General features: G+C 73.5%; 51 protein-coding genes and 2 pseudogenes (1 of these 53 running past the window's edge). 29 read left to right on the forward strand and 24 right to left on the reverse strand.

Annotation, left to right across the window (positions count from 1 at the left end):
* Together VGP36_14570 and VGP36_14575 are read left to right on the forward strand one after the other, a co-directional pair.
* The coding region (locus tag VGP36_14570) for an ABC transporter (GenBank protein HEV7655938.1) at positions 1-1752 on the forward strand (1752 nt) is incomplete at its 5' end.
* Positions 1739-3337 carry a YfjP family GTPase gene (locus VGP36_14575; GenBank protein ID HEV7655939.1) on the forward strand — a complete coding sequence of 533 codons (1599 nt, stop codon included), beginning with the start codon at positions 1739-1741 and terminating at the stop codon, positions 3335-3337. The genes VGP36_14570 and VGP36_14575, both read left to right, overlap by 14 nt.
* 39 nt (positions 3338-3376) lie before the next feature.
* Here VGP36_14575 and VGP36_14580 read toward each other — a convergent pair whose 3' ends face one another.
* Positions 3377-4291, reverse strand: a complete 915-nt coding sequence (locus VGP36_14580; protein ID HEV7655940.1) for an SDR family oxidoreductase — start codon at positions 4289-4291, stop codon at positions 3377-3379.
* 102 nt (positions 4292-4393) lie between these two features.
* Between VGP36_14580 and VGP36_14585 the strand changes: the two genes are divergently transcribed.
* The 5 genes and pseudogenes from VGP36_14585 to VGP36_14605 all read left to right on the forward strand — a co-directional run bounded on the left by VGP36_14585 (position 4394) and on the right by VGP36_14605 (position 8714).
* Positions 4394-5056, forward strand: coding sequence for a TetR family transcriptional regulator (locus VGP36_14585; protein ID HEV7655941.1), 663 nt, complete (start codon positions 4394-4396; stop codon positions 5054-5056).
* 145 nt (positions 5057-5201) lie between these two features.
* Positions 5202-5831 (forward strand): annotated as a pseudogene (locus VGP36_14590) (ATP-binding cassette domain-containing protein).
* 98 nt (positions 5832-5929) lie between these two features.
* Positions 5930-6706 (forward strand): ABC transporter permease, encoded by a 777-nt coding sequence (locus VGP36_14595; protein HEV7655942.1) that lies wholly within the window; start codon positions 5930-5932, stop codon positions 6704-6706.
* 11 nt (positions 6707-6717) lie between these two features.
* The gene (locus VGP36_14600) at positions 6718-8037 is read left to right on the forward strand and encodes a histidine kinase (protein HEV7655943.1); all 1320 of its coding nucleotides are present in this window, start codon (positions 6718-6720) and stop codon (positions 8035-8037) included.
* Positions 8034-8714: a response regulator transcription factor gene (locus VGP36_14605; protein ID HEV7655944.1), complete on the forward strand. Its 681-nt coding sequence runs from the start codon at positions 8034-8036 to the stop codon at positions 8712-8714. Before VGP36_14600 ends, VGP36_14605 begins: the two co-directional genes overlap by 4 nt.
* 116 nt (positions 8715-8830) lie before the next feature.
* On the opposite strand, the gene VGP36_14610 is transcribed toward VGP36_14605, so the two are convergent.
* Both VGP36_14610 and VGP36_14615 read right to left on the reverse strand, forming a co-directional pair.
* Positions 8831-9844, reverse strand: a complete 1014-nt coding sequence (locus VGP36_14610) for a radical SAM protein (protein ID HEV7655945.1) — start codon at positions 9842-9844, stop codon at positions 8831-8833.
* A complete protein-coding gene (locus VGP36_14615; protein HEV7655946.1) occupies positions 9841-13197 on the reverse strand; it encodes an error-prone DNA polymerase in 3357 nt (1118 codons plus the stop codon). The genes VGP36_14610 and VGP36_14615 overlap by 4 nt, the downstream gene beginning before the upstream one ends.
* A gap of 134 nt (positions 13198-13331) precedes the next feature.
* Here VGP36_14615 and VGP36_14620 point away from each other — a divergent pair, with 134 nt between their 5' ends.
* Positions 13332-13919, forward strand: a complete 588-nt coding sequence (locus VGP36_14620) for a MarR family transcriptional regulator (protein ID HEV7655947.1) — start codon at positions 13332-13334, stop codon at positions 13917-13919.
* Positions 13912-15186, forward strand: a complete 1275-nt coding sequence (locus tag VGP36_14625; GenBank protein ID HEV7655948.1) for an MFS transporter — start codon at positions 13912-13914, stop codon at positions 15184-15186. The genes VGP36_14620 and VGP36_14625 overlap by 8 nt, the downstream gene beginning before the upstream one ends.
* Here VGP36_14625 and VGP36_14630 read toward each other — a convergent pair.
* Complete coding sequence (locus tag VGP36_14630) at positions 15174-15542, reverse strand: nuclear transport factor 2 family protein (protein ID HEV7655949.1); 369 nt, start codon at positions 15540-15542, stop codon at positions 15174-15176. The two genes, VGP36_14625 and VGP36_14630, sit on opposite strands and share 13 nt — an antisense overlap.
* Positions 15543-15567: 25 nt before the next feature.
* Here VGP36_14630 and VGP36_14635 point away from each other — a divergent pair, with 25 nt between their 5' ends.
* Positions 15568-16371 carry an SDR family NAD(P)-dependent oxidoreductase gene (locus tag VGP36_14635; GenBank protein HEV7655950.1) on the forward strand — a complete coding sequence of 268 codons (804 nt, stop codon included), beginning with the start codon at positions 15568-15570 and terminating at the stop codon, positions 16369-16371.
* On the opposite strand, the gene VGP36_14640 is transcribed toward VGP36_14635, so the two are convergent.
* Positions 16362-18002, reverse strand: coding sequence for a DNA polymerase Y family protein (locus VGP36_14640; GenBank protein HEV7655951.1), 1641 nt, complete (start codon positions 18000-18002; stop codon positions 16362-16364). The genes VGP36_14635 and VGP36_14640 overlap by 10 nt on opposite strands.
* Positions 17999-19444: a hypothetical protein gene (locus VGP36_14645; protein ID HEV7655952.1), complete on the reverse strand. Its 1446-nt coding sequence runs from the start codon at positions 19442-19444 to the stop codon at positions 17999-18001. The genes VGP36_14640 and VGP36_14645 overlap by 4 nt, the downstream gene beginning before the upstream one ends.
* 505 nt (positions 19445-19949) lie before the next feature.
* Between VGP36_14645 and VGP36_14650 the strand changes: the two genes are divergently transcribed.
* The 4 genes from VGP36_14650 (at position 19950) to VGP36_14665 (ending at position 22802) form a co-directional block, all read left to right on the forward strand.
* The gene (locus tag VGP36_14650) at positions 19950-20723 is read left to right on the forward strand and encodes a PIG-L family deacetylase (protein ID HEV7655953.1); all 774 of its coding nucleotides are present in this window, start codon (positions 19950-19952) and stop codon (positions 20721-20723) included.
* A 63-nt stretch (positions 20724-20786) separates the two neighbouring features.
* Positions 20787-21422, forward strand: a complete 636-nt coding sequence (locus VGP36_14655; protein ID HEV7655954.1) for a hypothetical protein — start codon at positions 20787-20789, stop codon at positions 21420-21422.
* Positions 21422-21775: a hypothetical protein gene (locus VGP36_14660; GenBank protein HEV7655955.1), complete on the forward strand. Its 354-nt coding sequence runs from the start codon at positions 21422-21424 to the stop codon at positions 21773-21775. Before VGP36_14655 ends, VGP36_14660 begins: the two co-directional genes overlap by 1 nt.
* Positions 21776-21875: 100 nt before the next feature.
* Positions 21876-22802, forward strand: a complete 927-nt coding sequence (locus VGP36_14665) for an anti-sigma factor RsbA family regulatory protein (GenBank protein HEV7655956.1) — start codon at positions 21876-21878, stop codon at positions 22800-22802.
* Between the two features lie 4 nt (positions 22803-22806).
* Here VGP36_14665 and VGP36_14670 read toward each other — a convergent pair whose 3' ends face one another.
* From VGP36_14670 to VGP36_14685, 4 genes are all read right to left on the reverse strand, one after another.
* A complete protein-coding gene (locus tag VGP36_14670; GenBank protein ID HEV7655957.1) occupies positions 22807-23946 on the reverse strand; it encodes a type III PLP-dependent enzyme in 1140 nt (379 codons plus the stop codon).
* Entirely contained in the window at positions 23943-24587 is a 645-nt protein-coding gene (locus VGP36_14675) for a hypothetical protein (protein HEV7655958.1), read from the reverse strand. The genes VGP36_14670 and VGP36_14675 overlap by 4 nt, the downstream gene beginning before the upstream one ends.
* Before the next feature lie 83 nt (positions 24588-24670).
* Positions 24671-26983 (reverse strand): EAL domain-containing protein, encoded by a 2313-nt coding sequence (locus VGP36_14680; GenBank protein ID HEV7655959.1) that lies wholly within the window; start codon positions 26981-26983, stop codon positions 24671-24673.
* A gap of 269 nt (positions 26984-27252) precedes the next feature.
* Positions 27253-28680: a glycoside hydrolase family 16 protein gene (locus VGP36_14685; GenBank protein ID HEV7655960.1), complete on the reverse strand. Its 1428-nt coding sequence runs from the start codon at positions 28678-28680 to the stop codon at positions 27253-27255.
* Positions 28681-28940: 260 nt separating this feature from the next.
* Here VGP36_14685 and VGP36_14690 point away from each other — a divergent pair, with 260 nt between their 5' ends.
* Positions 28941-29963 carry a LacI family DNA-binding transcriptional regulator gene (locus tag VGP36_14690; GenBank protein ID HEV7655961.1) on the forward strand — a complete coding sequence of 341 codons (1023 nt, stop codon included), beginning with the start codon at positions 28941-28943 and terminating at the stop codon, positions 29961-29963.
* Here VGP36_14690 and pabB read toward each other — a convergent pair.
* Both pabB and VGP36_14700 read right to left on the reverse strand, forming a co-directional pair.
* Positions 29914-31275: pseudogene (pabB, locus tag VGP36_14695) on the reverse strand (aminodeoxychorismate synthase component I). The gene VGP36_14690 and the pseudogene pabB sit on opposite strands and share 50 nt — an antisense overlap.
* A gap of 56 nt (positions 31276-31331) precedes the next feature.
* Complete coding sequence (locus tag VGP36_14700) at positions 31332-32360, reverse strand: serine hydrolase domain-containing protein (protein HEV7655962.1); 1029 nt, start codon at positions 32358-32360, stop codon at positions 31332-31334.
* Between the two features lie 33 nt (positions 32361-32393).
* Between VGP36_14700 and VGP36_14705 the strand changes: the two genes are divergently transcribed.
* Positions 32394-33155, forward strand: coding sequence for a carbon-nitrogen family hydrolase (locus VGP36_14705; GenBank protein ID HEV7655963.1), 762 nt, complete (start codon positions 32394-32396; stop codon positions 33153-33155).
* A 54-nt stretch (positions 33156-33209) separates the two neighbouring features.
* On the opposite strand, the gene VGP36_14710 is transcribed toward VGP36_14705, so the two are convergent.
* Both VGP36_14710 and VGP36_14715 read right to left on the reverse strand, forming a co-directional pair.
* The gene (locus VGP36_14710; protein HEV7655964.1) at positions 33210-35768 is read right to left on the reverse strand and encodes a hypothetical protein; all 2559 of its coding nucleotides are present in this window, start codon (positions 35766-35768) and stop codon (positions 33210-33212) included.
* 156 nt (positions 35769-35924) lie between these two features.
* A complete protein-coding gene (locus VGP36_14715; protein ID HEV7655965.1) occupies positions 35925-38006 on the reverse strand; it encodes a glycogen debranching N-terminal domain-containing protein in 2082 nt (693 codons plus the stop codon).
* Positions 38007-38134: 128 nt separating this feature from the next.
* Between VGP36_14715 and VGP36_14720 the strand changes: the two genes are divergently transcribed.
* The 4 genes from VGP36_14720 to VGP36_14735 all read left to right on the forward strand — a co-directional run bounded on the left by VGP36_14720 (position 38135) and on the right by VGP36_14735 (position 42565).
* Positions 38135-39226 carry a LacI family DNA-binding transcriptional regulator gene (locus tag VGP36_14720; GenBank protein ID HEV7655966.1) on the forward strand — a complete coding sequence of 364 codons (1092 nt, stop codon included), beginning with the start codon at positions 38135-38137 and terminating at the stop codon, positions 39224-39226.
* On the forward strand, positions 39223-40491 hold the full coding sequence (locus VGP36_14725; GenBank protein HEV7655967.1) for an extracellular solute-binding protein: 1269 nt from the start codon (positions 39223-39225) through the stop codon (positions 40489-40491). The genes VGP36_14720 and VGP36_14725 overlap by 4 nt, the downstream gene beginning before the upstream one ends.
* A 111-nt stretch (positions 40492-40602) precedes the next feature.
* Complete coding sequence (locus VGP36_14730; protein HEV7655968.1) at positions 40603-41703, forward strand: sugar ABC transporter permease; 1101 nt, start codon at positions 40603-40605, stop codon at positions 41701-41703.
* Between the two features lies 1 nt (position 41704).
* Entirely contained in the window at positions 41705-42565 is an 861-nt protein-coding gene (locus VGP36_14735) for a carbohydrate ABC transporter permease (GenBank protein ID HEV7655969.1), read from the forward strand.
* Here VGP36_14735 and VGP36_14740 read toward each other — a convergent pair.
* Complete coding sequence (locus tag VGP36_14740) at positions 42555-44135, reverse strand: alpha-amylase family glycosyl hydrolase (GenBank protein ID HEV7655970.1); 1581 nt, start codon at positions 44133-44135, stop codon at positions 42555-42557. The genes VGP36_14735 and VGP36_14740 overlap by 11 nt on opposite strands.
* Before the next feature lie 227 nt (positions 44136-44362).
* Here VGP36_14740 and VGP36_14745 point away from each other — a divergent pair, with 227 nt between their 5' ends.
* Positions 44363-45376: a hypothetical protein gene (locus VGP36_14745; protein HEV7655971.1), complete on the forward strand. Its 1014-nt coding sequence runs from the start codon at positions 44363-44365 to the stop codon at positions 45374-45376.
* Between the two features lie 22 nt (positions 45377-45398).
* Here VGP36_14745 and VGP36_14750 read toward each other — a convergent pair whose 3' ends face one another.
* On the reverse strand, positions 45399-46325 hold the full coding sequence (locus VGP36_14750; protein HEV7655972.1) for an MBL fold metallo-hydrolase: 927 nt from the start codon (positions 46323-46325) through the stop codon (positions 45399-45401).
* Between the two features lie 18 nt (positions 46326-46343).
* Here VGP36_14750 and VGP36_14755 point away from each other — a divergent pair, with 18 nt between their 5' ends.
* From VGP36_14755 to VGP36_14790, 8 genes are all read left to right on the forward strand, one after another.
* Positions 46344-47246: an aldose 1-epimerase family protein gene (locus VGP36_14755; GenBank protein ID HEV7655973.1), complete on the forward strand. Its 903-nt coding sequence runs from the start codon at positions 46344-46346 to the stop codon at positions 47244-47246.
* Positions 47247-47251: 5 nt separating this feature from the next.
* Positions 47252-48082 (forward strand): alpha/beta fold hydrolase, encoded by an 831-nt coding sequence (locus VGP36_14760; GenBank protein ID HEV7655974.1) that lies wholly within the window; start codon positions 47252-47254, stop codon positions 48080-48082.
* A complete protein-coding gene (gene pip / locus VGP36_14765) occupies positions 48075-49022 on the forward strand; it encodes a prolyl aminopeptidase (GenBank protein ID HEV7655975.1) in 948 nt (315 codons plus the stop codon). Before VGP36_14760 ends, pip begins: the two co-directional genes overlap by 8 nt.
* Positions 49023-49044: 22 nt before the next feature.
* Complete coding sequence (locus VGP36_14770; GenBank protein ID HEV7655976.1) at positions 49045-49746, forward strand: alpha/beta hydrolase; 702 nt, start codon at positions 49045-49047, stop codon at positions 49744-49746.
* Positions 49747-49911: 165 nt separating this feature from the next.
* On the forward strand, positions 49912-50946 hold the full coding sequence (locus tag VGP36_14775; GenBank protein HEV7655977.1) for a lysylphosphatidylglycerol synthase transmembrane domain-containing protein: 1035 nt from the start codon (positions 49912-49914) through the stop codon (positions 50944-50946).
* 121 nt (positions 50947-51067) lie between these two features.
* Positions 51068-51529: an SRPBCC family protein gene (locus VGP36_14780; GenBank protein ID HEV7655978.1), complete on the forward strand. Its 462-nt coding sequence runs from the start codon at positions 51068-51070 to the stop codon at positions 51527-51529.
* Between the two features lie 52 nt (positions 51530-51581).
* On the forward strand, positions 51582-52292 hold the full coding sequence (locus VGP36_14785; GenBank protein HEV7655979.1) for a methyltransferase domain-containing protein: 711 nt from the start codon (positions 51582-51584) through the stop codon (positions 52290-52292).
* A gap of 326 nt (positions 52293-52618) precedes the next feature.
* The gene (locus VGP36_14790) at positions 52619-53032 is read left to right on the forward strand and encodes a GNAT family N-acetyltransferase (protein HEV7655980.1); all 414 of its coding nucleotides are present in this window, start codon (positions 52619-52621) and stop codon (positions 53030-53032) included.
* 4 nt (positions 53033-53036) lie between these two features.
* Here VGP36_14790 and VGP36_14795 read toward each other — a convergent pair whose 3' ends face one another.
* From VGP36_14795 to VGP36_14830, 8 genes are all read right to left on the reverse strand, one after another.
* On the reverse strand, positions 53037-53462 hold the full coding sequence (locus VGP36_14795; GenBank protein ID HEV7655981.1) for a type II toxin-antitoxin system VapC family toxin: 426 nt from the start codon (positions 53460-53462) through the stop codon (positions 53037-53039).
* Complete coding sequence (locus tag VGP36_14800) at positions 53459-53704, reverse strand: type II toxin-antitoxin system prevent-host-death family antitoxin (GenBank protein ID HEV7655982.1); 246 nt, start codon at positions 53702-53704, stop codon at positions 53459-53461. Before VGP36_14800 ends, VGP36_14795 begins: the two co-directional genes overlap by 4 nt.
* A 29-nt stretch (positions 53705-53733) precedes the next feature.
* Entirely contained in the window at positions 53734-54180 is a 447-nt protein-coding gene (locus VGP36_14805) for a hypothetical protein (protein ID HEV7655983.1), read from the reverse strand.
* A 468-nt stretch (positions 54181-54648) separates the two neighbouring features.
* The gene (locus tag VGP36_14810) at positions 54649-54936 is read right to left on the reverse strand and encodes a hypothetical protein (GenBank protein ID HEV7655984.1); all 288 of its coding nucleotides are present in this window, start codon (positions 54934-54936) and stop codon (positions 54649-54651) included.
* A 77-nt stretch (positions 54937-55013) separates the two neighbouring features.
* Positions 55014-55409 (reverse strand): type II toxin-antitoxin system VapC family toxin, encoded by a 396-nt coding sequence (locus VGP36_14815; GenBank protein ID HEV7655985.1) that lies wholly within the window; start codon positions 55407-55409, stop codon positions 55014-55016.
* Positions 55406-55678 (reverse strand): type II toxin-antitoxin system VapB family antitoxin, encoded by a 273-nt coding sequence (locus tag VGP36_14820; protein HEV7655986.1) that lies wholly within the window; start codon positions 55676-55678, stop codon positions 55406-55408. Before VGP36_14820 ends, VGP36_14815 begins: the two co-directional genes overlap by 4 nt.
* Before the next feature lie 275 nt (positions 55679-55953).
* Positions 55954-56244, reverse strand: coding sequence for a ribbon-helix-helix protein, CopG family (locus VGP36_14825; protein HEV7655987.1), 291 nt, complete (start codon positions 56242-56244; stop codon positions 55954-55956).
* Positions 56245-56583: 339 nt separating this feature from the next.
* A protein-coding gene (locus VGP36_14830; GenBank protein ID HEV7655988.1) for a hypothetical protein crosses the window boundary here: on the reverse strand, positions 56584-57671 show its 3' portion. It continues 85 nt past the right edge of the window; 1088 of the gene's 1173 nt are visible here — the last part of the coding sequence; the start codon falls outside the window, past its right edge; the stop codon is at positions 56584-56586.

Here is a 57671-nt window from a genome sequence, read left to right on the forward strand (position 1 = left end):
GTCGCGGCCGTCCGGGACCGGGCGGCGGCGCTGCGGCTCGGGCTGGAGGTCCCGGGCGCGGACGCGGCCCGCCGGTCCCGGCACGAGCTGGTCCGCCAGGTCGAGGACTACCTGCTGCCGCGGCTGGGCCGGCTCGACGCGCCGCTGCTGGCCGTGGTCGGCGGCTCCACCGGCGCGGGCAAGTCGACGCTGGTGAACACGCTGGTCGGGGCGCCGATCAGCCCGGCCGGTGTGCTGCGGCCGACGACCCGCTCGCCGGTGCTGCTGTGCGCGCCCGGGGACGAGCGCTGGTTCGCCGACGGGCGGGTGCTGCCGGGGCTGGCCCGCTCGTCCGGGCCGGCTGCGTCGGGGAACCGTTCGCTGCAACTGGTGCCGCACCCGGCCGTACCGTCCGGGCTGGCGCTGCTGGACGCGCCCGACGTCGACTCGGTGGTGGCCGGGAACCGCGAGCTGGCCGCACAGCTGCTGGCCGCCGCCGACCTGTGGATCTTCGTCACCACCGCCGCGCGGTACGCCGACGCCGTGCCCTGGGAGCTGCTGCACACCGCTCAACGGCGCGGGACCGCGCTGGCCGTCGTCTGCAACCGGGTTCCCGGCGGCGCGATGCGGGAGGTCATGGGCCACCTCGGGCAGATGCTGGCCGAGGGCGGGCTGAGCCGGGCGGCGCTGTTCGGGGTGCCGGAGGTGCCGCTGTCGGACGGGTTCATCCCGCCGCCGGCCGTGGCTCCGCTGAAGGACTGGCTGCTCGTGCTGGCCGCCGACGCCACCGCCCGGGCCGAGGTCGTCCGGGCCACCCTGGACGGCGCGCTGCGCAGCATGTCCGAGCGGGTGCCGGCACTGGCCCGGGCCGCGGACGAGGCCGGCGCGGCCGCCGCGGCGCTGCTGGAGGACGCCGACGTGCTCTACGCGGCCGCCATCCGGGACGTCGACGACGGCGTGCGGGGCGGGTCGGTGCTGCGCGGGGAGGTGCTGGCCCGCTGGCAGGAGTTCGTCGGGACCGGCGAGCTGCTGCGCGGGCTCCAGTCCCGGGTCGGGCGGCTCCGCGACCGCGTGACCTCCGCGGTCACCGGGCGTCCGATGGCCGACCAGGAAGTTGCCGAGGCGGTCGAGTCGAGCGTCGAGTCGCTGGTCCGGGCCGCGGCCGACCGGGCGGCCGAGCGGACCGCGGAGGCCTGGCGCGGCCGGCCCGGCGGGATCGCGCTGCTGGGCGCGTCCCGGGCGGTGCTGGGCCGGTCCTCGGAGGAGTTCAGCGAGGCGCTGCGCACCGAGGTGCGGGCCTGGCAGGGCGATGTCCTGGCCTTGGTGTCCTCGCAGGGAGCACAACGTCGTACAGCGGCTCGGCTCGCGTCCTTCGGCGTCAACGGCGCCGGGCTCACGGTCATGCTGCTGGTGTTCGCCCAGACCGGCGGGCTGACCGGCACCGAGGTCCTCGTCGCGGGCGGCACGTCGGCGCTGTCGCAGAAGCTGCTGGAGGCGGTCTTCGGCGACGGGGCCGTCCGGGCGCTGGCGACCCAGGCGCGGCTCGATCTGATGGACCGGGTGGAGAAGCTGCTCGACGGCGAGGCGTCGCGGTTCCGGGCGCTGGTGCTGGCGGGTGCGCCGGATGCGGGCGCGGCGGCCGGATTGCGGGCGGCGGCGTCGGATCTGGAGCAGGCTCGGCGGGCGACGGAGGCGGTCAGCCGGCCGGCGCCGCCTGCGGTAGAGCCGCCGGCGCCTCCGAAGACCTCCTGGTGGCGGCGTGCCTTCGGCTGACTCCGCGTTGGCGACCCGGCTGGAGGCGCTGGACGACGTGGTCGCGCTCGGCCGCGGCCGGCTCGACCGGGAGCTGGTCGACGAGGCGGCCCGGGTCGCGGGCAAGGCCGGCGCCCGGCTCCGGCTGGGCGCCGCGCACACCGTGGTCGCGCTGGCCGGGGCCACCGGCAGCGGCAAGTCCTCGCTCGTCAACGCGCTGGCCGGGGCCGAGGTCAGCCAGGTCGGGGTACGCCGGCCGACCACGTCCGCGGCGACCGCGGTGGTCTGGGGCGCGGAGCGGGCCGGGGAGCTGCTCGACTGGCTGCAGGTGCCGCGCCGGCACACCGCCGGCGAGCACTCGCCGTACGCGGGGGACGGGCTGGTGCTGCTCGACCTGCCCGACTTCGACTCGGTCCGGGTCGAGCACCGGCTGGAGGTGGACCGGCTGGTCGAGCTGGTCGACCTGCTCGTCTGGGTGCTGGACCCGCAGAAGTACGCCGACGCCGCGGTGCATGACCGCTACCTGCGTCCGCTGGCCGGGCACGGTGACGTGACCCTGGTCGTGCTGAACCAGGCCGACCGGCTCGACCCGGCCGCCCGGGACGCCTGCCTCGCGGACCTGCGCCGGTTGCTGGCCGCGGACGGGCTGCCGGACGTGCCGGTGCTCGCGGTCTCCGCGGTCACCGGGCTGGGACTGCCCGAGCTGCAGAAGGAGCTGGCGGCGCGGTCGTCGGCCCGGCGGGCGTCCGTGCAGCGGCTGTCGGCGGACCTCGGTCGTACGGCGGCGGCTCTGGCGCCGGTCTGCCCGGGCGGGCCGACCGCCGGGATCGCGAAGCAGGACCGGACCGCGCTGGTCGATGCGCTGACGGACGCCGCGGGCGCGGACACGATCGCGACCGCGGTCGACCGCGCGCACCGGGCCCGGGCCGCGGCCGTGACGGGCTGGCCGTTCACCCGCTGGCTGCGGCGGCTGCGGCCGGACCCGCTGCGCCGGCTGCGGCTGCCCGAGGCGCCCTCGGAGGCGGTCCGGACCGGGCTGCCCGGGCCGTCGGCGGTGCAGCGGGCCCGGGTCGACACGGCGCTGCGGCGGCTCACCGACCAGGCCACGGCCGGGCTGCCGGACCCGTGGCCGGGGGTGATCCGGCGGGCGGCGACCGGCGCGACCGCGGAGCTGCCCGACCTGCTCGACCGTACGGTGGCCGGGACGGATCTCGGTGCCTCCCGGCGGCCGCGGTGGGAGCTGCCGGTCGGGTTCCTGCAGGCGGTGCTGGCGGTGGCCGCGGTGGCCGGGCTGGTCTGGTTGCTGGTGCTGCTCGCGCTGGACTGGCTGCGGTTCCCGGAGCCGCCGCTGCCGCACGTCGGGCGGGTGCCGGTGCCGACGCTGCTGCTCGTCGGCGGGGCGCTGGCCGGGCTGCTGCTGGCGCTGCTGGCGCGGCGACTGGCTGCGATCGGCGGCCGGCGCCGGGCCCGGGCGGCGCGGCGGCGGCTGCGGGGGCGGGTCGAGGAGGTCGCGCAGGCCCGGGTGCTGGCGCCCGTGGAAGAAGAACTGTCCGTCCACACGCGACTCTGCGCCGCCGTCGGACGTCTCGCCGCCACCCGCCGCTGAGCTTCACCCCGCCCGATCGCTCCGCGGCCGGGTGGGGGATCAGGGGCGGGGCGGGAGGGTGACGCCGGTGAGCTTCTCGGCTTCGGTCCAGAGGCGGGTGGCGACGGCGGCGTCCCGTCCGGGGGCCGGGATCTTCGCCGGGCCGGTCGGGCCGACGAGGTTGAACCAGCCGGTCGGCCCGTAGTAGCCGCCGTTGACCGCACCCGGGTCGACGGCCGCGTAGAGCAGCGGCTCGGTGCCGGTCTCCACGCCCTGGGACGGGACCAGCGGGATCCGGGTGAACAGCGGCTGCCGCTGCGACTCGCGGCCGAGCGAGGCGCCGGCGGTCTGCAGGTTGGTCCGGGTGTAGCCGGGGTGCGCGATCGTGCTGCGCAGGTCCCAGCCCCGGTCGCCGGCGATCGTGGCCAGCCGGAGGCCGAGCATGAGGTCGGCCAGCTTGGACTGCGCGTACGACCCGACGGGGCGGTAGCGGCGGGTCTCCCACTGCAGGTCGGCGAAGTCGATCCGGCCGCGGGCGGCCAGGCCGCTGCTCATCGTCGCCACCCGGGCGCCCGGCGCCGCCAGCAGCAGCGGCAGCACGCGCACGGTCAGCGCGAACGCGCCGAGGTAGTTCGTGCCGAACTGCAGCTCGAAACCGTCCTTGGTGGTCATGCGGCTCGGCGGGGTCATCACGCCGGCGTTGTTGACCAGCAGGTCGATCGGCCGTTCCAGCCGCTCGGCGAACTCCTGGACCGAGGCGAGGTCGGCGAGGTCGAGCCGGCTTACCTCGACCTTGGCGGCCGGGTGGGCGGCCAGGATCTCGGCCTTCGCGTCCTCGCCCTTGGCCGGAGTGCGGACCGCGAGCAGCACCTCCGCGCCGGCGCCGGCGAGCCGTTTCGCCGCCTCCTTGCCGGTGCCGCTGTTCGCGCCGGTGACGACGGCGAACCGCCCGGTCTGGTCGGGAACCTCGTACATGACCTGCTCCTCGTGTCGATCAGACCGACGGTCTGTTGCCTGGTCAACGCTAGCAGACCATCGGTCTGTACGTAAAGGACCATCGGTCTGTAAGATCGGCTCGTGGTGACCTTCCAGCGCGCCCGCAGCGAGGAGCAGCGGGAGATCCGCCGACGCGCGATCCTCGACGCCGCCGTGGCGATGCTGGGCGAGATGCCGGTCGCCGAGATCACGCTCAACGAGCTGAGCCGCCGGGCCGGGCTGGCGAAGTCCAACGTGCTGCGGTATTTCGACTCGCGCGAGGCCGTGCTGCTCGATGTGCTGGAGCGGGCCTGCCGGGACTGGCTGGAGGCGTTGAGGCCCTCCCTGGCCATCATCCGCGGGACGGTGGTCGCGCGGCGGGAGGCGCTGGCGGTCGTGCTGGCCTCGTCGCTGGCCGCCCGGCCGGTGCTCTGCGACCTGCTCGGCGCGCAGGCCGCGGTGCTGGAGCGCAACGTGTCGCCGGAGGTGGCGGCGCACTTCAAGCGGTGCCTGCTGGAGCTCGGCGGGTTGTTCGCGAGCGAGATCGTGGGCGTGCTCCCGGAGCTGGGGGCGGAGAAGACCGAGCGGTTCGTGGCGGCGTCGATGATCTTCACCGGTGCGGCCTGGTCGTTCTGCCAGCCGTCGGCGGCGATGCTGGCTGCGTACGAGGCGCACCCCGAGCTCGCCGCCCTGCGGATGGATGTCGAGACCACCCTTCGTGACGTCTTCGCCACCCTCCTCGCCGGCCTCCACGCCCGCCCGTAGACCTGCCCGCGCGTCGGGGACGCGGCCGGGAGTGGAGGGCCGGGTCGGGCCGCGTGGGGCCGGGCCGGTCGTAGGCCGGGAGGCATACGAGGTCTGGTCGGCGGGCTGATGTCCCGGGAGGGGCGCCGCTCCTAGCGTCGGTCGCGTGATCGAGATCGAGAACCTCACCAAGCGGTACGGCGGGACGCTCGCCGTCGACGGCATCGACTTCACCGTGCCGGCCGGCGTCGTCACCGGCTTCCTCGGCCCGAACGGAGCCGGCAAGTCCACGACCATGCGGGTGATCGCCGGCCTGGACGCCCCTACCCGCGGCCGGGTGCGGGTCTCCGGCGTCGACTACCGGCGCAGCCCGGCCCCGATGGCCGAGCTCGGCCTGCTGCTGGAGGCGCGCAGCGTGCACCCCGGCCGGTCCGCCCGCAACCACCTGCTCGCGCTGGCCCGGACCAACGGCATCGGCCCGCGCCGGGTCGACGAGGTGCTCGGCCTGGTCGGGCTGGCCGACGTGGCCGGCCGGCGGGTCGGCGGCTTCTCCCTGGGCATGGGCCAGCGGCTCGGGGTCGCGGCCGCGCTGCTCGGCGACCCGCGGGTCGTCGTACTCGACGAGCCCGTCAACGGGCTCGACCCCGAGGGCGTCCGCTGGATCCGATCGTTGCTGCGGGGACTCGCGGACGAGGGCCGCACGGTGTTCGTGTCGTCCCACCTGATGACCGAGATGGCGCTGACCGCGACCCGGGTGATCGTGATCGGCCGGGGCCGGCTGCTGGCCGACACGACCGTGGTCGGCCTGACGACCCGTGCGGACGGGAGCACCGTGAGCCTGGAGGACGCCTTCCTGGAGCTGACCGCGGACTTCGTCGACCACCGGGCCGCGCGATGAGCGGGGTCACGCAGCTCGGCGTGCTGCGCTCGGAGTGGACCAAGGTGCGGTCGCTGCGCTCGACGGTCTGGACGTTGCTGTCCGCGCTGGCGTTGATGGTCGGCATCGGCGGCCTGCTGGCCCAGGTGAGCACCGACCAGTACGCGACGATCGCCGACGCCCGCCGGCACGGCTTCGAGCCGATCTCGGTCAGCCTGAACGGGACCAGCTTCGCGCAGCTCGCGATCGGCGTGCTGGGTGTGCTGATGATCAGCGGCGAGTACGGCACCGGGATGATCCGGGCCACGCTCACCGTGGTGCCCCGGCGGCTGCCGGTGCTGTGGGCGAAGCTGGCCGTCTTCGCCGCGGTCGTGTTCGTGGTGGCGCTGGCCGGCAGCGTGGTCTCGTTCTTCGCCGGGCAGCGGTTGCTGGGCGGGCTCGGGGTCGGCATCGGCGCGCCGGGAGCGGTCCGGTCGATCGTCGGAGCCGCGCTCTACCTGACCGTCGCCGGCCTGATCGGGGTCGCGCTGGGCGCACTGCTGCGCAACACCGCGGCCGGGATCTCGACGTTCGTGTCGGTGTTCTACATCATCCCGCCGCTGTTCTCCGTGCTGCCGGCCTCGGTCGACCAGCACGTCTCGCCGTACCTGCCCTCGAACGCGGGGGAGGCGCTCTATCGGGACTTCCAGGGGCTGGACTGGTTGTCGCCCTGGGCCGGGTTCGCGGTGCTCTGCGCGTACGCGGTCGCGCTGGTCGGAGTCGCGTCATGGCGTCTTCTCAGGTTCGACGCTTGAGAATGCGGCGCATGCGACGTGTCCTCGACTGGGTGCTGGCCGTGGGGTCGGCGGCGTCGGTCCTGCCGAACCTGAGCGGGAACCTGCGGCCGTTCCCGGTCGTCGTGCTCGCGGTCGCGCCGCTGGTGGTCCGGCGGCGGTGGCCGGTGGCGACCGGGGCGTGGTTGCTGGTCGTCTCGGCCGGGATCGCGCTCTGGGTGCCGGTGGCGGTGCCCGGGGCCGGGCTGCTGGTCGCGCTCTACACGATCGCGGCGCAGCGGCCGCGGTGGGTCGCGCTCGCCGCGGCCGGGGCCGTCGAGGCTGGTGCGGTCGCGATGGCGGTACGGCTGCCAGGCCCCTGGATCGGCGGCGCCGCCTTCCTGACCGCGCTCATGCTCGCGGCCCTCGGGCTCGGCCTCGCCGCCGCCGGCCACCGCGCCGCGATGCTCTCCCTCCGAGCCCACGCCGCCGCCCTCGGACGCGAACGGGACGCGGCGGCGGCGCTCGCGGCCGCGGCCGAACGGGAGCGGGATTCGGTGGGGGCGCTGGCGACGGCGGCCGAGCGGGGGCGGATCGCGCGGGAGATGCACGACATCGTCGCGCACCACCTCACCGTGATGGTCGCCCTCAGCGATGGTGCGGCCGCGACGGCCGGCGCTTCCGCTGCGGCCGAGGCCATGCGTTCGGTCTCGGCGACGGGGCGGCGGGCGTTGGGGGAGACCCGGCGGGTGGTCGGCGCCGACCCGACGCTGTATCCGGCACCGGTCCTGGCCGATCTGGACACGCTCGTCACCGAGGTCGGAGCGGCCGGACTGGCCACGACGCTCGTCATGACCGGTCCGGTGGCGGCGCTCCCGGACGGCGTGCAGCTGGCCGCCTATCGGATCGTCCAGGAGGCCCTCACCAATGCCCTCAAGCACACCGGCCCCGGCACTCGCGCCGAGATCCTCCTCGACACGCACTCCACCCACCTGACCGTCACCGTCACGAACTCGGCCCCGATCGGCCGGACCGGCCTGACCGGCCTGACCGGCCGGCTCGGCTCGGCCGGCCTGACCGGCCCGGCCCACTCGACCCGCCCACCTGGGCCGACCGGCCCGACCGGCCCGGTCGAGAAGCCCGTTCTGGTCCGGGTCGGTGGGCCCGGGGGCGCGTCGGCCGAGGTTGTCGGCGGAGCTGGTCCGGCCCTGCCGATTCGTTCCGGGTCCTCAGGCGGGGCCGGGATGGTGGGTGTCGGGAACGGGTTGGCGGGGATGCGGGAGCGGGGGCGGGCGTACGGTGGTGAGTTTCGGGCGGGGCCGCGGGCCGAGGGTGGCTGGCAGGTCGTGGCACGGCTGCGGGTGGAGCCGTGACCCGGGTGCTGCTGGCTGACGACCAGGCCCTGCTGCGGACCGGGTTCCGGCTGATCCTCTCGGCCGAGGACGGGATCGAGGTGGTAGGCGAGGTGGCCGACGGAGCGGCCGCGGTCTCGGCGGCGGCGGCGCTGCGCCCGGACGTGGTGCTGATGGACGTCCGGATGCCCCAGGTCGACGGGATCGCCGCCACGGCCGCGATCGTCACCGCCCGGCCGGAGACGCGGGTCCTCATCCTCACCACCTTCGACCTGGACGAGTACGTCGTGGCCGGGCTGCGCGCCGGGGCCAGCGGGTTCTTGCTCAAGGACGCTCCGACCGGGGCGCTTCCGGCCGCGATCCGTACGGTCGCCGCGGGCGACGCCGTTCTCGCCCCGTCGGCGACCCGCCGTCTGCTGGACCGGTTCGCGGCGCTGGAGACGCCGTCGCCGGGGCCGGTGCTGGCCGGGTTGACCGGCCGCGAGCGCGAGGTCTTCGACCTGCTCGCGGCGGGCCGGTCCAACCGCGAGATCGCCCGATCCCTCTACCTCTCCGAGGGCACGGTCAAGATCCATGTCGGGCGCATCCTGGCCAAGCTCGGCCTCCGCGACCGCATCCAGGCCGTCATCCTCGCCTACGAGACCGGCCTGATCCGACCGGGCGCCGCTCCCGGCCCAGCCACCCGATCATCGACCTGAGTCCGGACGCCGCGCGGACGCCCGTCGGCCCCGCACCGCGCGGACGCCCGTCGGCCCCGCGCCGCGCCCGTCGGCCCGCGCCGTAGGCCCGCGCTCGTCGCCCAGGCCGTACCGGCCTAGGGGACGACAGCTTCGCCGGCGGGGACGCGGGCTTCACGCGGCGTCGCGTACCGCGCGCCGGCTCGTTCGGCGATCGTGCGGACCCGCGCCGCCAGCGCCTTCTGCTCGGCGTCGGGCAGGTACGGCCGCTGGTAGCGGCGCTCGTAGTCCTCGGCCAGCCCGGGTTCCCGCGGCCGCAACCAGCCCAGGAAGTGTTCCCGCACGCCGGGGCGCAGGTGCAGCATGATCGCGGTCACCGAGCGCGCGCCGGCCTCCACGCAGGCGGTGACGACCTCCTCCAGCTGGGCCGGCGAGTCCGACATCCCCGGCAGGATCGGCGCCACCAGCACGCCGGTCCGGATCCCGGCCTCGGACAGCTGGCGGACCGCGTCCACCCGTCGCCGCGGGTTCGGCGCGCCGGGCTCGGTCGCCCGCCAGACGGCCTCGTCCAGCGTCCCGATCGACAGCGAGACCGACACCTCGGTCCGCTGCGCCGCCGCCGTCAGCACGTCCAGGTCGCGCAGCACCAGCGCCGACTTGGTCAGCACCGAGAACGGGTTGCGGGCCTCGCCCAGCACCTCGACGATGCCCCGGGTCAGCCGGTACTTACCCTCGCACCGCTGGTACGGGTCGGTGTTCGTGCCCATCGCGATCGACTCGCCGGTCCACTTCGGACTGCGCAGCTCGGCCTTGAGCCGCTCGACCGCGTTGACCTTCACCACGATCTTGCGCTCGAAGTCCTCGCCGATGTTCAGCCCGAGGTAGTCGTGCGTGGGCCGGGCGAAGCAGTACGTACAGGCGTGGGAGCAGCCGCGGTAGGCGTTGATCGTGAAGCGGAACGGCATCCGGGACGCCGCCGGCACCTCGTTGATGATCTTGCGGGCGTGCACGTGCAGGAACTCCATGCCGGACATCCGCCCGGTCCCGCGCTCGGTCGTCATGAGGTCGTCGGAGGAGAACAGTGAGCCCTGCCCGGGCGCGTCCGGCTCGGGGGCGTCGGCCAGCCGCCACCGCAGCGGCACGGCGGTCATCGGAAGTCCCGGGAGGTCGACTTCACCGAGAGCTCGAGCTTGTCGATGCGCTCGGCGACCACGTTGGTGACGCCGTCGACGCGCTCGAGCATGCCCCGGATCACCAGCGCCGCGGACTCCCGCGCCACCCGCCGGTGCCGGGCCCACACCGCCTTGGAACAGATCACGTTCACCAGTCCCGTCTCGTCCTCGAGGTTGAGGAAGGTGATCCCGCTCGCCGTCGCCGGCCGCTGCCGATGGGTCACCACCCCGCCCACCAGCACCCGCGACCCGTCGTCCACTGTGGACAGACCTTTCGCGGTGAGCACGCCGGCCGCGGCCAGCTGGTCGCGGACGAACTGGGTCGGGTAGCTGTCCGGGGACACCCCGGTGGCCCAGACGTCCGCCATCGCCGTCTCCACGTCGTTGGGCAGCGGCAGCGGGGGAGCGTCGACGCCGACGGTGAGCCCGGCCAGCCGATCCGGCCGGTCCTGCGCGACCACCCCGGCCGACCACAGCGCCTGCCGGCGGCTGAGCCCGAAGCAGCCGAACGCCCCCGCGGTCGCCAGCGCCTCCAGCTGCGTCGAGGTCAGCTCGGTCCGGCGGACCAGGTCGGCCATGTCCCGGTACGGCCGGCCGGCCGCGATCCGCTCCGCCACCTCCGACCCGATCGCCCGGATCGAGGCCAGCCCGATCCGGACGGCGAACCCGGTCGCGGCCACCAGGTCGCTCCAGTCGGCCGCGACCGAGGCGACCGGCGCCGGCCCGTCCGGGTCCTCCCGCTCCAGCGCCGGTCCGGCGGCGGAGGCGTTGAGGTCCGGCCCGCGGACGACCACGCCGTGCCGGCGGGCGTCGGCCACCAGCGTCTGCGGCGAGTAGAACCCCATCGGCTGCGCGTCCAGCAGGGCCGCGCAGAACGCCGCCGGGTAGTAGCGCTTGAAGAACGCCGACGCGTACACCAGGTAGGCGAAGCTGATCGAGTGGCTCTCGGCGAAGCCGAAGTTGGCGAACGCGGCGAGCTTCTCGTAGATCTCGTCGGCCGCCTCGCCGACGATCCCGTTGGTGGCCATGCCCGCGTAGAGACCCTCCCGCAGCTCGGCCATCTTCTCGTGCGACCGCTTGGAGCCCATCGCGCGGCGCAGCAGGTCGGCGAACGCGGGCGTGCAGCCGGCCGCGTCCATCGCCATCTGCATGAGCTGCTCCTGGAACAGCGGCACGCCCAGCGTGCGCTGCAGGGCCGGCTCGAGCAGCGGGTGCGTGTACGTCACCGGCTCCAGGCCCTGGCGGCGACGGATGTACGGGTGTACCGAGCCGCCCTGGATCGGCCCGGGCCGGATCAGCGCCACCTCGACCACGAGATCGTAGAACTCCCGCGGTCGCAGCCGGGGCAGGGTCGCCATCTGGGCCCGGCTCTCGACCTGGAAGACGCCGATCGAGTCGGCCTCGCAGAGCATGTCGTACACGCCCTCGTCGTCGACGGGGAGCATGGCCAGCTCGATGGTCCGGCCGTGGTGCTGGCGGATCAGGTCCATCGTGGTGTGCAGCACGGCCAGCATGCCCAGCCCGAGCAGGTCGAACTTCACCAGCCCGGCGACCGCGCAGTCGTCCTTGTCCCACTGCAGCACCGAGCGGTCGGTGAACGAGGCCCACTCCACCGGGCAGACCTCGGCCACCGGCCGGTCGCAGATGACCATGCCGCCGGAGTGGATGCCGAGGTGCCGCGGGAAGTGCATCAGCTCGGTGGCCAGCTCCACGACCTCCCCGGGGATGTCGTGGTCGACGGTGTCGGTGAGCGGCCCCCAGTGCTCGATCTGCTTGGACCAGGCGTCCTGCTGGCCCGGCGCGTAACCGAGGGCGCGGGCCATGTCCCGTACGGCCATCCGCGGCCGGTACGTGATCACGTTGGCGACCTGGGCCGCGCGATCCCGCCCGTACCGCTCGTAGACGTGCTGGATGACCTCCTCGCGGCGGCCGGACTCGATGTCCAGGTCGATGTCCGGCGGGCCGTCCCGGTCCGGGGCGAGGAACCGCTCGAACAGCAGCCCGTACGCCACCGGGTCGACGGCGGTGATGCCGAGCGCGTAGCAGACCGCGGAGTTGGCGGCCGACCCGCGGCCCTGGCAGAGGATCCCGCTCTCCGCGCAGAAGTCGACGATCTCGCTGACGATGAGGAAGTAACCCGGGAAGTCGAGCCGCGCGATCATGTCCAGCTCGTACCTCAGCTGCTTGTACGCCCCGGGCACCCGCTCCGCGTCGGGTGAGCCGTACCGCCGGACGGCGCGGGCCAGGGTCAGCTCGCGCAGCCAGCTCATCTCGTCGTGCCCGTCGGGGGTGTCCCAGTCCGGCAGCTGCGGCGCCACCAGCTTCAGGTCGAACGAGCAGGCCACGCCGAGCTCGGCGGCCCGCTGCACGGCGCCGGGGAAGCGGGCGAACCGGGCCGCCATCTCCGCCCCGGAGCGCAGGTGCGCGGTGCCGGCGGCGGGCAGCCAGCCGTCCATCTCGTCCAGGCTGCGCCGGGCCCGGACCGCGGCCAGCGCGGTCGCCAGCCTCCGCCGCCGGGGGGAGGCGTAGTGCGTGTTGCCGGTGGCCACGGTGACCAGCCCGCGGCGGCCGGCCAGCTCGGCCAGCGCGTCGTTGCGGGCGTCGTCGAGCGGGTTGCCGTGGTGCCAGAGCTCGACCGCGACGTTGGCCCGGCCGAACCGGCCGACCAGCTCGTCCAGCGCGCGGTCGGCCGCGTCCGTCCCGGCCGGGCCGCCGGCCGCCAGCGCCGCCGGGACGGCGCCCTTGCGGCAGCCGGTGAGGACCAGCCAGTGGTCGTCGTGCGCGCCGGCCAGCTCGTCCGCGTCGTAGATCGGGCGGCCCTTGGTGCCGCCGCCGAGCTGGGCCGCGCTGATCTGGTGGCAGAGCCGGCCGTAGCCCTCGGCGTCGCGGGCCAGCACGAGCAGGTGGTCGCCCTCCGGGTCGGCGTGGCCACCCTGCGGCTCGGTCAGCCGGAGGGACAACTCGGCGCCGTAGACGGTCTTCACCCCGTGGACGCGGGCGGCCTCGGCGAACCGGACCACCCCGTACATCCCGTCGTGGTCGGTGAGGGCGATCGCGTCCAGGCCGAGGCGGGCGGCCTCCTCGGCCAGCTCCTCCGGGTGGCTGGCGCCGTCGAGGAAGCTGAAGTTGGAGTGGCAGTGCAGCTCGGCGAACGGCACCCGGTCCTCGTCCGGGACCGGCGCCGGGGTGGCCGGCGGGGCGACGTAGTCTTCGCGGCGACGGGACCAGGCCGGGCTGTCCCCGCCGTCGCCGGGGTGCGTTCCGCCCGGGCGGCGACCGGACAGCGTGCGCTCCAGCTCGGCCCATGGGATCGGTGGGTTGTTCCAGCCCATCACCGACTCCTCCCCGCTTCTGCACGCCTTCCGACGCCAGTCGATGCCTCTCGACGCAGCCCAGGCTACTCGAACGCATGTTCGAACCGTCAAGGCCGATTTCAGTTACGACAGTGCTGTTAGGGTTCGCGGACGTGACTGATTTCGTGCCCGCCCGCGCGGTCGGGACCGAGCTGCGCACGCTGTTCGAGCAGATGGACTCGGATGTGGGCACGGCGCTGTCCGAGCTCGGCCTGACCGGCTACCGCGGCCGCTTCTCCCCGTACGTCCGCGTCCTCGCGGAGGGACCGGCCAGCGTCCGGCAGCTGGCCGCGGCGACCGGGGTGACGCACTCGGCCGCCAGTCAGAGCGTGGCCGCGATGGTGCGTACGGGCTGGGCCGCACAGCGGGTCGGCGCCGACGCGCGGGAGCGGATCGTCGCGCTCACCGACCGGGCCCGGCAGGCGCTGCCGGCGATCCGGGCCGAGTGGGAGGTCACCGCGGCCGCGCTGGCCGGCCTCGACGCCGAGCTGCCGTACCCGCTCTCGACGTTCGTGACCGACCTGCGGGCCGCGCTGGAGCGGCGGCCGTTCCGGGACCGGATGGCCGCCGCGGCCCGGGATCCCGGCGCCTCGGCCGACGTCGCCGCCCACCGGGAGGTGCTGGGCGCCGACGTCGCCGCCCACCGGGAGGTGCTGGCCGCCGATGTCGCCGCCCATCGCGAGGTGCTGGGCGGTGCCTAGGATCCTGCTCGACGTCCGGCCGCTGCGCGCGTCGGCCGACTTCCGCCGGCTCGCGGTGTCGACGACGATCTCGCAGCTCGGCGGACAGATGACGACGTTCGCGGTCGCGCTGCAGGTGTACACGCTCACCGGGTCCTCCGCCGCGGTCGGCGGGGTCGGCCTGGCCGCGGCGATCCCGTCGATCTCGGCCGGGCTGCTCACCGGCACGCTCGCCGACGCCGTCGACCGCCGGAAGCTCGTGCTGCTGACCAGCACCGGGCTGACCGCGGTGTCGGGGCTGTTCGCGGTCCAGGCGTTCGCCGGCCAGCGCAGCGTCTGGCTGCTCTACGGCCTGGTCGCCCTGCAGTACCTGCTGTCGGCGATCAACAGCCCGGCCCGCCGGACGTTCACGCCCCGGCTGCTGCCGCGCGAGCTGATCCCGGCCGGCGCCGCGATCACCATGCTCTCGATGCACCTGAGCCTCATCGCCGGACCGCCGCTGGCCGGGGTCATCACCGCCGCCGGCGGCCTGCGGTTCTGCTATCTGATCGACGCCGTCAGCTTCACCGCGGCGCTGTACGCGGTGTTCCGCCTCCCGCCGATGCCGCCGGACGGGGCCCGGGCCGCGGTCAGCCTGCGCGCGGTCGGCGACGGGTTCCGGTTCATCGTCCGGCGCAAGGTCGTGCTGGGCGCCTTGCTGTCGGACCTGTCCGCGACCGCGCTGGGGATGCCGATCGCGCTGTTCCCGGCGATCAACGCCGACCGGTTCGGCGGCGCGCCGCAGACGCTCGGCCTGCTCACCGCGGGCCTGGCCGCCGGCGGCATCCTCGGCACGGCCCTGTCGGGACCGGTCTCGCACGTGGCCCGGCCGGGGCGGGCGATGGTCTTCTGCGGTGTCGGCTGGGGTCTCGGGCTGGTCGGATTCGGGTTGGCCCACTCGCTGACGCTCACGCTGACGTTCCTCGTGCTCGCCGGCGTCGCGGACGTGCTCACCGTGGTGTTCCGCTCCACCGTGCTGCAAACGGCGACACCGGATCACCTGCGGGGCCGGACGAGCTCGGCCGAGTTCGTCACCGGCGCGGCCGCGCCGCAGCTCGGCAACTTCCGGGCCGGCGTGCTCGGCTCGGTCCTGACGCCGGGGGCGAGCGCGGTGATCGGCGGGGTCAGCTGCGTGGCCGGGGCGGCGCTGCTCGCGCTGACCATCCCGGCGCTGCGGACGTACCGGACCGGTGACCCCGAGCTCGAGGTGGTGCCGGAGCCGCAGCCCGAGCCGGATCAGATCCTGTAGGGCGCGCGCCAGGCCGCGGGCTCCGCGCCGCCGGCCACGGTCCAGTACTCGACGGCCTCGGTGACCAGCCCGTCCCGTACGGTCCAGAAGGTCACGGCGCGGTGGTCGTCCGCGCCCATCGGGACCGACACCTCCGACACCACGGTGTCGCCGTCGGCGACGATCCGCAGGATGTGTATCGACCAGCCCTCCGGGAACTCGGCGTTGATCGCGACGAGCGCGTCCCGGCCCTGGAACCGCTCGGCGCTGACCGGGTACGTCAGCCGGACGTCGGCGGCCAGCAGCGCGGCGAAGCCGGCCCAGTCCCGGGCCTCGATCCGTTCCCACAGGGTTCGTACGACCTCGGCCGGGTTCATGCGGCAGTCTGGCAGGCTGGGATCGGTGACGACCATCCTCATCACCGGGGCCACCGACGGGCTCGGCCGCGCGCTCGCCGGGCGGCTCGCCGGACCCGGGACGACGCTGCTGCTGCACGGCCGGGACCAGGCCAAGCTCGATGCCGTCGCCGGCGGGGCCAGGACCTTCCGGGCCGACTTCTCGGCGCTGGAGGAGGTCCGGGCGCTGGCCGCCGCCGTGCTGGACTCGACCGACCGGATCGACGTGCTGGTCAACAACGCCGGGATCGGCTCCGGGCTGCCGGTCGGGCGGAGCCGGGCCGAGAGCCGGGACGGCTTCGAGCTGCGGTTCGCGGTGAACTACCTGGCGCCGTTCCTGCTCACCCAGTCGCTGCTGCCGGTGCTGCGGGCCGCGGCGCCGGCCCGGATCGTGCACGTGGCCTCGCTCGGGCAACACCCGCTGGACTTCGGCGATCTCATGCTGGAACGCGACTACAGCGGGTCCCGGGCGTACCGGCAGAGCAAGCTGGCGCAGATCATCTCCGGGTTCGAGCTCGCGTCCCGGCTGCCGGCCGCCGAGGTCACGGTCAACTGCGTGCACCCGGGTACGCACATGCCGACCAAGATGGTGCTGGAGGAGCACGGCGGCTCGGAGGACGCGCTGGAGATCGGGGTCGCCTCGATCTTGCGGGCGATCGGCGATCCCGAGCGGGCCGGTGTGACCGGGCGCTTCTACGACCGGCAGCGGGAGGCCCGGGCCGACGCCCAGGCGTACGACCCGGCGGTCCGGGCTTCGCTGTGGAGCCGGTCCCTGGAGATCACCGGCGCGCCGGACGTCGCTCAGTCGTAGGTCGCCTCCAGCCGCCAGGTGGTGGCGTCGCGGGTGACGAGCCAGGCCGTGCCGTCGGTGCCGACGAGCTGGAAGCGGGCCCGGCGGGTGGCCGTGGGCGGGTCCCACCAGCGCTCGTCCGCCGGCCACGGGCCGGTCCAGGAGACGATCTCCAGTGCCGGCCGGCCGGCGATCGCGAGCCGGGCCGGGGGCGCGGTCACCACGTAGCGGTCGGTCACCCCGACGGGCGCACCTTCCCGGTCGGTCACCTCGACCGGGATCGGGTCGGGCAGCACGGTGGCCGGGGACGGCGCCGGCAGCCGGCCCGGCCAGGGCTCGTCCGGTGGCCGGTCCGGGCGGCGCTCGTCGCCCCACGGGACCAGCCGGATCTGGTCGTCCGGGTCGCGGCCGCCGCCGAGCACCGCGGTGAGCACCCGGTCCGGGCCGAGCATGCCCTGGACCCGGGCCAGCACCCGGCCGGCCCGCTCGTCGGCCTCGCCCATGCCGCCCCAGAGACCGAGCTGCATCCCGCCGTACGGCATCACCTCGTCGGGCACCAGCCGCAGCAGCACGATCCCGGCGGTCGGCCGCTCGCCGGGCGGGGCCGGGGCGGAGCCGCCGGCGCCGATCACCGCCAGCGGCACCGGCGGGGTGCCGGGGGCGGGGGCGCCGGGCCGGGCCCGGGCCGAGCCGGACAGCCAGCCGTCCAGCTGCCAGCGCACCCGGTCCGCGATCGCCGCCGGGGTCAGGACGCCCTCGTGCCGCCAGAGCCGGGTCAGCTGCTCGCCGTGCTCGGTCTGGGCCTCGATCGCCACCCGCGTGCAGGCCAGACCGCGGCGGGCCAGCCCCTCGTGCAGCTCCTCCGCCAGCGCCTTGGCCGCGAACGCGGCCGTGTCGACCCGCTCCACCGGCGGGTCCAGCTCGGTCTGCACGGCCAGCTCCGGGTCGGCCGGCCGGGCCGCGAGCGGGCGGTCGTCGAGGCCGCGGGCCAGCCGGTGCGCGCGGGCGCCGTCCGGACCGAACCGGGCCAGCACGTCCCGCGGCGGCAGTTCCGCGAACGCGCCGAGCGTGCGCAGTCCCAGCCGGCGCAGCACGTCGGGCAGGTCGACGACGCCGAGGGCCTCCACCGGGTACGGCGCGAGGTACTGGCGGGACCCGCCGCGCGGCACCACGATGCCCTGCTGGGCCGCCAGCGCGGCCGCGAACCGGCCGTCGGCGACCCCGACCAGGGCGGTCGCCCGGGTGCGCTCGGCCAGGTAGCGGGCCAGCCGGTCGGCCACCGCCCGGTCGCCCCCGAAGTACCGCGCGGGGCCGCGGGCGGCGACCGCGCACAGGCCCGGGCGGATCACCTCCACCCCCGGCGCCAGCTCGGCGACCGCGGCGACCACCGGCTCGAACGCCCGCGCATCCCGGGCCGGGTCCGGCGGCAGCACCACCAGCCGCGGGCAGCGGGCCTGCGCCTCCCGGCGGCGCAGGCCGCGGCGGACGCCCTCGGCCCGGGCGGCCGGCGTGGTCGACACGACGCGGTTGGCGTAGATCACCGCGGCCGGGATCTGCCGGGCGCCCTCGGCGTCCACGCCCGACGCGGCCATCGCGCTGATCACCGGCCAGTCCGGACACCGGACCACGACCGTACGCACCGGCACGGTCACCCCTCCGCAACCGGCGCGGGTCCGGCCCGCGCCGGGCTCGCGGTTCCGGTTCGTGTGGCGCCGGCGGTTCCGGTTCGCGCCGGCCCTGCGGTTCCCGGCCGGAGGGGAGTGCCGGCCGGGCGGGGCGGCCCAGGCCGGGCGGGGAGACCCGGGTCGGCCGGGGTCGGGTGGGGGGAGCCGGGGCGGGGTGGGCGGGGGAGGGTGGAGGCGGGGCGGAGGCGGGCGAGTACGTCGGGAGGGACGGCCGGGCGGCGGCCCGTGCCCACGGCCGGGGGTGGGGGTACCGGGGGACCACCCCCGGCCGGGGCGGTCCGCCCAGCCGGCACGGGGTGACCGGCTGGACGGGGTCTCGGGTGCGCGCGGGCCGGGACGGTGCGGGTCGGGACGGTGCGGGCCGGGACGGCGCGGGCCGGAGCCGTGCGGGTCGGGACGTGGCCCGTCCGGTGCGTCACGTCCTGCCACAACGCGTCGATCGACGGCGTCCGGACGACGGGCTCCGGCTCCGAGCTCTCGGCGGCAGCGGGCGGCACCGGGGATGGGGCGCCGGCCGGGAATGCGGCGCCGGTCGGGGATGAGGTTGCGGTGGGAGAAGCGGCGGCAGTGGGGGAAGCGGCGGTGGTCGGGGAAGCGGCGGTGGTCGGGGAAGCGGCGGGGGCCGGGCGCGCGGTGGGCGGGGACGGCGGTGGGGGCGTGAGGTCGGGGACCGCGTGCAGGTGCGGGGCCGGCGCTGCGGGTCCCGGCTCGTCCGCGACCGCCGGGGCGGACGGGAGTGCCGACACGGGTGGGACGGCTCGGAGGGTGGGTTCGTCGGCGGGGCGGATCGCGCCGTCCGGGGCCGGTAACCAGAGCGCCAGCTCGCGGGCCCGGGCCGCCGACCCGCGGCCCTCGCCCCGGACCGTCACGCGCCGGGACCGCAGGTGCCCGGACCCGTCGCCGAGCCCCTCCCAGGTCCCGGACGTCAGGCTCAGCCGCAGCTCGGCCCCGGGCCAGGCCGCCGGACCGTACGGCACGAGGACCGCGCCGCGTTGCCGGGCCCGCGCCGCCAGCCGGCGGACGTCCCCGTCCGCGACCCGGCCCGGCGGGGCGACGACGACTACCTCCATCGCATCGAGCAGGGCGGCGGCGACCGCGGCCCAGTCCCGGCCGGGGTCGGGTACGAGCGCCAGCCGGTCCAGCGCGACGCCCGCCTCGGCCGCGGCGACCAGGCCCAGGCCGGGCAGCCCGACCACGCCGCACCAGGCGCCGCGGCCGGACGGCCCGGCCAGCAGCGCGAGCAGCAGGGAGGCCGAGCCGCGCACGCTGACCGCGGAGCCGCGGCGCAGCCCGCCGGTGCTGAACAGCGGCTCCAGCGCGGGCAGCACCGGCAGCGGGCGGTCGCCCTCGGACCGTCCGACCGTCTCCGGCCGGGCCCGCTGCGCGGGCGCCGACACCACCGCCGCCATGGGTCGATGTTCGAACACACGTTCGAACTCGTCAACCCCTCCCGGAGCGTCGCCCACCGACACGCGGACCCCACGCGCGGGCCCTTCCGGGTCCGCGCGGCGCGGGAGGTGAGGTGGAACGCCGGCCACCCGCAGACGCCACCCGCGGACCCGAAGGGTCCGCGGCGCGGGTGAGGAGGTGGGCGTCGGCCACCGACGCGCAGACGCGACCCGAAGGTCGGCGCGGGAGGACGGAAGGAGAGGTGGGGCGTCGGCCACCGACGCGCGATCCCGAAGGTCGGCGCGGGAGGCGCGGGAGGAGAGGCGGGTCCGGAGCCCATCGGCACGGTGAAGGGCGCGGGCGGTGGGCGGGGGTGTGGTTGGATACCGGGCGTGACCGTGGACGGGTCGTACTGGGTGGGCCGCCGAGCCCACCACTTCGACCAGCGCTGTCGCTGACACCGCCGGACCGTGCACCGCGGCCGGCCGAGGTGTCCGCCGCCCGTCACGCCCCCTGTGAGCAGCCGTGTCCGCCGTTCTGGCTCCTGTCCGTACCCGTTCCGACGTCCTGTCCGGGCGCACGGCCGTCGTCCTGCACGCCCATCCCGACGACGAGGCGATCTTCACCGCCGTGACCATGCGCCGGCTGGCCGACCGGGGTGCCCGCGTCGTGCTGGTCACCGCGACCGCCGGTGAGCTCGGCCCGGTGCTGCGCCCGCTGAGGAAGGGCGAGACGCTGGCCACCCGGCGCCGCGACGAGCTGGAGGCGGCCGCCGCCACCCTCGGCGTGGCCCGGCTGGTCCTGCTCGGCCACCGCGACTCCGGCATGGCCGGCTGGGACGACAACGCCCACCCGGACGCGCTGGCCGCCGCCCCGGTCGAGCGACTGGCGACCCGGCTGGCCGAGCTCTGCCACCGGGAGAACGCCGAGGCGCTGGTCCACTACGACCCGGACGGCATCTACGGCCACCCCGACCACCTCGCCGTGCACCGGGCCGGGGCCGCGGCCGCCCGGCTGGCCCGGATCACCGCGTACGAGGCGACGGTGGCGGCCGACCGGCCGCGGACCCGCCGCCCCCACCTGGTCGACGCGGCCGCGGGGGCCCGGATCGGCCGGGACGACGTGAGCACCGTCGTGGTCGCCGACCCGGCCGAGCTGCGGGCCAAGCGCCGGGCGATGGCCGCGCACGGTTCCCAGATCCCGGCCGCGGCGACCCGCCGGGTCGGGTTCACCGCCGCGTACGGCACGGAGTGGTTCCGGCGGGTCGGTGATCCTGGGTTGCTGGACGGGCTGCTCTAAAGGAACTCCCAAGGCTGCCTCCTACGTTGGTCAGATGACCCCGACATGAGGAGATGACACGACGTGGGACTCCTGGACCGCCTGCTCGGCCGCGAGGAACGACCGCGGCAGGCTTGGAACGCGCCCGGGCCCCAGGCCGAGCCGGCGCAGACCGACGACGAGCGCGCGATCGAGCGCTACCGCTACATGCTGCGCACCGCCCCGCCGGAGCAGGTCGAGCAGGCGCACGCCGAGGCGTTCGAGAAGCTGACCCCGCAGCAGCGGCAGCAGGTCCTGGCCGAGCTGTCGGCCGAGGTCCCGCCGGGGGAGCGGGCCCAGTCCGACGACCCGCGGTCGCTGGCCCGGATGGCGACCCGGGCCGAGATGCGCCAGCCCGGCACGATGGAGCGGGTGCTCGGCGGCGGCGGCCGGGCCGGCGGCATCGGCATGGGCGGTCTGATCGCCGGTGGCCTGCTGGCCAGCGTAGCCGGAGCATTCATCGGTACGGCGATCGCGGACGCGATGTTCGACTTCAACGACAGCGGGGAAGGCACGGATGCATCCGCCGACGGCGGAGGTGACGGCGGAAGTGACAGCGGAGGCGGCGGCGGTGATGCCGCCGGCGACAGCGGCGGCTACGGTGACGCCGGAGGCTTCGACGGAGGCGGTAGCGACTTCGGCGGAGGTGACTTCGGCGGCGGTGACTTCGGAGGTTTCTGATGGCTCGGGAGGACGACCTGCGCAGCGGTGAGGACGTGCGGGAGGACGTGATGTCGGCCCCCGGCCCGCCGGAGGTCCGGCGGGACCGGCGCGAGCACGGCGGCGCCCCGGAACGGCTCGACGACGACGCGCTCGCCGAGCGGACCGAGCAGGAGCGGGTGGACGCGGGCATCGACGCCTACGACCCCGGCGACGTGCCGGCCGCGACCGACGACCCGGTGCCGGTCGACATCACCGAAACCGAGCAGTATCAGGACGAGCGGGCCGAGATCGACGTGGAGACCGAGAAGGGTCTGCTGTCCAGCGGCGGCGAGCGTCCCGACTTTCCGCCGTCCCGCTACCCGGACAACTGACACCCAAGGGATAGTGGTGGGCGGAAACCCGTCCACCACGAAAGCCCCCGGGGTGTCGTAGCATGGCTGCCGCACGCCCACCGACCCCTCCGGACGGGTGATGACCAGCATCAGGCAGCACAGCTCGTACCGGCATGAGGCCTTCTTCTACGGAGGCGAGGACGACTTCCTCGCGGGCCTCGTGCCCTTCGTGCGCGACGGTCTCGCCGCGGACCAGCCCGTCATGGTTGCCGTCCGCGGGGACAAGCTGCCGCCGCTGCGGGACGCGCTCGGCTCCGACGGCGCGAGCGTGATCTTCGTGGACATGGTCGAGCTCGGGCACAACCCGGCCCGGATCATCCCGGGCTGGCGCAAGTTCCTGGACGACTTCTGCCGGGACAGCCGGCCGGTGCGCGGCATCGGCGAGCCGATCTGGAGTGGCCGCCGGCCGACCGAGATCGTCGAGGCCCAGCTGCACGAGGCGCTGCTCAACGTGGCCGTCGACCCGGACACCCCGATGTGGCTGCGCTGTCCGTACGACGTCTGCGCGCTGACCGACGACGAGCTGGCCGAGGCCGCCCGCAGCCATCCGATCCTGGTCGACTCGGACTCGCTCAAGGGCTCCCGGACGTACGGCGGGATGCAGCACGTCGAGGACCTGTTCGCGGCCGGCCTGCTCGAGCCCGAGCCGGGCACCGACGGGATCGCGCTGCCGGCCGGCCCGACCGAGATCGCCGCGCTGATCGGCAAGCACGCCGGCGCGGCCGGGCTCAACGCCGAGCGGACCTGGGCCTTGTCGCTGGCCGTGCGGGAGACCACGGCGGCCGCGGTCCCGGGCTGCACGCTGCGGGTCTGGGCCGAGCCGAGCGCGTTGATCTGCGAGATCCGCGACCCGGACCCGGTCGACGACCCGATGGCCGGGCGGGTCCGCCCGCGCGGGGCCGAGCCCGACGCGCGCGGCCTCTGGCTGGCCAACCAGATCTGCGACCTGGTCCAGGTCCGCTCCACCCCGGAGGGCTCGACCGTCCGGATCGTCAGCTGGCGCTAGCCGCTCAGGCGTCGACCAGCACCGACGTGTACGTCCGGGGCACCGGGAAGCCGTTGAAGTCGCTCGCGTAGCTGGTCGTGTACGCGCCCGCGGTCCCGAGGAAGACCCGGTCCTCGACCTCGAGGTCCACCGACAGCGGCACGTCGAACATGATCGTGTCCTGGCTGTCGCAGGTCGGCCCGGTCAGGTGGGCCGGCTCCCGGTCGGCCGAGCCGCGCGAGTCGGTGACCGGGAAGCGCAGCTGGTTGCCGCTCTCCAGAGCCTCCATGAACCCGTTGAACGCGCCGACGTCCAGGTGCACCCAGCGCCGGCCGGCCCGCTCGGCCAGCCCGATCACGGTCGCGACCATGACCCCGGCCTCGGCCGCGAGCGCCCGGCCGGGCTCGATCGCCAGCACCGGCGGCCGGTACGGCAGGTACCGCGCGATCCCGGTACTGATGACGGCGGCGAAGTCGGCCAGCGGCGGCGGCTCGGCGTCCGCGTACCGCGCCGGGAAGCCGCCGCCGAGGTCGAGCAGCTCCAGCCGGATCCCCTCCGCGGCCAGCTCGGTCAGCACCGTCCCGGCCTGCCGGAGGGCGGCGTCCCAGGCCGCGGGGGCGAGCATCTGGGAGCCGACGTGGAAGGCCAGCCCGTACGGCCGGAGGCCCGCGTCCCGGGCCGCCCGCAGCAGCGCGACCGCCTGGGCCGAGTCGACCCCGAACTTGCCCTCGCTCGGCACCGTGTTGCCGCCCAGCAACGTCCGCAGCCGGGCGTAGACGCAGGCGCCGGGGGCGTGCGCGGCCAGCTTGGCCAGCTCGGCCCGGCCGTCGAAGGCGAACCGGCGGACCCCGGCCGCCCAGGCCTCGGCGATGTGGGAGGCCGGCTTGACCGGGTTGCTGTAAAGCACGTCGGCCGGGTCGACGCCGATCTCGACCAGCGTCCGCAGCTCGGCCACCGAGGCGATCTCGAACCGGCCGCCCAGACCGTGCAGCCGTTCCAGGATCCGCTCGTCCGGGTTGCACTTCATCGCGTAGTGCACGTCCACGCCCGGCAGGGCGGCGGTGAAGCCCAGGTAGGCGGCTGCCACCCGGTCCAGGTCCACGACCAGGAACGGGGTCGGCCCGGGCAGCCGGGCCAGTCGGTCGGCGGCCAACGGGTCGGTCATCGCTTGATCAGCCTCTTCCGCAGTTCGTACGAGGGAATGACGACGGCGTAGAAGCCCACGTCGGCCAGCAGCTTGCCGATCAGCAGGCCCCAGACCACGCCGGACCCGGCCCAGCCGGCGGCGAGGTAGATCAACCCGGGCCGGACCAGCAGCGTGTCGGCCAGCTCGGCCGCCAGGAAGTCGGAGACCTCGGTGACGAGGTCGCGCCCGGTCCGCAACAGCCGCCGTACGGGCCGGTGGCCGGCGTGCCGGGCGAACAGCTCCGGCAGCGTCCGCCGCAGCACCACGCTGTAGTACGCGATGCTCTCGGCCACCGACCCGGCCAGCGCGGCCGAGGCCAGCGACCCGGTGGCCGCGTGCACGGTGAGCGCGGCGCTGAGCGCGGCGATCGTCCCGACGATCTCGGCCAGCAGGTAGCGCCGGCCCCACTCGCGCAGCTTGTCCCGGACCACCACCGCCAGCCGGGCCGGCCGGCGGATCGACGGCGCACCCGCCGTCGTCCAGCCGCGCCCGGCCCGGTCGACCGCCCAGCCCCAGCCGGGGAACCGGGACGGCGCCGGCGGGACGGGACTCCAGCCGCGTTGGGCGCCGGCATCCAGGGCGATGCCGGCCGGCAGCGTCAGCGGGGTGGTCTTCGGCACCGGTCCTGACCGCGCGGCGGCAGCACGGGTCTCCTCCCCGACGCCCCGTGTCACCGCGCGAACCGGTTGGTTCGCGACGGCCGTCATCCGGTCGGCGCTGGCGCGGGCGTCCGCACCGGATCGATCTCCGGTGTCCCGGTGCCGAGCCACTCGGCCAGCACGGTCGGCGACATGGGGTCGCCGATTGCGGCCCCCTGCACGGCCCGCACCCCGTAGGACCGGACGCGGCCGAGCAGGTCGTTGGTGTCCACGCCGTCGGCGACGGCCCGGATGCCGAGCGACTGGGCCAGGCTGATGGTGGACCGGACGACGGCCTCGTCCGGCCCGCTCTGCAGCACCGAGGCCACGAACGAGCGGTCCAGCTTGAGCTCCTGCACCGGCATCGTGCGCAGCCGGGTCAGCGACGGCGCGGACCGGCCGTAGTGGTCCAGCGCCAGCCGGACGCCCAGGGTCCGGAACTGGTTCAGCGCCCGGCGGGTCCGGCCCGGGTCGACCAGCAGCAGGTCCTCGGCCAGCTCCAGCTGGATCGAGGCCGGCGGCACGCCCGCCTCGCTGACCAGCCGGGCCAGCTCGTACGGCAGCCGGCTGTCGAGCACGTCGGCGGTGGTGAGATCGACGGAGACGCCGAGCTGCACGCCGGCGGCCTGCCACCAGGCGCAGCGCCGGACGGCCTCGGTGAGCATGACCCTGGTCAGCCGCCGGGTGAGGCCGGCCCGGGCGGCCAGCGGCCGCAGGGTGGCCGCGTCCAGCACGCCGTGTTCCGGGTGCACCCAGCGCAGCTGGGCTTCCAGCTCGACCGCGGCCCCGCTGGCCAGGTCGACCTTGGGCTGGTACCAGGCCACGATCCGGTTGGTCTCCAGCGCGTTGATCAGCTCGGGCAGCAGTCGCGGGCCGAAGTCGCGGCCGATGTCCTGGGCCGGGTCGTAGACCTCGACCTCGGACTCGGTCGCCTTGGCCCGCCGCAGCGCGTCGCCGGCGCAGCGCAGCAGGTCGCGGCTGTCGGTGGCGTGCATGGGGCTCGCGGCCAGGCCCGCGGACAGCTCGATCTCGACCTCGACGCCGGAGAGCCGGACCGGGGTGGCGACGGCCGCGAGCAGGTCGCGGACCGACTGCTCGGCCCGGGCCAGGTGCCCGTCGAACGGCTGCAGCAGCGCGATCTCGGCCCCGCCGAGGCGGGCCGGCACGGCCCGGTCGCCGACCTGCTCGCGGAGCCGGCCGCCCAGCGCGCCCAGCAGCCCGTCGCCGTACTCGTAGCCGAGGGTCTCGTTGATCTCCGAGAGGTGCCGGATGCTCACGATGCTCACCAGCAGCGGCCGGCCGGCGACGGCGCCCGCGGCCAGCGCGGGCAGCTCGTCGTCCAGCACCCGCCGGTTACCGACGGTGGTCAGCTCGTCGGTCCGGGCCTCGGTCCGGCTGCGGGCCAGCGCCCGGGTCTGCTCGAACGTCAGCGCGGTCCGGCCGCCGGCGGCGAGCAGGCAGGCCGCGGCCAGGATGACCGTGATCGGGTGCAGGTCGACGAACGCGCTGACCACCAGCACGACGAGCGCGGCCAGCGAGAACAGGATCGGCACCAGCAGCGCGGCGAACCCGCCGATGGCGGCCGGGGCGGCCCGGCGGCGCAGCGAGCCGGCCAGCGGCACCAGCGCGATGCCGACCATCCAGGTGCCGTCGACCCAGGAGCCGTCGGTGTACCAGGTGTTGGAGCCGAGCAGGTAGGCCGTGTCCGCGATCGCGAACAGCCCGAACCCGGCGACCAGCAGCCACCAGACCGGCTCGGCCCGCCAGCGGACCATCGACAGCGTCGCGACCGCGACCACGATGAGGATCAGGTCACCCACCGGGTACGACAGGTTGGTGATCACCGCGGCGGTCGAGCCGTCGACCCCGGAGATGATCTGCTTGACCGTGAACGCGGAGAACAGCGCGCCGACGGCGAGCGAGGTGACCAGGCCGTCCAGCAGCACGGACGCGGGGACACGCTGCAGGACCGCGCGGGCCAGCAGGATCAACCCGACGTACGCGAGCGGGTAGAGGCCGAGGTAGCCGACGTCCGCGGGGGAGGGCACCGGGATGCTGTCGGCATCGGAGAACATGATCGACCAGTACTGGTCGCCGACCGCCCAGGCGATCGTGGCCAGTGAGAGCAGCAGCCAGGGCAGCCGGTCCCGCTTGACGACCAGGGGCCGGATCAACCCGGCCAGGGTGACCGCCATGATCACGACCCCGTAGAACCAGGTGTCGACCCAGGCAGGCTCGGAGCTCTTCGGCAGGAGCGTGCTCAGCGCGTAGACCGCGGCCAGACCGCCGAGTACCCAACGGCCGACGCGAAAGGCAGGCGAGTCGAGGATCTCGTCCTCGGTCTGTCTGTCCGGGCCGCTTTCCTGCAGTGATTCCACGAAGGCGCACAGTAGGCCGCTGTGACCTCGTCGTCACCACATTGCGGCTTAGAGGCAGGAGAACGGCCCGATCGGGTGAACCTGAGGGCATTCCATTCGGAATGGCGTCAGTGTCAGCCGCATCCGTGTGCCGCAAGATCTTGCCGCACCAAGACCGAATCGGCAACGTTGGGCCCGGAGATGGCGGGAAACAGGCCGATCCGGGCCGGGGGCGGCCCGCTGCCGCGCTGGCTCGCGCCCCCGGCCCGGTGGTACCGGGCCTTCCGTGCTCAGTGCCCGAAGGTGAACCAGTTGACGTTCACGAAGTCGGCCGGCTGCCCGCTGGTGAAGGTCAGGAAGACCGTGTGCACCCCGGTGACGGCCGTGATGTTCGCCGGGACGCTGCGCCAGCTCTGCCAGCCGCCGGTGTTGCCGACGGCGAAGCTGCCGACCGGCGCGTTGGCCCGGCTGTCCAGCCGCACTTCGATCAGCCCGCTGACGCCGGCGGCCGCGCCGGATGCGACTCGGGCGACGAACTGGTGCGCGGCGGTGCTGCTGAAGTTCACATTGGAGTACTGCGCCCAGTCACCGTTGCCGATGAAGCCCATGTTTTGGCCGCCGCCGACGTCCGTGGTGGCCTCGAGCTGGGTGCCGCTCTGGGCGCTGGACGACTCCGCCTGGATCGTGCCGTACGCGCCGGTCCCGCCCGGCGGCGGCGGCGTGGTCGGCGGCGGGGTGGTCGGCGGCGGGTTCGTGGGCGGCGGGACCGTGCCGCCGCCGGCCGAGTAGATCGCGACGTAGTCGACCAGCATGGGCACGTTGGGCTGGGTGGCCGCGGTGGGACCGCCGCCGAACGCGGCCGGGAAGCCGCCGCCCATGGCCACGTTGAGAATGACGAAGTAGCCGTGGTTGGTGGCCGCGGTCCAGGACGCCGCGTCGACCTGGTTCTTGTTCAGCGAGAAGTAGACGGCGCCGTCGCGGTACCAGCGCAGCGTCTCCGGGGTGACGCTCTTGTCCCACTCCACGCCGTACGTGTGGAAGCTGGTCTGGCAGCCGGGGCAGGCGACCTGCCCGCTGCCGAAGCCGGTGGTCTCGTTGCAGGTGCCCGGAATGGACGGTCCACAGTGGAGGGTTCCGAACACCGAGCTGAGCCCGTTGATGTCCTCCATGATGTCGATCTCGCCGATGCTCGGCCAGTTGGTCGCTCCGACCGGGCGGGCCGGGGCGCCCATGCTCCAGAACGCCGGCCAGTAGCCCGCGGCCGCGGCGCCGGAGACGTTCGGCTGCTGGATGGAGGCCTCGATGCGCAGCTTCCCGCCGGCCGGCGGCTGGAAGTCGGTGCGCTGGGTCTCGATCCGGGCCGAGGTCCAGTTGCCGGCGGCGTCGCGGCGCGGGGTGATCGCGAGGTGGCCGGCGCCGTCCATGCTCACGTTGGCCGGGTCGCTGGTCATCCGCTCGACCTCGCCGGTGCCCCAGTTGGTCGCGCCGCCGGGGTAGCCGAAGCCGGTGTCGTAGAGCCAGTTGGCCGTGCTGGGCTGGGTGCCGGCGGCGCTGTTGAAGTCGTCGCCGAACACGAGCGAGTAGCCCGCCGGCGGGGCCGGAACCGCGCCGGCGGGGCTGGGGACCGCGACCACCATGGCGGTGACGGCAGCGGCGGCGAACCCGCCGGCCGCGATGATCCGCCATCGGCGGCGGGGTGGAGACGTGGCTGACGGCATGCGGGGCTCCCTACTCCTCAGTTCCCCCCGTGTATGGGAATAACTGGGACCGTTCCCAGGCGTACGGTAAACAGGATGTTTCGGCGGGTCAATACGGCTCACTCGTACGGCGCAATCGGAGCAGTGATCACGCCATCCTGTCGGATATCGTCGCGCTCATGGCCGCGGCGGCGTCTGGGAACGGTTCCAACGCAGGGCGGCGGATCGGGAGAAGTCCGGCATCCGGTCGGGCGGCGGGGTGGGCGCGGTATAACGGGCCCATGACGCGGCCCCCGGACGCACCGGCCACGATCAAGGAGATCGCCGCCGTCGCCGGGGTCTCCAAGTCGACCGTGTCCCGGGTCATCAACGACACCCCGGGGGTCAGCGCGAAGGCGCGGGAGCTCGTGCGCTCGGCCATCGAACGGACCGGCTACCAGCCCAACCGGGCCGCGCGCAGCCTCGTCACCCGGGCCACCGGCTCGATCGGGCTGGTCGTGTCCGAGGATCAGGCCCGGATCTTCTCCGATCCGTTCTTCGCCAGCATGGTCCGCGGCGCGACCGAGGTGGTGCGGCCGCTGGGCATCCACCTGGTGCTCATGCTGGCCGAGGACCAGCGGGCCCGCGAGCAGCTGCTGGACTACCTGCGGCACGGGCACGTCGACGGCGTGCTGTTCGTGTCCACCCACGCGGCCGACCCGCTGCCGCGGATCCTGGTCGCCGAGCGGCTGCCGGCGGTGCTCTCGGCCCGGCCGCTGAGCCCGCTGCCGATCAGCTACGTCGACGTGGACAGCGTGGCCGGCGCCGGGCTGGCCGTCGACCACCTGGTCGAGCGCGGCCGGCGGCGGATCGCCACGATCGCCGGGCCGCAGGACATGCCGGCCGGGCAGGACCGGCTGCGCGGCTGGACCCAGGCGCTGGCCGCGCACGGCCTGCCGCACGGGCCGGAGCTGGTTGCGTACGGGGACTTCGACCGGGGCAGCGGCGCGCGGGCGATGGAGGAGCTGCTCGGGCGCGGGGTCGGGTTCGACGGGCTGTTCGTCGCCTCCGACCTGATGGCCCTGGACGCGGTGCCGGTGCTGCGCGAGCACGCGCTGCGGGTACCCGAGGACGTCGGCGTGGTCGGGTTCGACGACTCGGTCGCCGCCACCCAGATCCGCCCGGCGCTGAGCACGATCCGGCAGCCGGTCGAGGAGATGGCCAAGGCGCTGACACTGTCCTTGCTGGACCGCATCGGCGATCCGGACGCGCCGATCACGTCGCGGATCTTTCCACCCAAGCTGGTGCCGCGGGAATCGAGCTGAGCAGGGCCGTCGTCATTGCCCGCGACTTGACCACGGTCTCGGCGTACTCGTCGTCCACATCGGACAGTGCGGTGACCGCGCCGCCGACGCCGAAGGAGACCGTGTCCCCGGCCGCGACCAGGGTGCGGATGACGATGCTGAGATCGGCCGCGCCGGTGAGGGAGAACCAGCCCAGCGCGCCGGAGTAGACCCCGCGCGGGCCGTCCTCGAGCTCGTCGATGATCTCCATCGTGCGGATCTTGGGCGCGCCGGTCATCGAGCCGCCGGGGAAGCAGGCCCGGACACAGTCCACAGCGGACAACTCCGGCCGCAGCCTGCCGCGGACGGTCGAGACCAGCTGGTGCACCGGCGCGTACGTCTCGACCTGGAACAGCCGGGGCACGTGCACGGAGCCGACCCGGCAGACCCGGTTGAGGTCGTTGCGCAGCAGGTCGACGATCATGACGTTCTCGGCCCGGTCCTTCTCCCGGCCGAGCAGGTCCGCCTTCAGGGCCGCGTCCTCGGCCGGGGTGGCGCCGCGCGGGCGGGTGCCCTTGATCGGCCGCGACTCGGCCACGCCGTCCGCGCTGATCGAGAGGAACCGCTCCGGCGACGCCGACAGCACGGCCAGGCCGGGGAACTCCAGCAGGGCCCCGTACGGGACCGGGCTGATCCGGCGCAGGCCCTGGTACGTGCGCAGCGGGTCGACGGTCACCGGCGCGGAGACCTCGGTGGTCAGGCAGATCTCGTACGACTCGCCGGCCCGGATCCGCTCCAGGCACTCCTCGATCCGGGCCCGGTACGCCTGCCGGTCGTGCCGTGGGCGCAGGAACGGCACGTCGGTCATCCCGACCAGCGGAGGACCGTCCGGTGTGGACAGTGTCTCGGCCGGCCGGAGCCGGGCCGCGGTGCCGGCGATCCAGCCGTCGTCCTCCAGCGCCAGCAGCCAGCTCACGCCGTCCCGGTGGTCGATGGCCAGCATCCGGTCGGCGAACACCAGCGCCGCGTCGGGTGTCGTCGCCGCGTGCGCCGCCGTCCCGCCGGTCTCGGCCTTCAGCTCGTAACCGAGGTAGCCGACGTAGCCGAGCGCGAACTCGAACGGCAGCCCCGGCGGCGGGGCGATCCGGCGCCGGCGCAGTTGCTCGTCCAGCCAGCCGAAGAACGGCCGGGTCTCCTGCCGGACCCCGTCCGGGCCGGCCACGGTGACGGTCCCGTCCGCGACCCGGTAGGTGATCCGCTCGGCCCGCGGCCCGCGCGCGTCGCCGAGGAAGGAGAACCGGGACAGCCCGTCCACGGCCAGGCTGCTGTCCAGCCAGAAGCCCGGCGCGAACAGCTCCCGGTACGCCACCGCGGTGTCGGCCGCGAACGGCAGCCGCCGCACGTGCACCCTCATCCGCCCGCGAGCGCCGCGGCGACGAACGGGTTGTCCGAGGTGAGGACGTCGTGCAGGTCGATCCCGTTCTGCGCCAGCACGACCGTGCGGCCGCCGGTGGTCCGCAGCGCGATCGTGGTGTAGCCCGGCACCCCACCGTGGTGTCCGAACGCGACGGTCCCGTCCGGACGCTCGTAGCGGACCAGCCCGAGGCCGCGCCAGATCCCGTCCTCCAGCGGCTCGGTGCGGGCGGTCATCGTCTCCAGGTCCGCCGGGTCCACCACCCGCCCGTCCAGCAGGGCGTCGAAGAACCGGCCCAGGTCCCGCGGCGTCGCCGTCATCGCGCCGCTGGTCCAGCCCTCGGACGGCGAGACCGCCGGGATCGCCTGGTAGGCCGCGGCCGCCTCCATCCGCTGGTATCCGGTGGCATGCGGGCCGTGCAGCCGCGTCTGGGCGATCGGGAACGTGGTGTCGTGCAGCCGGAGCGGGGCCAGCACCCGCTCGTGCAGCAGCGCGTCCACCCGCGTCCCGGTCGCCTTCTCGACGATCAGCCCGAGCAGCACGTAGTCGGTGTTGCAGTAGCGGAACGACTCGCCCGGGGGGTTGCGGTCCGGCTGGGCCAGCGCGACCGCGACCAGTTCCTCGGGCCGGAAGTAGCGGGTGACCCGGCCGAGGTCCGGCGGCAGGCCGAGCAGCGGCCAGGCGTAGTCCGGCAGCCCCGAGCGCATCCGCAGCAGCAGGTCGACGGTGATCGTGTCGCCGTCCGGCACGAGCCCCGGAAGCCAGCGCTCCACCGTGTCGGTGCGCGCGAACGCGCCCTCCCGCAGCAGCTGGACCAGCAGCGCGGACACGTACGTCTTGGTGATGCTGCCGATCCGGAACCGGTCGTCCGCGGTCGGCGGCCGGCCGGTGTCCAGGTCGGCCACGCCGGTGCCCGCCTCGAAGACCGGCACCCCGTGCTCGGTGACCAGGCCGACCAGGCCGGGCCCGTGGGCGGCGGCCGTCCCGGCCAGGGCATCCCACAGTCCGGCGGTGTCGATCGGCATGGCCCCACCTTAGGATCGGAGCCGGGAGGCTTCATGCGAGTAACGCTGATCCAGACCGAGATCGACGGCTCGCTGCCGCTGGCGGACCGGGTCGCCGGGGTGGCCGAGCAGGTCGCGGCCCGCGCCGGGGACGACCTGGTGCTGCTGCCGGAGCTGTGGGCGACCGGCTACTTCGCCTTCGACGACTATGCGGCGACGGCCGAGCCGCTGGACGGGCCGCTGGTCACCGCGATGGGCGCGGCGGCCCGGGCGGCCGGCGTCACGCTGCACGCGGGCAGCATGGTCGAGCGGGACGAGGCCGGGCACCTGCACAACACCAGCCTGCTGTTCGACCCGTCCGGGACGCTGGTGCACACGTACCGGAAGGTGCACCTGTTCGGGTACGGCTCCCGCGAGCAGGAGCTGCTCACCCCGGGAGACGCGGTCGGCGCGTACGGGTCGGTGGCGCTGTCGACCTGCTACGACCTGCGCTTCCCGGAGCTGTTCCGGACCCAGGTCGACGCCGGGTCGCAGCTGTTCCTGGTCGCCGCGGCCTGGCCGCTGTCCCGGCTCGCGCACTGGCAGCTGCTGCTGCGGTCCCGCGCCCTGGAGAACCAGAGCTACCTGCTGGCCTGCAACGCGGCCGGCCGGCAGGGCGGCGTCGAGCTGGCCGGGCGCAGCGCGGTCGTCGACCCCTGGGGCGAGGTCGTGGCCGAGGCCGGCGCCGGTCCGGGGACGCTCACCGCCGAGATCGACACCGACCTGCCCGTCCGCGCCCGCAAGGAGTTCCCGGCCCTGGCCGACCGTCGCCTGTAGACAGACCTGTCTGTGGACGGACCTGTCTGTTGACAGGCCTCCCTGCGGACAGACCTAGCTGTCCGCGCCGCGCAGCAGGGCGGCGGGCTCGGCCGCGTCGGCGACGCGCTGCGTCTCCAGCGCCCCGGCGAGCGCGACCACCAGCAGGACGCCGGCACCGATCGCCAGCAGCGCCAGCGGCACCACCAGCACGCCGCCCGGCGGGTAGAGCGGGTTCACGTCGAGCAGGCCGCGGACGGCGGCGGCGAAGGCGATCGCGCAGCCGGCGCCGAGCAGCCAGCCGACGGCGAGCACGCCGGCCAGCTCGGCGGCCAGCGAGCCGAGGTGGGCCCGCCGGGTCAGCCCGATCCGGCGCAGCAGCACGTAGGAGATCAGGGTCGAGCGTTGCCGGGCGGACAGGTAGAGGAACAGCCCGGCCACCCCGATCAGCCCGATGAGCACGGCCAGCGCCTGCAGGTAGCCGAACGTCCAGGTCACCGGCAGCAGCTGGGTCGCGCCGAGGAACTGGGACGGCGAGACCTCGCGCAGCGGCGGCCGGCCGGCCTTCGTCAGCGTGCTGACCGCGGCGGAGAGGTGGGCGGTGTCGGTCCAGACCTCCTCGACCCGGTTCGAGTACGGATCGAGGTCCTGCAGCGCCGTCCGCGGCACCACCAGCAGCGCGGAGCCGCGGATCCGGATGCCGGGGAACAGGTCCGCGGTGCCGACCACCGTCGCCGTCAGCGTGCTCTGGCCGGAGGTCAGCCGGACCCGCGAGCCGCAGCCGGTGCACCGGATCGCCAGCGCCGGCACGCCCGGCCCGCTGAGCCGCCCGACCAGCCCGGGCAGGCCGGAGCCGAAGATCGACGGATCGGTGTACGCGAAGCGCAGGAACGTGGCCGGGTCGATGCCGAGCACCTCGGTGTCCGCGCCGGCCACCGTCCCGACGTCCCGGACGAAGCTGACCTGGGTGCCGGTATCGCCGACCGGCAGCGTCTGGGCCGGCGTCGCGTTGAGCACCAGCGCGTGCTCGGTCCCCGCGTACGTCCGGGCCTTGGCGATCACGTCGGCGTCCGTGGAGCGGGTCATCGCGCCGGCGTAGCCGAGGATCGCGACCGGCACCGCGGTCGCCACCAGCACGGCCGCGGTCGCCGTCCGCAGCCCGGCCAGCCGCCGGACGGCCAGGTGCAGCGGGGTGGACGCGGTCGCGGTCCGGCGCCGCAGCCGGGGCAGCAGCGCGGTCAGCACCCGGGCCAGCAGCAGGACCGCCCCGGCGGTGCCGATCAACCCGAACGCGACCAGCCGGGGATCGACCCGGACCACCGCGAGGCCGTCGGTGACCACGGCCCCGCGGCGGCGCATCGACACGTACGCCCAGGCGGCCAGCGCGAGCAGCGCCAGCTCCCAGGGGATCGGCGGGAACGAGCGGGGCCGGGACCGCTCGGCCGAGCGCAGCGCGGCCACCGCGGCGAGCGCGGCCAGACCGCCGGCCAGCGCCGGCAGCACGGCCTCCAGCGCATGCCAGCCGGCGCCCGGCTCCAGCCGCGGGGCCGGGCCGGCCGCGCGGACCAGCAGGATCGCCGCGCCCCAGCCCGCCGCGGCCCCGGCCAGCGCCGGCCCGCCCATCTCCAGGCCGGCCTTGGCCGCGATCGCGGGCGGCCCGATGCCGCGGGCGTCCAGCAGCCGCAGCTCGGCCCGCCGCTGGTCCACCCAGAACGAGGCCGCCGCGCCGACCAGCAGGATCGCGACCAGCACGCCGGCCAGCGCGACCGGGGTGATCGCGCCGCGGACGCCGTCGCGGGTGTCGCGGGCGGCCGGCAGGTCGTCGGTCAACCCGGTGCGGACGGCGAACGTGTCGCCGAGCGTGGTCGCCAGCGCGGCCTGGCCGGCCAGCACCCGGTCGGCCTCGGTCAGCGTGAGGTCGGCGGTGTCGACGTCGGCGTACCGGATGGTCTCGATGCCGCCGGCGAACAGCCTCCGGTCCCCGGCCAGGTAGGCCGCGGTCAGCCGGGCCATCGTCGGGGTGTCGGCGAGCAGGAACGGCGGCGGCCGGTTCTCCAGCGTCGGCACGATCGCCTGCTCCCACGTGCACCAGTACGGCGGGAGCGTGCCGCCGAAGCCGGGGCCGGCGAGGTCCTCGTACAGGCCGGCGACCGGGGTGCTGACCCGGCCGATGGTGATCCTGTCGCCGATCTTCACGCCGTACCGCCGGGCGTCGAGGTCGGAGACCCAGAGGCCCTCGCCGCCGCCGCGGATCTTGCGGACGTGCGCGAAGACGTCGGCCCGCGCGTACAGGGTCAGGTCCATGCGGTCGGGGTTGGTGCCGAAGGGGGCGCGGATCTGGTCGGTCGTCACCTCGTACGGGGCGGGCAGGCCGGCGGCGACGGTCGCGGCCCGGACGGACGCACTCGTCGCCGGGCCGGGCTCGCCGACCACGGCCGGGCGGTCGGCCTCCGGGCACTGCGCGGCGACCCGGCGTTGCAGCGCGGCCGCGCCGGCCGAGGACAGGAACAGCGGCCCGGACGCGGCCGCGATGGCGAGCAGCGCGCAGGTCCCGGCGATCGCGGCCAGCACCGCCGGCCGGCGCAGCAGCAGTCCCGGAGCCCGGCGCCACGGTGCGGTCCCCAGAATCCCCACCGGCAGATCCTCGCAGCCGCCCCGCACCGCTTCCCGCCGGGCGGCGCGCCTGTCCCCGGGCCCGGGACCGGGCACGCGCTGGGCCGGGCTCGGGCCCGGGTGGTGTCGAGGCCGGGCGGCGTCCGACCGTCGTGCCTGCCCTGACGCCGGGCGGCGTCAGGGCAGGGTGATCTCGACGCCGGCCGGGGCCGCGAGGATCTCGACGGTCCCGTCGGCGGACAGGTGCAGGTCGAGCGGTTCGCCGGCGATGCGCAGGCCGCGGACGGTCAGCTCGCCGACGGGGGAGGGGCGCAGCGGCCGCAGCGTGACCCGCCCGGCCGGCACGTCCGGCTCCAGCCCCAGCGTCGCGGTCAGCACGACCAGCGCCGCCGCGGCCGACCAGGCCTGCGGCCGGCACGCCGCCGGGTACGCCAGCGGGAGCCGGCCGCCGCCCGCGGTCTCCCCGCCGTACAGCTCCGGGAGGCGGAAGTCGAACGCCGCCCCGGCCGCCAGCAGCCCGTGCACGTAGCTCGCGGCGGTGGCCCGGGCCGCCTCGGTCCCGGTCGCGGCCAGCCCGCGCAGCGCGATCGCGGTGTCGTGGGCCCAGACCGACCCGCCGTGGTAGCTGAGCGGGTTGAACCCGGCCGAGCGCGAGGACATCGTCCGCAGGCCCACGCCGCAGTCCAGGTCGGGCGCGGCCAGCCGGGCGACCACGGCCGCGGTCTCGTCCTCGGCCAGCAGCCCGGAGCCGAGCAGGTGGCCGATGTTGGAGGTGATCGAGTCGACCGGACGGCCGTCGCCGTCCAGCGCGATCGCCGGGTACCGCCCGGCCGGGTCCTCGACCCAGAACCGGTCCCGGAACCGGTCCCGCAGCGCACCGGCCCAGTCCCGCCAGCCCGCGCCCCCGTCCCGGCCGAACGCGTCGAGCAGGTCCGCCCCCTGCCGCGCCGCCTCGTACGAGTAGGACTGGACCTCGCAGAGCGCGATCGGCGGCGGGGCGAGCCGGCCGTCCGCGTACTGCACCGAGTTGCCGGAGTCCTTCCAACCCTGGTTGGCCAGCCGGCCGCCGCTGTCGGCGTACTTCACGAAGCCGGTGCCGGCCGAGGCCCGCAGCCAGCCCAGGGCCGCCTCCAGGTTGGGCAGCAGCGCCTCGACGTCGGCCGCGGGCAGGCCCCAGCGCCAGGCGTCGTGCAGCAGCGAGATCCACAGCGGGGTCGCGTCGACGGTCCCGAAGTAGAGGTCGATCCCGCCCGGCCCGGTCCGGACCTCGTGCAGGATCTTGCCCGGCTCCTCCTCGGTGTCCGGGTCACGCCGGGTGCCCTGCCGGCGGGCCAGCGTCCGCAGCGTCCCGGCGGCGAGCTCGGTGCCCAGCGGCAGCGCCATCCGGGCGGCCCAGATCGAGTCCCGGCCGAACAGCGTCAGGTACCAGGGCGCGCCCGCGGTGAGGTAGTGGTCCTCCGGCGCGTCCGGGTCGGCCGCGAGCAGGCCGGCCAGGTCGGCGACGGCCCGGTCGAGCAGGGCCGGGAACCGGTGGTCGCCCGCGGTGACGGTCGGCGGCCGCCAGAGCTCCCGGGTCGGCGGGGCCGCGATCGGCGGCCGGCCCGGCGCGGTCGCGGTGACCTCCAGCGTGACCGACCAGCGGCCGCGGGCCGCCAGCGTCACGTCCCAGCCGGCCAGCACCCGCGACGGCGCCCCGACCCGGACCTCGTCCGGCGCGGGCGCGAGCGTGGCGATCACGGTGATGTCGCCGCCGACCGGCCAGCGGACCGTGCCGGGCTCGCCGACCTCGGGCCGGATCGGCGGCGCCGTGCTCGGCCGGCCGGCCTTGATGTCGTCCATGGCGGCCAGGTCGGAGTCGAGCTCGACGGTGACCGTGCAGGTGAGCGGCTCGGTGGCGCGGGAGACGAGGCTGATCGTCTCGCGCGCGCCGTGCGGCGAGACGGTCCGGTCCCGCTCCACGAACACGGTCGGGTCGGGGCCCTCGTCGCCGAGGTGCCGGGCCACGCCGACGAACCGGGCGGTCGCGGTGTCCGTCGACTGGCCCCGGACCGGCGCGGGCTCGTGCCCGTCCACGGTGACCACGAGCCGGGACAGCACCCGGTGGTCGGCGAGGTAGACCCCGCTCGCCGGCGCGGTCAGCTGGCCGTCCGGCTCGGACAGCACCAGCGCGGGGGCCGCGACCACGGTGACCAGCTCGTGCAGATAGGGCTGCTCGCTGCGGACGGCCGAGTCCCGGGGGGCCACCTCCACTGCCGACACCGGCCCAGGCTAGCAATTTGATCGTTCATCAGACAGACTGTCGGCGAATCTGATTTGAACGATCAACCGCGGGGAACGATCGCAGCACCTATCCATCGGCACCCTTCATCGGCGGAGCAGGGTCGGCAATGGCAGCCGCACGAGCACCGGGAACGCGACCGACGGTCAAGTCCGTCGCGCGGCATGCCCAGGTGTCCCGGCAGACCGTGTCGAACGCGCTCAACGCCCCGCAGCGGGTCCGCCCGGACACGCTGTCCCGGGTGCTGGCCTCGATCAACGAGCTCGGCTACCGGCCCAACACGGCCGCCCGCAACCTGCGTACCCAGTCGACCCGGCTGCTGGCCTGCCGGCTGCTGCCCTCGCTGCAGATGGGCACCGGCGGCGTCCTGGACCGCTTCCTGCACGCGCTCTGCGACGCCGCCCGCGACCGCGGCTACGACGTGCTCAGCTTCGCCGCGCCGACCGACGACGCCGAGCTGGACGTGGTCGACGACCTGCTGCGCCGGCACGCCGTCGACGCGTACGTCATCTCCGGCACCCACAACGTCGATCCCCGCCCGGACTGGCTGGCCGCCCGCGGCGTGCCGTTCGTCGCGTTCGGCCGGCCCTGGGGCGAGTCGGACACCGGCCACTCCTGGGTGGACGTGGACGGCGCGGCCGGTATGGACGCGGTCGTCGAGCACCTGGTCGCCCACGGGCACCGGCGGATCGCGTTCGTCGGCTGGCCCGAGGGCAGCGGCGTCGGCGACGACCGGTTCGCCGGCTTCACCCGGGCCACGCTGCGGCACCGGCTGTCCACCCGCGGACTGGTCCGCCGGGGCGAGGACGGGATGGCCTCCGGGGCCGCCCTGACCGACCGGTTCCTGGACCTCGCGCAGCCCCCGACCGCGGTGGTCTGCGTGAGCGACGTGATGGCGCTCGGCGCCATGCGCGCCCTGGACGACCGCGGCCTGCGTCCCGGTTCGCAGGTCGCGGTCACCGGGTTCGACGACAGTCCACTCGCGACGGTCGTCCGGCCCGGGCTCACCAGCGTCCGGCAACCGCTGGAGGCCGTCGCGGAGCAGGTGATCGAGCTGCTGCTCGAGCACCTGCACGGCACCCGCAGCGCGCCGACCCAAGTGCTTCTCGACCCCGCACTCGTGGTGCGGGACAGCAGTGATCGCGGCGGTGTCCCCCTGCCGACGCGGCTGAATCCCCGAGTAAGGAGAGATCGACGATGATCCGACGGACCCGGGCTCCCCTGGCGCTGGTCGCCGGGGTCGGCCTCATGCTGGCCGCGGCCTGCGGTGGCGGCGACAACGGCTTCAACGGCAACAGCGGCGGCAACGCGGCCGGCGGCGGAGCGACCTCCGGCGTCAAGCTCACGATGCTCATCGGCTCCTCCGGTGACGCGGAGACCAAGGCGGTCACCGACGCCAGCAACGCCTGGGGCCAGAAGGGCGGCAACACGGTCACCGTGACGCCGGCCAAGGACCTGACCCAGGAGCTGACCCAGGCGCTGGCCGGCGGCAGCCCGCCGGACGTCTTCTACGTGGACGCGTCGAAGTTCGCCGGGCTGGTCAAGGGCGGCGCCCTGGCCGCGTACGGCGACCAGATGCCGAACAAGGACGACTTCTACCCGAACCTGCTGCAGTCCTTCACCTCCGACGGCAAGGTCTACTGCGTGCCGAAGGACTTCTCCACGCTGGCGTTGGAGATCAACAACGACATGTGGACGAAGGCCGGTCTGACCGCGGCCGACTACCCGACCACCTGGGACCAGCTGCAGACGGTGGCCAAGAAGCTCACCACCGGCGGCGTCACCGGGCTGGTCATGAGCGACACCCTCGACCGGGTCGACGCGTTCATGCGGCAGGGCGGCGGCTCCTTGGAGAACACCGACGGGACCGCGTTCACCGCGGACTCGCCGCAGAACCTGAGCGGGCTGCAGTTCGTGCAGAAGATGGCCCGCGAGGGCGTGCTGAAGTTCCCCAAGCAGACCGACACCGGCTGGGGCGGCGAGGCCATGGGCAAGAACAAGGCCGCCATGGCGATCGAGGGCAACTGGTTCGTCGGCGGCGTCGTGAACGACTACCCGAAGCTCAAGTACACCGTCGTGCCGCTGCCGAAGGGCGCGCAGCAGGCGACGCTGTCGTTCACCAACTGCTGGGGCATCGCGGCCAAGAGCAAGAACCAGGCCGCGGCGATCGACCTGGTGAAGTACCTGACCTCGACCGACCAGCAGCTCGCGTTCGCCAAGGCGTTCGGCGTGATGCCGTCGGTGAAGTCGGCGCAGGCGCAGTTCGCGCAGCAGTTCCCGGCCCAGAAGGCGTTCGTGGACGGCGCGGCGTACGCGACCGGCCCGACCAGCATCCCGGGCTTCGACCAGGTGCAGAAGGACTTCGACTCGAAGATCCTCGGCCTGTCCGACGGGTCCTCGGATCCGAAGGCGATGCTGACCGCGTTGCAGAAGAACGGCTCCGCGGCGCTGAAGGCCGCGAACTAGCGACGCGGCGGCGGGCGGACCCGAGGGGAGGGGTCCGCCCGCCGCGGCGTTTCCCGCGTACGTCCACACACGACGATCCGGCCACCGTCGTGTCCCGCGGAAGGACTGCCCATGACCTCGTCAGTCGGATCGACCACCGGAGCAGCCGGCGCGGACGTCCCGGCCGGGACCCTGGCCGCGACCGCCGAGCCGCCGCCGCGCCGCCGCCGGGGCAGCGCGCTGCGCCGGCAGGAACGCTGGGCCGGCTGGCTGTTCGTGCTGCCGGCGCTGGCCATCCTGCTGATCTTCCTGGTCATCCCGATCGGGCTGGCCTTCTACGTCAGCCTGACCCGCTGGGACGGGCTGTCCAGCCCGTTCGGCGGCGGCGCGAAGTTCGTCGGGCTGGACAACTACAAGAGCCTGATCACGGTCGACAACCTGACCCGGCAGAACTTCGCCACCTCGATCCGCAACAACTTCTACTTCGTGCTGTTCGTGGTGCCGCTGCAGACCATCCTGGCGCTGGGGCTGGCGGTGCTGCTGAACAACAAGTTCCTCAAGGGCCGCAGCTTCTTCCGGACCGCGTTCTTCTTCCCGTCGGTCACCAGCAGCATCGCCACCACGCTGGTCTTCCTGTTCCTGTTCTCCGGCAGCGGCGCGATCAACTCGCTGCTCGGTTTCGTCGGCATCCACGGTCCGAACTGGACGGCCGACTCGCGCGGCGACTTCCACCAGGTGCTCAAGGTCGTCGGGGTCGACTCGGCGCCGGGCTGGGCCCAGCACCAGTTCTTCAACCTCACCTGGTGGGACTGGCTGTCCGGGCCGTCGGTGGCGCTGACGGTCATCATCATCCTGGTCGTCTGGACGACCTCGGGCACGTTCATGCTGATGTTCCTGGCCGGGCTGCAGAACATCAACGACGAGGTGCTGGAGGCCAGCGAGGTCGACGGGGCCACGTCCTGGCAGACGTTCCGGATGGTGACGCTGCCGATGCTGCGCCCGACGCTGATCCTCGTGCTCACGCTCGGGCTGATCAGCACCTGGCAGGTCTTCGACCAGATCTACCTGACCGGCAACAACCCGGCGACGGTCACGCCGGCGTACCTGTCGTACAACCAGAGCTTCCAGAACTCGGCGTTCGGCATCGGCGCGGCCATCGCGTTCCTGCTCTTCGCGCTGATCATCCTGCTGGCCGCGATTCAGCGCCGGCTCGTCGGCACCGGGGAGGACTGAGATGGCCTCGCGCGACTACTCGCCGCCGTGGCGGCGCGGCCTGGGCTACTTCGGGCTCATCGTGTTCGGGCTGATCTTCATCGGCCCGTTCCTGATCCAGCTCGCGACGTCGTTCAAGACCGACGCGGACGCGGCGAACAACTCGCTCTCGCTGATCCCGCACCCGGTCACGTTCGGCGCCTGGCAACGGATCTTCGGCTTCACCGACAACTCCGGGATCCCGTTCGGACGGTGGCTGACCAACAGCGTCATCGTGGCCACGGTCATCACGCTGGGCCGGGTCTTCCTGGACAGCCTGGCCGGCTACGCGCTGGCCCGGCTGAAGTTCCCCGGCCGGCAGGCGGTGTTCTGGAGCGTCCTGGCGGTGCTGGCCGTGCCGGGCGCGGTGCTGCTGATCCCGCGGTTCCTGGTGCTGAAGGAACTGACGCTGTTCAACTCGTACCCGGGGATGATCCTGCCGATCATCGCCGACGCGGCCGGCATCTTCCTCATGCGGCAGTTCTTCATCGGGATCCCGCAGACGATGGAGGAGGCGGCCCGGATCGACGGCGCCGGCGTCTTCCGGACCTACTGGACGGTGATCCTGCCGCTGGCCCGGCCGGGACTGATCACGCTGACGATCCTGAGCTTCCAGGGCTCGTGGAACGAGTTCCAGCTGTTCCTGGTGGCGACGTCGGACCCGAAGTACAACACCCTCACGACCGGGCTGGCGAAGTTCTCCAGCGGTCAGCTCGGCGCCGGGACGCAGTATCCGCTCACGCTCGGGGCCGCGTTGCTGTCCACGATCCCGGTCGCGATCGTGTTCTTCGCCTTCCAGCGGCACTTCATCGGCGGTCAGCTCGCCGCCGCGGTCAAGGGGTGAGCCGGTAGATCCCGTAGCCGAAGCCGTCGGCCTTGATCAGCCCGTCCCGGACGTCGACGCCGCTGACCTCCAGCGCGACCGCCTCGCGGCCGGCCAGCTCGGCCGGGGAGACGGAGACCGGCTCCCCGGCCGGGTTGACCACGACCAGGTGGTCCTCGCCGCGTAGGTACGCCAGCGGGTAGCCGCGGCTGAGCACGGTCGTCGCCGCCGCGGTCCGCAGCGCCGGCGTCTCCCGGCGCAGCCGGACCAGCCGGCGGACCCGGTTCAGCGTCGAGTCCGGGTCGTCCTGCTGGGCCGCGACCGTGGGCCGGCCCGGGTCCGGATCCTGCGGCAGGTAGAGCTGATCGGCCGGCGCGGAGGAGAAGCCCGCGTTGGGCTGATCGTCGTCCCACTGCATGGGGCTGCGGCAGCCGCTGCGGTTGTACGCCGGGTCGTAGATGCTGCCCTCCTTGTCCGGCAGGCCGGGAAGGTAGCGCATGCCGATCTCGTCGCCGTAGTAGATCGCCGGCACCGTCCCCCAGGTCAGCAGGAACGCGTACGCGACGCCGAGCTGCTCCTGGGTCCGGGTGCCGGCCGCCAGCCGGGAGTAGTCGTGGTCGGCCGAGCCCATCACGACCAGCCGGTCCGCGCCGGCGACCCGGCGGTGGTCGGCCCAGATCCGCAGGAAGAGATCGAGGTCGGCGGCGCCCGCACCGTCCGCGTCGAAGTAGCAGCGCTCGTGCTCGGGCAGCCAGGACAGCGTGCCGGCGCCGCCGTTGTTGAACAGCGCGCTGTGGGCGGCGTGGATGACGAGGAAGAAGTCGGCGTCGAAGCCGCCGCGGACGCCGATGTCGGCGGCGGCCCGGCTCTCGCTCTCCGGCAGCAGGATCGCGTCCGGGTACGCCGGGTGCATCCAGCCCGCGATGTCCTGCCAGAGCGCGCCGGTGGCGGCGAAGTCCGGGTCGTCCTTCACCAGTGAGTACGCCATGTCGACGCGGAAGCCGGCCACGCCGCGGTCCAGCCAGAACGCGATGATGTCCTTGAGTGCCTGCCGGTTCGTGGCCGGCCCGGGCGCGTCGACCGGCTCCCGCCACGGCTCGGCCGGGTCCGTCCGGGCGTAGCCGAAGTTGAGCGCCGGCTGGGTGTCGTAGAAGTTCTTCAGATAGTAGCCGGGGCGGCTGCCGGGGGAGGCCACGAAGCCGGGACCGGGCCGGTCCGACCAGATGTAGCGGTCGTCGGCGGGGTCCGCGGCCGAGCGCCGGAACCACTCGTGCTCGGTGGAGGTGTGCCCGGCGACGAGGTCCAGCACGACCCGGATCCCGCGCTCCCGGGCCGCGTCGACGAACCCGACCATGTCGTCGTTCGTGCCGTACCGGGGGGCGATCCGCAGGTAGTCCGAGACGTCGTAGCCGGCGTCCTGGAACGGGGACGCGAAGCAGGGGTTGAACCAGACCGCGTCGACGCCGAGCGAGGCGATGTGGTCCAGGTGCGCGAGCGCTCCGGGCAGGTCCCCGACCCCGTCGCCGTCGGAGTCGGCGAAGGACTGCGGGTAGATCTCGTAGAACACGGCGTCCGCAAGCCAGTCGGTCACGCTCGCGTCCTCCCCTCGGCACCCCCGCGCCCGCGCGCGGCATGATCTCGCATGCTGAGCCTAGAGCCCACGCCACCGTGCCCGAGGGAGTTCCGAGGCGTCCGGAATTGCAAGGATTTGCGGTCACCCGATGCGGTGGACCATGCTCACAGCGTGATGCGCAATCCTGCCTCAGGCCTTACCGTCGAAGCACGGGGACCCGTCAGCTCACGTACGAGGTGAGGGCTATGTCGCGTTCTCGCATTGCCAGCGTCGAACACGCCGAGTGGCGGCAGGAGCACGAGCGTGCTGCCGCCGAGGCCCGCAGAGCCGAGCGGGCGTCCCGCAAGGCCCGCCTGGAGCGGGCGACGCAGCAATATCTTGCGGAGCGGGCGGCCGAGGCGGAGCGGCGTACGCGCCGGGTGGACGCTCAGGTCACCGAGCTGCGGACCGTGCTGGAGCACGGGCTGCGGCACAACCCCCGCATCGACCTGGCGGCGCTGCGCGAGCAGTTCGCCCAGCCGGCGCCGGACCTGAGCTCGGTCGGCTGGCGCCCGTTCCCGCCCGACTGGTCCCGGTACGAGCCGTCCACGCCGTCGGTGCTGGGCCGGGTCGTCTCCGGCGCGCGCCATCAACAGCAGCTCGCCGCGGCCCGGACCCGGTACGAGAAGGCGCTCGTCGACTACGAGCGGGCCGAGCACGACCGGCAGCGCCGCTTCGCCGACGCCCGGGCCCGGTACGCGGCGCAGGTGGCCGAGGAGCGGCTGCGGGTCGACGAGCACAACCGTTCGGTCGACGCGTTCGCCTCGGCGCTGCGGCGGCGGGAGCCGGACGCGGTCGACCGGCACCTGGCCATGGTGCTCGACGCCGTCCCGCTGCCCGAGGACTTCCCGCACCGGGTCGAGGTCGGCGGGTCGGTGGCCCGGTTCGAGCTGCCCGACCCCTCGGTGGTGCCGTCCGTCCGCGGCTTCCGCTACGACCAGGCCACCGACGAGCTGGTCGAGATCTGGCGCCCGGCCGAGGAGGTCGCCGAGCTCTACCGGCTGGTGCTCGCCCAGGTCGCGCTGCTCTGCCTGCGGGACGTGTTCGCGGCCGACCCGGGGCTGGAGTCGGTGACCTTCCACGGGGCGGTCCGGGGCGAGCGGCTGGTCGCGGTGCGCACCCGCCGGGAGCCGCTGGAGCGGGCTCTCGCCCGCGACCTCCGGCCGGTAGAGGCACTGTCCACTCTGGACAGTGAAGCCGAGCTGCGCTGGGCGTCCTGACCGGTCTGTTCCAGCTGCTGTCCTAACGGGACAGTCGGCGGCGGAGGCGGAACGCCAGCGCCCGCGCCGCCTGCTTGGCCAGTGCCACCTTGCCCGGGTCGTTGTAGACGACGAACGTGCCGAACGGGTGCACCCCGCGCTCGCCGGCGACCTTCTCCGCCGCGTCCTGAACCGCCCGCAGATCCGCCACGGTCAGCTGCGGCGGCAGCTCGTCGGGCTGGTAGAGCGCGGCGAACGGGTAGTCCCGGCCGGCCGTCCTGGTCATCTCGACGTGGCAGCCGAACACGTGCGTGACATCGCGCGCCTCGGCGAGCTCGATCATCCGCCGCAGGCTGTCCAGGAACGCCGGCATGTCCTCGACGAGCAACCGCCCCGGCAGGACGGTGTCGCCGGTGAGCAGCAGCCCGGACCAGGGGTCGTAGATCGTCACCGCGGTGACGTGGTGGCCCGGGGTCCCGGTGATGTCCAGGGTCCGGCCGCCGAGCTCGAACCGGACCACCTGGGAGGGCCAGTCGGTGAACTCGAAGTACTGCCGGACCGAGTCCAGGTCGGTGCCGACGACGTCGGTGTACGGCCGGTCCGCGAACTGCCCGTCGCCGGCCCGGTGGTCGCCGTGCCCGTGGGTGTGCGCGACGACCAGCGGGTAGATCTCGCGCGGGTGGGTCGCCAGCCAGCCGGCGATCAGCCCGTCGACGGTGTCGCGCAGGGTCCGGTCCTTGGTCGCACCGGTGTCGAGCAGCAGCGCCCGCTCGTCGCCCAGCAGCAGCACCACGAACGGCGCCTCGAACGTCACGTCCTTGCTCTGCCGGAGCAGGTAGGTGTGCTCGTCGTACGCGTGCACCTGGATCGGCGGGTCCGTCCGGACCCGGCGGCGGGGTGAGCCGTGGATCCAGGACACGTCCAGGTCGCCGTGGACAGGGGTGGGCCCGGCGAAGGCGCTGTCATCCATGTCGGACATCATGGACGGGTGACGGTCCCTTCCGGTAGGCAGATCCAGCTCGAGCACGGTGTGCACCGGGCGGTCGTGGTCGAGGTCGGCGGCGGCCTGCGCGAGTACACAGTGGACGGCGTCCCGGTGCTCGACGGCTACCCGTCCTCGGAGATGGCCAGCGGCGGGCGCGGCCAGACGCTGCTCCCGTGGCCGAACCGGCTGGCGGGCGGGCGGTACTCGTTCGGCGACAGCTCGTACCAGCTGGCGCTGACCGAGCCGACCAAGGGCAACGCGATCCACGGGCTGACCCGCTGGGTGAACTGGACGGTCGACTCGCAGACCGAGTCCGGGGTGGTCATGGCGCTGTCGCTGCATCCGCAGCCGGGCTACCCGTTCGCCCTGGAGTTCCGGCTGGAGTACACGCTGTCCGACGCGGGCCTGACCGTCCGGACCACGGCGACCAACGTCGGCGACGCGCCGTGTCCGTACGGGACCGGCGCCCATCCCTACCTCACGGCCGGGACCGACACCGTGGACGGCGCCACCGTGCAGGGGCCCGGCCGCCGCTACCTGCCGACCGACGACAACGGCATCCCGACCGGGACCGAGGACGTCGAGGGCGGGCCGTACGACTTCCGCCAGCCGCGGTCGCTGGACGGCGCCGAGGTCGACCACTGCTTCACCGACCTGGAGCGCGACGAGGACGGGATCGCCACCGTCACGCTGGCCGGGCCGGACCGCTCGGTCCGGCTCTGGGTCGACGGCGGGTATCGCTACCTGCAGGTCTTCACCGGGGACACGCTGGTGCCGGAGCGGCGGCGGCGCGGGCTCGCGGTCGAGCCGATGACCTGCCCGCCCGACGCGTTCCGCAGCGGCGAGGGGCTGATCGTGCTCGAGCCGGGTGAGACCACGATGACGACCTGGGGGGTCGCCCCGTGACGGAGATGGTGCGGGCCGGGTCGGTCGAGCTGTGCGCGCAGGCCTTCGGGACGCGCGGCGACCCGGCCGTCCTGCTCATCAGCGGGTCGAGCTCGTCGATGGACTGGTGGGAACCGGGGTTCTGCACGGCGCTGGCCGGCGGCGGCCGGTTCGTCATCCGGTACGACCTGCGGGACACCGGCCAGTCGGTGCACTACCCGGTCGGGTCGCCGGACTACGGCTCCCGGGACCTGGTCGCGGACGTCGCCGGGCTGCTGGACGCGTACGGGGTCGAGCGGGCCTGCCTGCTGGGGATCTCGATGGGCGGCGCGATCGCGCAGCTGACGGCGTTGCTGCGGCCGTCGCGGGTGAGCGCGCTGGTGCTGCTGTCGACGTTCGCGCCGGGCGGGCCTCCGGTCGGGATGGATCCTGCGCTTGCGGAGTACTTCCAGCAGGCCCCGGAGACCGACTGGTCCGACCCCGCGGCCGTGCTGGATCAGCAGATCGACTACCAGCGGGAGCTGGCGGCTGAGTCTGTGCCGTTCGACGAGCCGGCCGCCCGGGCGCTCACCGAGGCCGCCTTCGCGCGGACGCTGGACGTGCGGGCCTCGTTGACGAACCACGACCTGATCCGGTCGGACGTCGACGACTGGTACTCGCGGCTCGGAGAGATCCGGGTGCCGACGCTGGTCGTGCACGGCGCGGAGGACCGGTTCATCCGGCCGGCGCACGGAGAGGCGCTGGCCCGCTCCATTCCGGGCGCTCGGCTGCTCCTGCTGCCCGGCGTCGGGCACGAGTTCCCGCGGCGGGCCTGGGGTCCGGTCGTGCCGGCCGTGCTGGAGGTGTCCGGTGCCTGACCGCTACCCGCCTATCGAGCCGTACGCGTCGGGTCTTCTCGACGTCGGTGACGGGCACGAGATCTACTGGGAGACCTCGGGAAATCCGTCCGGGAAGCCCGTGGTCTGGTTGCACGGCGGGCCGGGCGGGCCGCCGGTGCCCAACCAGCGGCGGCAGTACGACCCGGCGGCGTACCGGATCGTGGTGTTCGACCAGCGCGGCTGCGGGCGGTCCCGGCCGCTGGCTTCCACTGCCGCCGCGGATCTCAGCACCAACACGACGCAGCACCTTCTGCAGGACATCGAACTGCTGCGGGAGCACCTCGGCATCGAGCGGTGGGTGGTGACCGGCGGGTCCTGGGGCGTGACGCTCGCGCTGGCCTACGCGCAGCAGCACCCGTCCCGGGTTCTCGCGATGTCGCTGGCGGCCGTCACCGCCGGGCGGCGGCTGGAGGCCGACTGGATCATTCGCGACATGCGGCGGATCTTCCCGCGGGAGTGGGACGCGTACGCGGCCGAGTTGCCGGAGTCCGAACGCGACGGTGACCTGGCCACGGCGTACGCGCGCCTGCTGGCCTCGCCCGACCCGGCCGTGACCGAGCGGGCGGCCTACCAGTGGTGCGTCTGGGAGGACACCCACATGTCGCTGGCGCCCGACTGGGAGCCCTGGCTGCAGCACCGGGATCCGTCGTTCCGGCAGGTGTTCGCGCGGCTGGTCACGCACTACTGGTCGAACGGGTGCTTCCTCGACGACACCCCGATCCTGGCCGCGATGGACCGGATCGCCGCGATCCCCGCCGTCCTCATCCACGGCCGGTACGACGTGTCCGGGCCGCTGGACACGGCCTGGGACCTGCACCGGGCCTGGCCGGCGTCGCGGCTGGTGGTGCTGGAGGACGCCGGGCACGGGGGCACGTCGATGACGGCGGCGATGCAGGCGGCGCTGGACGAATTCCGTTAGCCGGGCTGCCTAGGCTCGGATCGTGCTTCCGTTCCTGCAGCCGTTCGTCGCGCCGTTCACGCCGGTTTCGCCCGTGACCGTGGACGGGCTCTCCCTCTACCTGCCCCCGGAGCCTTCCCGGCCGGCGCCGGCGGTCGTGCTGGTGCACGGCGGGCCGGTGCCGGCGGAGCTGCCGCAGCGGCCGCCGTCCTGGCCGGCGTACGTCGGCTATGGCTCGCTGCTCGCGGCGGCCGGCGTGGTCGGGGTGATGTTCGAGCACGGCTACCGGACGCCCGATTCGCTCGACACGGCCGCTCTTGACGTGCGCCGGGCGGTGTCTGTTGCCCGGGAGCATCCGTCCGTCGACAGTGGACGGACGGTGCTCTGGTTCTTCTCCGGTGGCGGGGTGCTGGCCGGGGACTGGCTCGCCGCACCCCCGCCCTGGCTGGCCGCCGTCGCCCTGACCTACCCGATCTGCGATCACCGCCCCGGCGTCCAGACGTCGGTGGTCACGCCGATCGCCGCCGGCGCGACGGTGCCGGTGCTGCTGACCCGGGTCGAGCACGAGTTCGACTTCGTCGTGCCGACGCAGGAAGCGTTCCTGCGGGCGGCCCCGGCTGTCTCGGTCATAGACGTCCCCGGCGCCGAACACGGCTTCGAAACCATCAACGACACCGACGCGGCCCGCTCCGCAATCTCCTCCGCCGTCACCTGGACGACGGGTCACGCGCTCGGCCGCCCGTAGGCCGGCGTCGTGGTCGGAGGGTCGGACCGCCGCCCCCCGCGCCGCCGATCGGCATGACACGTTGTTCAGCAGTCGCCACGACATCGCGGCCCGGACCGCTTTGCGGCCGCGGCCGGACGGTTGAACTCTGTGTCCAGCGGGCCCGTGTACCCCAGCGTGGCCTCCGTGCGCGCAGGTGCGGTCGGGTTCGGTCGGGCGGTCCGCCGGTTGGGCCCGTTGTTGCTGCGCCTGGCCGGCGGCGTCACCGTGCTGTGGTTTCTCGCGCGGCTGGTGGGCGCGGCGCCGTTCGAGGACGGCCTGCGGGCGGTCACCTGGCCGGCGGTCGTGGCCGCTGCCATGCTCACTGCGCTGACCACGGCGTGTTCGGCCTGGCGGTGGCGGGTCGTCGCCCGGTCACTCGGCATCGGAATCGGGCTGCCGCGCGCGATGGGCGCCTACTACCGTTCCCTGTTCCTCAACTCCGTGCTCGTCGGCGGGGTCGTCGGTGACGTGCACCGAGCGGTCACTCATGGTCGGCGCGCTGGAGACGTGGCGCGGGGGATCCGCGCGGTGGCGTGGGAACGGTTGTGGGGTCAGGTCATCCAGGCTGTGGTGACCGCCGTCGTACTGCTGACGATGCCCTCGCCGGTCCGGCCCGCGCTGCCGTACGTCCTCGCGGGTGTGGCGGTCGTGGCCGGGTGCGCTGCGCTGGTGGTGCGCGGCGCAGCTCGCCGGGGCCGGTCGCGGCTCGCCCGCACGGCCCGGGCCGCGTCTGATGACCTGCGTCGCCAGCTGCTGGCCCCGGACGTGTGGCCCCAGCTCATGCTGGCGTCGGTGCTGGTCGTGACAGGGCACACGGCTACGTTCGTCATCGCGGCCCGGGTCGCCGGCTGCACCGCGCCGCTGGGCGTACTGGTCGCGCTCCTGATGGTGGTCCAGACTGCAGCGGTGATCCCCCTGAGCATCGGTGGGTGGGGGCCACGCGAGGGTGCTGCCGCCTGGGCCTTCGCCGCGGCCGGGCTCGGCGCGGCCACCGGGGTCACGGTCGTCACGCTCTACGCGGTGCTCATGCTGGCCGCGGTGACCCCGGGCGCCGGCCTGCTGCTGGGGGACATCGTTCGCCGCGCACGCGGCCCGGGTCACCCGGACGGGTCGGGACAACCCGATCTGGCCCCCGCAGGCGTTGGGGGGCGCTCGTGGCTGACCGGCGGCACCGGGTGACCGGCCCCGCCGGCCGCCTCGGGTCGATCCGTGTCCACCCTTTCGCCGTGCCATCCGGTGTCCTGCAGGACGGATCGGTGGCGACTTATTTTCAGTTCGGCCCGAGGCTGGAGGCTGGCTCATGACAATCAGAACCGAGAGCCGCATAACAATCGCTAGCAGCGTCCGCGATGCGTGGGCGTATTTCTGTGACGTCGGACGCTGGCCGGAGTGGGCACCGACGGTTCTCGAGTGCTGGGTTCGCGGGGGAGCTCCGCTTCAGCCCGGCTCGCGGGTCGAGCAGCGGGCGAAGGACCTGTGGCGGACGCACCGCCGGAGCCAGGAGGTGACCGCTGTCGAGGCGCCCCGCTACGTGGCTTTCGCCGGGTCAATGGGTACGTCCGCGGCGCGCTGGGGAATGGAACTCGAACCGGTGGACGACAGGCAGACCGACGCCAAGATGTGGATCGAGGTCGACCCCGCGGGCATCATGCGCGTGGCTCCCGGCCTTCTCAAGGGCAGTATTCAGCGCGTAAGCGATCGCGAGATGGCGGCGATCAAGGCTGCGGTCGAGTCCGCGGCGCGGGAAGGCGCGGAGTCCTAGATGAGGTGGCACCCCGTGCTAGCGCGACGCCACCGAGATCGAGGAGCACACCGTGAACCACATTGACCGAAAGCGCGAGCGTCTGATCGACATATACCGCAAGAAGGCGAAGCACTACGACCTCACCTCCCGGCTCTACCCCGCGCCCTGCTACCCCCAGCCGGGGCAACGCCTCCGGGCCGTACAAGCGCTCGGGCTTCGCGCGGGTGACAGCGTGATCGACGTCGCCTGCGGCACAGGTCTGAACTTCCCGCTGATCGAGGAGGTGATCGGTCCCGAGGGCCGGATCGTCGGCGTCGATCTGACCGACGCGATGCTCGCCCAAGCCCAGAATCGGATAGGGACGAAAGGCTGGAGCAATATCAGCCTCGTGCAAGCCGACGCGGTCGACTTCGACTTCCCCACCGGGGTCGACGCGATCCTGTCCACGTACGCCCTGTCGCAGGTGCCCGAGAGCGCGGAGGTCATCGCCCACGGCGCCGCAGCCCTCTCCGGAGGCGGCCGCTGGGTGGTGCTGGATCTCAAGGTTCCCAACAGCACGCCTGGGTGGCTGGCACAGCTCGGAACCGCGATTGTGCGGCCTTACGCCTCCATAGATGAGTGGATCGCGCGCCACCCGTGGGAGGCGATTCGCGCAGCCATGCAGGAAGAACTGACCGATGTTTCCTGGACCGAGTTGTTCTTCGGGACCGCATTCCTCGCGGCCGGGTCCCGCGACAGTGGAACCGTCGGCGTACGACCGCCGGGCAGCGGCCATCAGTGACCGTGGGCTGAGCAAGCGGTGACTCCGGCCTGCTCACCGGTCGCTCGGATCGACGGCGAACAGGCCCGTGCTCCTCTCAGTTCGGTTCGGCCCGGGCGGTTGAAGGGGGTCGAGGCCCGGGAGGATCTGCGCGGAGCCGCTGTGTCCGGATCGCCGCCGGTCTGCCGGAGTCCGCTTGCACGACCTACGGCATACCTGCGTAACGCTCCTGCTCGACGCCGGGGGTGCCTCCGTCTCCTCCACCGTCAGCTGGACCGCCGACCACGCCTCGACCGCCGGTGATGCCTCTCGTCGTACGGCCAGTGAAGACCGGCGACTTCTCGTCGGTGGCGGTGCTGCTGGCCGAGATGGACGCGTTCTACGGCCAGTCCGGCCGCGAGTCCTCAGCCGTCAAGATCGCGAACATGCGCCGCTACCTGTTCGGGCCGGCGCCGTCCGCGTACCTCCTGGTCGCCGTCTCGGATGCGACCGTGGTCGGCATCGCGGCGTACTCCTACCTCTGGCCGGCCGGCGGCACCACCCGCAGCGTTTACCTCAAGGACCTCTTCGTCGCCGCGACCCACCGCCGCACCGGCGCCGGCCGCCTCCTCTTCACCGCCCTGGTGGACAAGGCCCGCTCCGAAGGCTGCACCCGCCTCGACTGGACCGCCGACCTCCCCAACAAGGAAGCCCAAGCCTTCTACGCCTCCCTCGGCCTAACCGCCAACCCCACCAAACTCCCCTACCGCCTCCCCCTTTGACCCCTCAGGCGCCGGTCAGGGCGGTAGCGAGGCCGAGCTCGGCGCAGGCTGCCAGCAGGTCCTTGTCGCCGCTGGCGACCACGAGGTCCGGAGCCTCGATCCTCTCGGCAGAGGCGCAGTGCACGGCGTCGTACCCGCGCAGCGCCTGACGGTCCACCAGCTCGGCGGCGCGGCGGGTCAGAACTTCGTCCACCTCGACGACGCGGAAGTCGCGCCAGAGGTCGCTCAGCGAGGCCGCGGCCGTCCGATGGTGCTCATCGGCGATCCGGCCCATCCGGCGGGCCCGGGCGAGTGCCGCGGCGGCCTCGAGGAACAGCAACCGTGAGGTCACCACCTCGTCGGCGGACTCCCACAGCTCCTGGCTCACCTCGGTGCCGGGCTCGGTGACGAGCAGCGGCACGAACGCCGAGGTGTCGAAGTAGACGATCACCGTCGCTGCTCGGCCACGAGGTCGCTCACGGAGCCGTCGGCCGGCACCGGATGCGGCGTTCCCCGCCGGTGCCGCTGCGGCGGCCGTACGACGCCCTCGGCGACGAGCCGTTCCAGCGTGCTCGGACCGTCGACCGGAACGATCCGCGCCACGGCCCGTCCGTGGTCGGTGATCGTGACGGTGTGCCCCTTGCGCACCTCAGCCAGGTGCTTGATCAGCGGATAGCACGCAAGGTGCAACATTCATTTTCACTTGCAGCGGGGTTCGGCCGTCATTGGCGCGGGCGCTGCTTCTCCGATATCGATTTGATCAGTAGTTCCCGACCGGCGGAGTCGTTCATTGCCGTGGAAGCGAGTTCGAGGGCGGCTTCCATCAAGGCCACGACGTCAGGTCTGTCGAGAACGTCGGCTGCGGGAAGGGCGACGTTGCGGACTTTCTTTCCGGTTCCCCGCAGAATTCCGGTCGGGTCGGGCAGATCCGGTCCTCGTTGCAAGAAGCATAGAATGATGCCGCGAGCATGGGCCGCGAGCGAGAAGATGGCGTCTGAGGCACGTGACGTCGGACCGAACCCGATGACCAAGAAGTTGTAGTTGTCGTAAACCATCTGGACAGCGGTCGGGAACCGCTTCTCCATCTTGTCCCGGCATGCTTCGATGCGGCGCTGCATCTCAGGAGTGAACTTGGCAATGAACCCGGCCAGCTCAGACTCGGCGGTCACAGCCGGCAACGTACGCCAGCGGCCGTGCTGAGGTCGTGATCGGCGCGTCGCCCCGAGGGACGCACCGACCCGGCGCCGAACGCTCGGCGGCCGGCCGACGCGCTCGCGAGCACCTGAGCCGTCTTCGCGCCGAAGGGACAAGCGCGGGGGCGGCGGCCCTTGCCGAGCACCGCGGCGGTCCAAGGTCGAGGTCCAGGTCGTCCAGTGAGAGACCGGCCTGCTCGGAGAGGCGCATGCCGGTGTCCGCGAAGAGGCGCGCGAAACCAGACGCTCGGCGCGACGGGGCACGGCCGATCTGCGACCGTCGGCTGAATCCCAGCTCAGAAGGGGTATGTGCGCCCGGCAGGACTCGAACCGGCGGCCAAATGCTTAGAAGCCATCCGGCGCCCGACGCCGTGCTGACCAGCCTTGTTGCAGGTCGCCGCCGAGCGAGATCGCCATAGTTATCTGCTCGCTCAGCGATCTACGTCAGCCTGCTTCGAGGTAGCGGTTGATGGCGTCGCGGACCCCTGCGGTGGTCTCGGTCGGCAATCCGCTGGATCGCCTCGTCGCCTGATCGTCCACGCGGAGGTCGACCCGCTTGGAGTGGCCGGCCCGTCCCGACAGCGAGGGCCGGTCCGCCTGCCTGCGGGTCAGGGTGGCTGGGTCGAAGCCGGCCTCGGCTTCCGCCGCCAAGCGCTGCTCGTAGTCGGGGTCGAGGCGGGTTCCCGCCGTGGCGATCATCGGCTCGTCGGCTGGCCGCCCTACTGTCGCCATCTCGTCGCCTCCTCGTACAGGTGGCGGTGGTGCCCGGCTGGTCGGGTCCAGGAGTCTTCGAGCGGTGTTACCGGCGCTCAGAGGTCGACGAGCGCTAGGTCGGTCTTGGTAAAATCTTCGCCGATATACAACAGGGGCTCGTCGGCGAGGCGACTGATGGCATACGTAAGGCAGTCACCGAAATTCAGCGCAGCCGGGTGTCGGCCCTTGCCGTACTGCAAGTATGCGTCGACGGCGACAGCCCAATGCTCGTGGGAAAAATCGATCTGTCGCATCCCGCTTTCTTGAATAAAGCGCGCGAGCAGGGTCTTACCCGGTATACCGAGGCGGGCGGCAAGCACTATTCCGGTCTCAACCAGTGTCGGCGTACCTATGCCTGGCGGTTGCTGCGCGGTGGCGATGCGATCGAGCAACGCGTCCCAGCCCGGTTCGCGCAGCAGAATAGCCACCACGGCTGAACTGTCGACGATCACACGCCCTCCGGACCGTATCCGAGGATGTCCTCCCTTTCGGTCTTACTCAGGGACGTACCGAGAATCTCTGTCGGGATCTGAGGCCACGCCTCCTCGCTGAGGAATCGGCGTAGGCGCTGAGCGCGACCGGCGGTGGTGCGGGTCGCAGTAAGGCGCGCCTTACGCTCCTGCAGGGCGATGTTGATGGCGCGTGTCTTGGTCTCCGCAGCCAGCGTGGCCACCTCAGCGGCGAGCTGTTCCGTCTCGAGGTCCTTGATGTTCAGCGCCATGGTGTAAGGGTATCATCGGAGGTGTACGTACACCAAGACATGACTCAACGTGCGTGGACCAGTGGCCCGCTCGAGCAGCGGTCAGCGGGGAACGAACGCCGCGCCGCGCACTGATCCATACATCCAGGTCAGGGCGGTGTGTGCGCCCGGCAGGACTCGAACCTGCGGCCAAGTGCTGAGAAGCCATCCTGCGCCTCGCGCCGTGCTGACCGGGCTCTTCGCAGGTCGACGCTGAGTGAAACGTCGATAGTTATGTGCTCGCTGATGGATCTTCGTCAGCTTGCTTCGAGGTAGCGGTTGATGGCGTCACGAACGACGTCGCTAACTCGGCGGTTGTCACGCTCCGCGATGCGCTGAATCGCTCCGTACGTCTCATCGTCGACCCGCAGGTCGACCCGCTTGGAGTGACCAGCTCGCCCGGACAGCGAGGGCCGACCGGCGTGCCGGCGGGTGAGGGTGGACGGATCGAAGCCGATCTCGGCATCATCGGCCAGTCGTTGCTCGTAGTCCGCGTCGAGCCGCGTGCCAGCCTTGGTGACCTCCGGCTCTTGCACGGATCGCTTCACTGTCGCCACTTCTTCGCCTCCTCGTCAGGTCGTGGTAGCTGGACCGCATCCGCATGGCGTGGATGACTCGGATTCGTCCATCGGCTAACTCGACCCCGACAACCTCCAGTGCGGTGCCGGTGGCGTCGTCACCGAGGAACAGCAGCGCCTCGTCAGGCCTTGCCGGAGGGGCGGCCGGCTGGGCGAAGAACAGCCCGGCATTGTCGAGGACGTGGCGCACCTGGTCGCGGGACACCCGATGCTTGCGCGCACCGGCGTCCACGACAACCCGGAGAAGTCCACGGAGGTATTATGTCGGACACAACCGGCGGGAGCAACCGGCGGCGCGCGATCTGGGACTCACACTCTGCAGGCGGGGCAAAGCCGCGGCTTGCGTCCGCGGGTCACCGCCCGCTCCCAGTGCGTCCCACAATTCTCACAGGTCAGAGTCTCTATAGCCGCCCGCGGTGCAGTATCCCGTCCGACGCTGCTTGTCGTGGTACGGGCGACCGGGCCTGCCAGTTTGGCTGAGTAGGCGGACACGCGCTTTCTCAGGTCTTCGACCGCGTCCGGCCGGGCCACGTCTTCGCCGTAGAGCGCCAAGCCCCGCTGTGACCAGCGTAGAGCCTCGGTCCAGTTCTTCGCCTTCTGCTGCCGGACTGCCATCTGGCGGTAAGTGTCCAGCAGGGGAATTACGCCGAACTTGGCCAGCAGTGACTCTCGGATGCCATCCATCTCCATATCGTGTAACGAACAGGCCTGGTCGTAGTCATCGAGGGCCGATGTGAAGACCTCTCGGGACTTGTACAGTCGTTCCTCAAGTTCGCAGTACATGAAGTGTCGGTCTATCGGATCCGGATCATCCTTCAACAGGTCACGCAGTCGCGCGATAGATGCGACGTTGTCGCTTGGGAGGCTGCTCAACCACGACAGATCGTAAGAGTCGTCGGCTTCGTCGGTGAGAATGGCCTCGGTGAGTCCGGTCATGATGTTGCCGCGAAGCGTCCATGGCGCGGGCGGAACCACTACTTCGACGTCGAAGTCAGCGGGAGTGCAGTAGAGCCACACTCCTAGAAAGCCGAGTCGCCCGTCCTCGCGAAGTCCTCCGCCGGTCACAACTCCGTTCAACGCAACGTGAGCGCGATTCTCCTCGTACAGCTTTATTAGGCCAGCCCGATAAGCCTGCGCGTCCTCGCGGCAGAAGTAGCCGACCTTACGGCCATCTATCCACACCGATATTGCATTGGGGTCATAGGGATTATCAGGCTCGGTTGCGACGACCGCGAGGACATCGACTCGTACTCGTTCACTGTTCTGTCCGCCCACCACTCGCCATAGCGCCTCTTGATAGTTGCTCTCGCCCACGATCTCAAGGTCGTGACTTCCAGCGTGAACCACGTGGCGGTCAAAATAGGTGATCAAGTCCGTCCAACTCCGCGATGCCTGCC

The sequence above is a fragment of the Mycobacteriales bacterium genome, from assembly GCA_035995165.1.
Taxonomy (GTDB): Bacteria; Actinomycetota; Actinomycetes; order Mycobacteriales; family CADCTP01; genus CADCTP01.

Coding starts and splice junctions, on each gene's coding strand:
- VGP36_14580 (HEV7655940.1), bottom strand. CDS start 4,291: ATGTACGAGGTTCCCGACCAGACCGGGCGGTTCGCCGTCGTCACCGGC.
- VGP36_14595 (HEV7655942.1), top strand. CDS start 5,930: ATGAGCGGGGTCACGCAGCTCGGCGTGCTGCGCTCGGAGTGGACCAAG.
- VGP36_14600 (HEV7655943.1), top strand. CDS start 6,718: ATGCGACGTGTCCTCGACTGGGTGCTGGCCGTGGGGTCGGCGGCGTCG.
- VGP36_14610 (HEV7655945.1), bottom strand. CDS start 9,844: ATGACCGCCGTGCCGCTGCGGTGGCGGCTGGCCGACGCCCCCGAGCCG.
- VGP36_14615 (HEV7655946.1), bottom strand. CDS start 13,197: ATGGGCTGGAACAACCCACCGATCCCATGGGCCGAGCTGGAGCGCACG.
- VGP36_14630 (HEV7655949.1), bottom strand. CDS start 15,542: ATGAACCCGGCCGAGGTCGTACGAACCCTGTGGGAACGGATCGAGGCC.
- VGP36_14645 (HEV7655952.1), bottom strand. CDS start 19,444: ATGGCGGCGGTGGTGTCGGCGCCCGCGCAGCGGGCCCGGCCGGAGACG.
- VGP36_14660 (HEV7655955.1), top strand. CDS start 21,422: ATGGCTCGGGAGGACGACCTGCGCAGCGGTGAGGACGTGCGGGAGGAC.
- VGP36_14665 (HEV7655956.1), top strand. CDS start 21,876: ATGACCAGCATCAGGCAGCACAGCTCGTACCGGCATGAGGCCTTCTTC.
- VGP36_14670 (HEV7655957.1), bottom strand. CDS start 23,946: ATGACCGACCCGTTGGCCGCCGACCGACTGGCCCGGCTGCCCGGGCCG.
- VGP36_14685 (HEV7655960.1), bottom strand. CDS start 28,680: ATGCCGTCAGCCACGTCTCCACCCCGCCGCCGATGGCGGATCATCGCG.
- VGP36_14690 (HEV7655961.1), top strand. CDS start 28,941: ATGACGCGGCCCCCGGACGCACCGGCCACGATCAAGGAGATCGCCGCC.
- VGP36_14700 (HEV7655962.1), bottom strand. CDS start 32,360: ATGCCGATCGACACCGCCGGACTGTGGGATGCCCTGGCCGGGACGGCC.
- VGP36_14705 (HEV7655963.1), top strand. CDS start 32,394: ATGCGAGTAACGCTGATCCAGACCGAGATCGACGGCTCGCTGCCGCTG.
- VGP36_14720 (HEV7655966.1), top strand. CDS start 38,135: ATGGCAGCCGCACGAGCACCGGGAACGCGACCGACGGTCAAGTCCGTC.
- VGP36_14725 (HEV7655967.1), top strand. CDS start 39,223: ATGATCCGACGGACCCGGGCTCCCCTGGCGCTGGTCGCCGGGGTCGGC.
- VGP36_14730 (HEV7655968.1), top strand. CDS start 40,603: ATGACCTCGTCAGTCGGATCGACCACCGGAGCAGCCGGCGCGGACGTC.
- VGP36_14735 (HEV7655969.1), top strand. CDS start 41,705: ATGGCCTCGCGCGACTACTCGCCGCCGTGGCGGCGCGGCCTGGGCTAC.
- VGP36_14745 (HEV7655971.1), top strand. CDS start 44,363: ATGTCGCGTTCTCGCATTGCCAGCGTCGAACACGCCGAGTGGCGGCAG.
- VGP36_14750 (HEV7655972.1), bottom strand. CDS start 46,325: ATGGATGACAGCGCCTTCGCCGGGCCCACCCCTGTCCACGGCGACCTG.
- VGP36_14760 (HEV7655974.1), top strand. CDS start 47,252: ATGGTGCGGGCCGGGTCGGTCGAGCTGTGCGCGCAGGCCTTCGGGACG.
- VGP36_14780 (HEV7655978.1), top strand. CDS start 51,068: ATGACAATCAGAACCGAGAGCCGCATAACAATCGCTAGCAGCGTCCGC.
- VGP36_14800 (HEV7655982.1), bottom strand. CDS start 53,704: ATGTTGCACCTTGCGTGCTATCCGCTGATCAAGCACCTGGCTGAGGTG.
- VGP36_14810 (HEV7655984.1), bottom strand. CDS start 54,936: ATGGCGACAGTAGGGCGGCCAGCCGACGAGCCGATGATCGCCACGGCG.
- VGP36_14820 (HEV7655986.1), bottom strand. CDS start 55,678: ATGGCGCTGAACATCAAGGACCTCGAGACGGAACAGCTCGCCGCTGAG.